We start from the raw sequence: 50,435 nt of genomic DNA on the forward strand, positions 1-50,435 counted from the left end.
ATGGCATGAAATCGCTCAACTTCGAATTACTACGTCAGGGCTGGCCTGAACTTGCTGGTCTTGGCGCGTTTGCAGAGTCGTATGCTCACGCTGACCCAGCAAGCGCACTCGTCAAGCTTCGCCTTTTCGCGGAGAACCTGACAAAGGATATCTATCGCGAGCTCCGACTGCCAAAGCCGGACCTGCCCACGTTTGTTGATCTCTTGAAGAACGACGCCTTTATCGCGATCACGCCAAAGGTTGTACTCGACAAACTTCATGCGTTGCGGATGCACGGCAATAAAGCCGCGCATGGCGAGCCCGTAAGAAGCCAACACGCGCTATGGCTGCTCAAAGAGGCACACGATCTGGCCCGCTGGATGTGTGTCAGATACGGGCAAGCGAAAGCAGACCAGCTTCCGGCCTTCCAGCAACCGGCTATTCCGGGCCAGGTAGAGGAACGGGAACGGCGACAAGTCCTCGAAAAACTCGCGGCTCAGGAAGCGCAGATGGATGCGTTGCTTTCGGAGCTCGAAGAAGAGCGCTCGAAAGCAACTGCGGCCCAGAAGGAAGCGGCTGAGCTCAAACAGCTTGCAAGCTCGGCACAGGCTGCGGCCGATGAGCTTCAGTTTAGTGAGGCGGAAACCCGGACACGGCTCATCGACAGCATGCTGGCGAGTGTCGGCTGGGATATCGCAGAGGGTGTCAAAAGCACGGCTCAGGTCGGCAAGGAAGTCGAGGTCGACGGCCAACCCACGACCACAGGCACTGGTTACGCCGACTACGTGCTTTGGGATGACAATGGGAACCCGCTTGCCGTTATCGAGGCGAAAAAGACCTCTGTCGATGCGGAACTCGGTCGTCACCAGGCGAAGCTTTATGCAGATAGCCTCCACAAGAGGTTTGGTCACCGCCCGGTCATCTTCTACACAAATGGCTTCGACATCTGGATTTGGGACGATGCCCAGGACTTCCCACCACGGAAGCTCTACGGCTTCTACTCGAAAGACAGCCTTCAGCATCTGGCCAACTATCAACGCCATCAAAAGAAGCCCCTCGACACAGTCGAGATCAGCGAACAGATCGTTGATCGCCTGTATCAGCTCGAAGCGATCAAGCGGGTTTCGGAGCGGTTCTCCCAGAAGCACCGTCGGGCACTGGTGGTGCAAGCTACGGGTACAGGCAAAACACGCGTTGCGATCGCTCTAACTGACCTTCTGATAAGGGCCGGTTGGGTCAAGCGGGTCTTGTTCCTTTGTGACAGGAAGGAACTTCGAAAGCAGGCTAAGAACGCCTTCAACGATTTCCTTTCCGAGCCCACCCGGATCATCACTTCGCGCGTCAAGACGAATGCCAATGAGCGCGTCTTCCTCGCGACCTATCCCGCGATGCAAAAGGTCTTTCAGTCGTTCGACCCCGGCTTCTTCGACCTCATCATCGCTGATGAGTCCCATCGGAGCATCTACAACGTCTACGGAGACATCTTTCACTATTTCGATTGTCATCAAGTCGGGCTGACCGCGACCCCGGTCGACTTCGTCACTCGCAACACCTTCCGTCTCTTTGGATGCGAGGGACAGCTTCCGACGTCGAATTATGATCTCGAACAGGCGGTACAGGCAGGCTACCTGACCCCCTTCGAGGTCTATGAGCACACGACCCAGTTTCTCCGCGACGGCATCACCCTCGACGGCCTTTCTCCTCAGCAGATTCAGGAACTGGAAGACCAGGGAGAGGACCCGGCACAGTATGACTTCTCTTCGGAGCAGATCGACAAGGTCATCTACAATAAGGATACAAACCGCACGATCCTGAGAAACCTTATGGAAAACGGGATCAAGGATGCAACGGGACAGATTCTCGGAAAGACCATCGTATTCGCGCGCAACCACCAACATGCGATGCTGATGCGCCAGATCTTCGACGAAATGTATCCGCAGTACGCCGGCAAATTTTGCCAGGTGATCGACAACTATGACCCCCGAGCCGAGCAACTGATCGACGACTTCAAGGGTGAAGGCACCAACAACGATCTGACCATCGCGATCTCGGTCGACATGCTCGACACCGGGATCGACATACCCGAAATCGTGAACCTTGTTTTCGCAAGGCCAGTCAAATCGCCCGTAAAGTTCTGGCAAATGATCGGCCGCGGTACGCGTCTCTGTCCAGACCTCTTCGGACCAGGCCAAAACAAGAGCGTGTTTCGCATCTTCGACCATTGGGGCAACTTTGCCCGCTTCGAGATGGGCTATCGACCCGCCGAACCCACGCAGAGCAAGCCGCTTGCCCAGCTGGTCTTCGAGGAGCGGCTGAACGTTGCCGATGTCGCCCTTCAGAAGAGCGAGATCGCGGCCTTCGACACCGCCATCGGACTTGTCGAGCAAGACATTAACGCCTTGCCGGAGGAGTCGATCGCGGTTCGAGAGAAATGGAAGGAGAAGCGCGCGCTATCACGCCCCGAGGTCTTGAAGGCATTCGCCCCGGCGACCGTCGCCAGACTACGCCAGGAAATTGCACCGCTGATGCAGTGGCGGAACATCCGTGGCTTCGGCGACGCTCTTTCGCTCGATCTTCTCATTGCTCGCATGCAGATCGCGGTGCTGCGTGGCTCAGGTGAGATTGCCGACCTGAAAATCGAGCTCCTTGACCGACTGTCATCCCTCCAGATGCACCTGAACCCGGTCCGCGAGAAGGCGGAAGTCATCAAGCGCGTGAAGTTGGATGCGTTCTGGCAGGATGTAACTGTCGCTGACCTTGAGGACGCGCGTCTCCAGCTTCGCGGGATTATGCATCACCGGGCGAAGGGTGGCTCGCAGGGCGTTCCTCCAAAAGTGGTCGATATCACCGAGGATGCCAGTCAGATGCATCTGGCACGTCGTTCTGCGACCCTGAAATCCGTCGACATGAAGGCCTATCAGCAGATCGTCGAGGCGGAGCTTAAGAAGCACTTCGAGACCAATCCAGTCTTGAAGAAGGTCCGTGCCGGTGAAGCCGTGTCCGACCGAGAAATAGACTCGCTCGTGTCGCTCATACTCACCCAGCATCCGGATGTGCGCCGAGAGCACCTTGAGGAGTTCTTTAGCGAGACCGCCGGTCCGCTATATCTCGCCATCCGCATGATCGTTGGGATGGACTCCGAGGCGGTGCGGGAAAAGTTCACAACCTTTGTCCAAAAGCATCCAAAGCTGAGCGCAAAGCAGACACGCTTTCTCGCGCTCCTGCAAAACCACATCGCGCGCTACGGCACGATTGAGGTTGAACGGCTCTATGACGACCCCTTCACCGTGGTCGATGCCGACGGACCGGACGGCGTGTTCGAGGACGAAGCCGACATTGCCGATCTCATCAACATCGTGCGCTCCTTCGGCACCGAGGTCGAAGAGCGCGAAGACGAAAACCCGAACGAGAGGAAACAATAATGATCACGGGTGATCTCAAGCGGCGCGTCGATGCGCTCTGGACTGAATTCTGGCAGGGCGGGATCACCAACCCGCTGACGGTGATCGAGCAGATCACGTTCCTGATGTACGCGCGCCTCCTCGACATCAACGAGGCGCGGGACGAGAACCGTGAAAAGCGGTCCGGCAAGCCGTTCAAGCGCCGCTTCAAGGAAGACGAGCAGCACCTGCGCTGGTCCCAGTTCCGGCACCTTGGCTCCGACCAGATGCTGCCACTCGTGCGCGACCAGGTCTTCCCGCATTTCCGCAGCACGGTCGCCAGCGGCACGGCATTCGCCGAGTTCATGAAGGACGCGCAGCTGATGATCCAGAAGCCGGGGCTTCTGGTGAAAGCGGTCAACATGATCCACGAGCTGCCACTGACCGAGGGTGACACCAAGGGCGACCTCTACGAGTACCTGCTCAGCAAGCTGACAACGGCTGGCATCAACGGCCAGTTCCGAACGCCACGCCATATCATCCGGCTGATGGTCGATCTGCTCGAGCCGAAGCCGACAGATGTTGTCGGCGACCCGTCCTGCGGCACCGGCGGCTTCCTTGTCAGCGTCATGGAATACCTGCTCGAAACCTATACCTCGCCCGAGGCGGTGATTGAGGAGACCGATCCGGATACTGGCAATGTCGAGAAGATCTATATCGGAGACAAGCTCAGCGACGAGGACCGCGCGCACATCCGCAGCAATATGTTCCATGGCTTCGACTTCGACGCGACCATGCTCCGGATCGCGGCGATGAACCTGATGCTGCACGGGGTGGATGATCCAGATATTCACTACCAGGATACGCTCAGCACCGGCTTTACGGATAAGTATCCGAGCCAGGCGACCGAGGGTTTCGACGTGATCCTTGCAAATCCCCCCTTTAAGGGCAGCCTCGATTTCGAGGACGTGCATTCGGGGCTGCTGCGCCAGGTCAAGACGAAGAAGACCGAGTTGCTCTTTCTCGCGCTGATCCTACGCATGCTGAACACCGGCGGCCGTTCGGCGACCATCGTGCCCGATGGCGTGCTGTTTGGCTCCTCCGGCGCGCACCGTCAGCTGCGTCAGCTCTTGGTCGACAACAACCAGCTGGAAGCCGTGATTTCGCTGCCCAGCGGTGTGTTCAAGCCCTACGCAGGTGTCTCCACAGGAATCCTAGTGTTCCGCAAAGGCGGGCGGACAGATGATGTTTTCTTCTATGATGTTCAAGCCGATGGATTTTCTTTGGACGACAAGCGAGATCAAATCGACGACGACGATCTGCCTGGCTGCTTAGACGCCTGGAAGAAGCGCGATCCAAAGGAGGACACGGATCGGACGCAAAAGGCGTTCTTTGTTCCAGCCGAAGAAATTCGCCAGTCGAACTATGACCTTTCACTGAGCAAGTACAAAGAACAGCTTTACAAAGAAGAAACCTACGATCTGCCTTCGGAAATCCTGACACGGATGAAGGGCCTCAACGAAGAGATAGCCGCTGATCTCCAAGAGCTCGAAGGAATGCTAGGATGAACGTCGGCACCGTTTCACTTGGAGCTGTTGCCGATGTCTCGGCTGGACAACCAGCGCCTAAAGCCCATGAGTTTGCAGATGAGGGTCATCCGTTCATTCGAGCGGGAAGCCTCGAACGGTTGTTGAACGGCGGATCCGAGGACAGCCTAGAAAAAATTTCCGAATCTACGGCGTTACGAAAGCGGCTCAAACTGTATCCTGAGAATACTGTACTGTTCGCCAAAAGCGGCATGTCAGCGAAATTGGGCCGCGTCTATCGGTTGAAGGGTCCCGCCTATGTCGTCAGCCACTTGGCTGCGGTAAAGCCAACTGGACGCTATGACCCACACTATTTGACGTACTGGCTTCGAGCCAACCCGCCGTCTCGGCTAATCAAGGACGATGCGTATCCTTCAATCCGAACCTCCGAGATAGCTGAGATTGAAGTGCCTGCGCTAGAAGTGAACGAGCAGCACCGGATCGCGGCGATCCTCGACAAGGCCGAGGCCATCCGCCTCAAACACGAGCGGGCCCTCGACTTGGCTGATGCGTTTCTGAAGTCTGTGTTTCTGGAAATGTTTGGGTATCCGCTGCGCCCCAAAGATGGCCTTGAGGTCAGCAACATAGGGGCAGAGTGCAACCTCTACGCAGGTAACAGCCTCCCCAAGGGAGAAGAGTTCAGAGGACAGGAAGGGGGAATTATTCTTACCAAAGTTTCGGATATGAATTCTCCGGAGAATACAACGGAAATCAAATCCGCAAGGCTGTGGGCTGAGGATGACGGTAAAATTCGGCAGTCGATAATCGCTCCCTCTGGCACGATCGTGTTTCCTAAAAGAGGGGGCGCGATTTCAACCAACAAGAAACGAGTTTTGGCTCGCAAGGCAGTTCTTGATCCAAACCTAATGGGTGTTTTTCCAAAACCTACTTCGAGGGTTTCCTCGGAGTATCTTCGCGCTTGGTTCGGCTTTATCGATTTGGTGACTATTTCAAGCGGCAGCGCAGTGCCTCAGTTGAACAAAAAAGACCTTGCTCCACTGCCAATTGCGGTTCCGTCAAACGACGCCATGTCAATGTACTCGGAAGTCTCAAAAAAGAACTCTACGCTTCGTCTTCGGTTAGGCGCGGCTCTTGAGGAAGCAGACATCGCATTTCATGCACTTTCGCAGAGCGCTTTTCGGGGCGAGCTTTGAGGTAACGACATGCGTTTGACCCGGATGGAAATCGAGAACTTCAAGGGCATTGGTACGCTCCAAAGTATTGACCTGAAGCCGATCACGCTGCTCTTCGGCCCGAACAGCGCGGGCAAGAGCACGATCCTGCAGGCGCTGCACTACCTGCGCGAGGTAATCGAGCGCAACAACCCAGACCCGGACCAGACGATCGCCGGGGGTCTGACCGATCTTGGCGGCTTCGCCAACCTCGTCCATGCGCATGAGACCGGTCGGTCCATCCACATCAAGGTTCAACTCGATATCGGGGACGATCAGGGCAGCGATCGCCTGCCGCTCAATTCCGGCGGCAACCTGCAAGACCCGCAGTTCACAAGCCTGCCGGTGCAATACATCGCCGGTGAGAACACCGAGCTGAAAACCTACGCCGTCGTGCAGGAGGTGGGTATTGGCGTCGAGGTGGCCTGGAGCGACCTGATCCAAGGCCCTTATGTCGCCAAGCTGACGGTCGACCTGAATGGTGACGAATTTGCCGCGCTGCGCTCCCCCCCACAGGAGGGCCAAGCCGAGCTGATCGATATCAACTGGCAGCACCCGATGCTGGAAAAGCTTGTCGATCCGGACGACGAACCGGAAGACTGGGATGAGGGTTTGCCGACGGCTCTCGGATATGATCCAGAGGCCGAAAAGGGCGACCCCTTCAAGTCACCACTCGGTAACGAGCTCTATGAACTTTCCCGCCAGATCGTGGCGGATGCACAAGTCAACGACCGCGTGCGGTTTCGGGTAAAGGTCGATACCGAATTCGGAGCCTTGCCCGAACTGGATCGTCCGCTTGGACTCGATCTGGTTGAACTCGACAAGAACCTGATCCGGATGCGCTATGCGCGCGGCGCCTCCGTTCCACGGCTGTCGGACAGCGACGAACTACGCGCCGCCGACGAATTGGACCTGGAGACGTATCGCCGTGCCGGGTTGAGCGCGCTTCTGGACGAGATGGTTCTCGGCCCGGTCCGGATTCTGCGCGACTACCTCAAGTCGCTGACCTACATCGGGCCACTCCGCGACATCCCCAGCCGTGGCTACCGTCCACGCCTTTCGCCTGACGAGTCCCGTTGGGCGCAGGGCCTTGCTGCCTGGGACGTCCTTCACAACCAGACCACGGAGCACCTGCTTGAAAGCGTGAATGACTGGCTCTCATCCGATCTGAAACTGCGGACCGGCTACCAGCTGCAGCAGACCGTCTTCAAGCAAGTCCCCAATACCAGCCGGTTCCACCAGCTGTTCCAGCGCGGCATCGATGAAGACGACCTGGGTGATCTGCAGGAGCTTTACGCATCATTGAAAACGGTGAAGGAGTTCAGGCTGCTCGATCTGAACAAGGGCGTTTTAGTTGCGCCCAGCGACGTCGGTGTAGGCATTTCTCAGATGGTGCCTGTGGTTGTCGCCTGCCTGATGAATCCTGACGGCCTCATCGCCATAGAGCAGCCCGAGCTTCATATTCACCCGGCCATCCAGGTCGGACTTGGAGATCTTTTCATCGAAGCGACACATGGACCACAGCCGGCTGTTGGACCCGAGCGCAGCCTTCTGGTTGAAACGCATAGCGAACACATCATGCTTCGTTTGCTGCGTCGCGTGAGGGAGCAGACAGAGAACGAACTTCCGCCAGGAGTTGTCGGCCTGACCGCCGACGATTTGTCCGTCGTCTATGTGGAGAACTCTGCTGAGGGGGTCCGTTTCCGGCCACTCCGCGTAAGCCCAGATGGCGATTTCGTAGACCGATGGCCCCACGGATTCTTCGCGGAACGGGCCGAGGAACTGTTCTGATGCTGTCGGAATACGCAGTAGAGCCTGCAGCGATCGGGACAGATTGGAACACATTTCGATATCTGATCGAAAAATTCGGGGCCGACAAAGGCAGGCTGATATCCCGATTTCCCAACAAATGGGAAAAGAAGGTCATTCAAGCGGCGAAGGACGCTGGTCTCTCAGAAGTGAAATTGGCTAGCGTTGTCGAGCGTTTGCATGGTGCGAAGCACAAAGTGGTGGGCTTCAACCGAACCTATGATCACGAGACGAGTTGGGTTGATAACGCTATCCGCGAGCATGGACATAGACCATTTCGCGCAATCGTCTGCGGCGAGGGAGCCGTGACCTGCGCAGAAGCACTCGCGCCTGATGATTGTTTTGACGAGAACGCGTTCTTCAACGCACCGATCAGCCGTGACGTAGCGAGGACCTCGGATGATATCGCCGATGCCCTATTGCTGATCGCGCTGGTGGCTGGCGAAATTGACATCGTCGACCCCTATTTTGATCTGCGTCCAGCGAGAGGTAACTATACTGGTCCATTGACATCATTGCTTGGCAAGCTCGCTGCTGCGACGCCGACACCGAAAGTGATTAAGGTACACTTCCGGTCACACGACTCTCGTCCTCCGCCGAATATTCTCGCGCAACATGCTCCTGCTCTTACCAATGGGATTTTGCCGCAAGGATATTCTCTGGAACTCTATGAGTGGACAGAGGTGCCAGGAGGAGAGGACCTTCACGATCGCTTCTTCCTAACTGATGTCGGTGGTCTGATGGTCGGTGCGGGTCTTGCCGCTGCGGGGCCGGGCGAGACTGCTACGTTTACACTTTTGGATAATTCTCATGCGCAGCAACTTCGGAGCCGGTTTTCTTCAAATTCAACGGTTTACACCCGTGTTGGGTCTGCGGTTCGGGTTGATGCCAACGGTAACGTCGAGCTCTTCTGACCCGGGAGCCCGAGCGGCATTGTAAACACAGGACAGGCGTTCGATTTCGGTCCCTTTTGGGAAAACGCCACCAACGTCGAAGTGCTCAGCCGCACTTTGGAAAACCGCATTGAGATCAGACACTTACACCCTGAACACCAAACAGGCGCAGTCATGAGGTTCAGAGAATACCGGCCCGAGAGAACGCTTCCGGGCCGCCTGGCACTGGGGCCAGTGCTCAGCCCCTCCCGCATAACCCTCGAATACAACGAGAAAATCCGGCCGCAGCCGGATCAGGAGAACGCTTTCGCGAGGGCAAGTGGCGGAGACGATGGGATTCGAACCCACGAGACCCTTCCGGGCCTACTCCCTTAGCAGGGGAGCGCCTTCGACCACTCGGCCACGTCTCCGCCGACCCGTTTACAGAGGCCGGGCGCCAGGGACAAGCCCACAATCTCCGTTTTTGCGGGATTTCCTTGCCCTGCCCCACGACCGGTCCCGCGGCGCGGACCGGTCATCTGTTCGGTCGCGCGGAAGGGGGCTGCGCCACCCACTGTCTGATCAGGTGTTGAACAGGAAATGCATCACGTCGCCGTCGCTGACGACGTAGGATTTGCCCTCGGCCCGCATCTTGCCGGCCTCCTTGGCGCCCTGCTCGCCGCCATGGGCGATGAAATCATCATAGGCGATGGTCTCGGCCCGGATGAAGCCCTTTTCGAAATCGCCGTGGATCACCCCGGCGGCCTGCGGCGCGGTGGTGCCTGCCTTGATGGTCCAGGCGCGCGCCTCCTTGGGACCGACGGTGAAATAGGTCTCCAGGTGCAGCAATTCGTAGCCGGCGCGGATCAGCCGGTCGAGCCCGGCCTCCTCCAGCCCCATCTCCTCGAGGAACATCTGCGCCTCTTCCGGGTCGAGTTGGCTGATCTCCTCTTCGATGCGGGCGCTGATGACCACATGCGCGTTGCCCTCGGCGGCGGCCATCTTCGCCACGGCCTCGGAATGGGCGTTGCCGGTTGCCGCCTCGGCTTCCGAGACGTTGCAGACGTAAAGCACCGGCTTGGTGCTGAGCAGTTGCAACATGGTCCAGGCCTTGGCGTCCTCCGCATCGACCTCGACCACGCGGGCGGGTTTGCCCTCTTCGATCGCGGCCTGGGCAGCGGCCAGCAGGCGGTCCTGCTGCTGCGCCTCCTTGTCATTGCCCTTGAGCTTGCGCACCAGGTTGGCGCGGCGCTTCTCGATGCTTTCCAGATCCGCCAGCATCAGCTCGGTCTCGATGGTCTCGGCATCCGCCACCGGATCGACGCGCCCCTCCACATGGGTCACGTCGCCATCCTCGAAACAGCGCAGCACATGGGCGATGGCATCGACCTCGCGGATATTGGCCAGGAACTGGTTGCCCAGCCCCTCGCCCTTGGAGGCGCCCTTCACCAGCCCGGCGATATCGACGAAGGTCATCCGGGTCGGGATGATCTGCTTGCTACCTGCCGCCGCCGCCAGCTTGTCAAGCCGCGCGTCGGGCACCGCGACCTCGCCCACGTTGGGCTCGATCGTGCAGAACGGGAAATTCGCCGCCTGCGCCGCGGCGGTCCTGGTCAGCGCGTTGAACAGCGTGGACTTGCCCACATTGGGCAGCCCAACGATCCCCATCTTGAAGCCCATCTCGGCCCTCCGCATCATCGGTTTCGGCGCCTTCTATGCGCATGGGGCGCCCGCTGCAACGGGCCATGTCACCACACCGCACGCCTTTGGCATTGATTTCCCCCGGCGTATTCGCCAAACCGTGCCGGAACACAGACGGGGGGCCGTTCATGACACGCATCGACGCCAAATTCGCCGCGCTGAAGGCGCAGGGCAAAAAGGCCTTCGTCGCCTATGTCATGGCGGGCGATCCGGATTACGCCAGCTCGCTGGAACTGGTAAAGGGGTTTCCCGGCGCCGGGGTCGATATCATCGAACTGGGCCTGCCCTTTACCGATCCGATGGCCGACGGGCCGACCATCCAGGCCGCTGGCCAGCGGGCTCTGGGGGCTGGAATGACCCTGCAAAGGACCCTCGACCTGGCCACAGAATTCCGCAAGACCGACGACACCACCCCGATTGTTCTGATGGGATACTACAATCCGATCTACAATCGCGGCGTCGAGACCTTCCTGACCGATGCCAAGGCGGCCGGCATCGACGGGCTGATCATCGTCGATCTGCCCCCCGAGGAGGACGAGGAACTGTGCCTCCCGGCGCAGAAGGCCGGGCTGAACTTCATCCGCCTCGCCACCCCCACCACCGATGACAAGCGCCTGCCAAAGGTGCTGACCAACACCTCCGGCTTCGTCTATTACGTCTCGATCACCGGCATCACCGGCTCGGCCGAGGCCGAGACGACCGATGTCGCCCCCGAGGTGGCGCGGATCAAGGCCAGGACCGACCTGCCGGTGATCGTCGGCTTCGGCATCAACACGCCGGAGAAATCGCAGGCCATCGCCGGCGTCGCCGACGGCGCGGTGGTCGGCTCGGCCATCGTCAGCCAGATCGCCGCGGGCAAGCCGGTCGCCGAGGTGCTGGATTTCGTCAAGTCGCTGGCCGACGGGGCGCACCGCGCCTGACATTTCCCTTGATCGGGTCCCGGCCCTTGCTATCCTTCACTCGCTCAAGTCGGCAGGCAGTGAGCGGAATCGGTGTGTGCCATGCTTTTCTTTTCGCCAGGAGAGGAACCGATATGGCCGAGAGCATTCCCCAGACCCCGCGCCGCCGCCGTGGCCGCAACAACCCGCCGGTCAGCCGCGCCACGGCCGATGCCTTTTCGCTTGATCATGTGATCGGCCCGCGGGCCGGGTTCGGCTTTCTCGACAGCGACCGGATGGAGTTTCTCAAGGCCCGCGCCCTGACCCTGCTGGAAGACTATGGCGTGATGATCGTGCATCCCGCCGCGAAATCCGCCCTGATCGCCGCCGGCGCGCGCGAGGGGGCCGAGGCCGGGCGGCTGCGCCTGCCCCGCACGCTGGTGGAGGAGGCGCTGGCCGCCACGCCCAAGACCGTGCGCCTTGCCGGCAAGACCCGCGCCCGCGACATCGAGTTGCCCCGCGCCGACCGGGGCTTCGTCCTGCGCACCGGCACCGGCGGGCATGGCTATGTCGACCCGCGCGATGCCAGCTATCGCAACATGGACCTGAGGGCGGTGGGCGAGATTGCTGCCGTCGCCGACAGTCTCGATCAGGTCGGCTTCATCGCCCATCCCTTCGTCCACGGCGTGCCGGAGGTGACGGCAGATATCCATTCCTATGCACGCATCACCGCGCACACCGGGAAACATGTCTGGATGCAGCCCTATCAGAAGGAGAACATCGACTATCTGCTGAGGATCGCCGCCATTGCCGCCGGCGGCGAGGATGAATTGCGCGCCAATCCTTCGACCAGCACCATCACATGCTCCTTCTCGCCGCTCGAGTTCAAATACATGGATACCGAGGTGATCCTGCAATGCGGCCGCTATGGCGTGCCGGTGCATGCCTGTTCGCTGCCCTCCGCCGGGGGCACCGCGCCGCTCTCGGTGGCCGGGCTGGCGCTGATGGCGGTGGCCGAAATTGTCGGCATGGTAACGATGGCGCATGTGCTCTCACCCGGTCTGCCGGTGATTGCCACACCGCTGATGTTCGCGCTCGACATGCGCACCGGCAGCGCGCTGCAATCCAGCGTCGAGGCGATGCAGGCCGCGAGCCTCTCGATCCAGATCGTCAAGCATGGCTTCGGGCTGTTGTCCCACACCTATGGCGCCGGCTCCGACACGCCCGACGCCGACCATCAGTCGATGGCCGAACGCGCGCTGCTGATGCAGACCGTGGCGCTGAGCGGCGCCGATATCCTTGGCGGGGTCGGTCAGTTGGAATGCGCCACCGTGTTCAGCCCGGTGCAGGCGGTGCTCGACAACGAGGTCGGCGCGATGCTGCGCCGTTTCCTCCGGGTGCCCGATATCAACGAGGAGGCGCTCAACTGGGACGAAATGCGCCAGATCCGCGTGGGCGGCCATTTCCTCGACAGCGACCATACTGTGACCGGCTGCCGCGACCAGTTTACCCCACGGGTGTTTCAGCGGGTCGGCCGCGACGATTACGAGGCTTCGGGCCGCCGCACCGCCTTTGATGAGGCCCGCGACCGGGCGCTCGCCGCGATTGCCGCCGCGCCGGAACAGGGGGTACTCAGCGAAGACCAGAACCGCGAGATCGCCGCGCTGGCCGCTGCCGCGGACGAACACATCGTCGAGGTCTATCGCGGCAAGGTCGAGACGATCTGAGCCCGGCGCGGCGCCGCTACCCGCGTGTCTTCAGTATGTGGATGCCGGTATACTCGGCAACCCTCTCGCCGTGCTGGTTGTAGACCTCGTTGCGCACGGTGATCCGCCCCCGGTCGGGCCGCGAGGCCGAGGGGTGGCTCTCGATCACCTCGGCGCGCACCTTCAGGCCGTCGCCCGGGCGCACCGGTTTCAGCCAGCGGATGCTCTCCATCCCCGGCGACCCCATCGAGGCCTCGGCCCAGAGCCCGCTGTCGTACCACAGGCGAAAGGCGACGGTCAGCGTATGCCAGCCGCTGGCGATGATGCCGCCATAGATCGTGTTCCTGGCCGCCGCCTCGTCCACATGAAAGGGTTGCGGATCCCAGTCACGGGCGAACAGCATGATCTCCTCCAGCGGCATCGGGCGCGCCCCGGTCTCATGAACAAAACCGACCGGGAAGTCTTCGAAATACATCGCCATGGGTTATTCGCTCCTGTTTTCGGCTTTCTTCATAGCCACCAAACGCAGCGGCGAAAACCACCTCTCCCGGCGTGGCAACCGCGCCTCATTCAGCAATTGCGACATTGTGCATCGCTCCGCAGATTGGTAACCCGGATCGACAGGTGAGTTTGTCGAAGGGGACACGCGCGATGCCAGTGATCACCAATATCGAAGACCTCAAGCGCATCTACGAACGCCGCGTTCCGCGCATGTTCTACGACTACGCCGAGAGCGGCAGCTGGACCGAGCAGACCTTTCGGGAAAACAGCAGCGACTTCGACCTGATCCGCCTGCGCCAGCGCGTCGCCGTCGACATGTCGGGCCGCTCCACCGCAAGCCAGATGATCGGTCAGGACGTGACGATGCCGGTCGCGCTCGCCCCCGTCGGGCTGACCGGCATGCAGCACGCCGACGGCGAGATGAAGGCGGCCAAGGCGGCGCATGACTTTGGCGTGCCCTTCACCCTCTCGACGATGTCGATCAACTCGATCGAGGACGTCGCCGAATACACCGGGCAGCCGTTCTGGTTCCAGCTCTACACGATGAAGGACGAGGATTACATCCGCCGCCTGATCCAGCGCGCCAAGGATGCCAGGTGCTCGGCGCTGGTGATCACGCTCGACCTGCAGATCCTCGGCCAGCGCCACAAGGACCTGAAAAACGGCCTATCCGCCCCGCCAAAGCTGACGCCGAAGACCATCGCCAACCTCGCCACCAAGTGGCGCTGGGGGATCGGAATGCTGGGCGCCAAGCGGCGCGAGTTCGGCAACATCGTCGGCCATGTGCACGGCATCTCCGACGCCTCCAGCCTGGGCGCCTGGACCGCCGAGCAATTCGACCCGACGCTCGACTGGGGCAAGATCGGCAAGCTGATGGAGCAATGGGGCGGTAAGGTGATCCTCAAGGGCATCCTCGACGCCGAAGACGCCAGGATGGCCGCCAAGCTGGGGGCCGATGCGATCGTGGTGTCGAACCACGGCGGTCGGCAGCTGGACGGCGCGCTGAGTTCCATTCGCGTGCTGCCCGAGATCCTCGACGCGGTCGGCGGCGACACCGAGGTCTTTCTCGACAGCGGCATCCGCTCGGGCCAGGACGTGTTGAAGGCGCTGGCGCTGGGGGCCAAGGGCACCATGATCGGCCGCGCCTTCGTCTACGGGCTGGGGGCAATGGGCCAGGCGGGCGTGACCACCGCGCTCGAAGTGATCCGGAAGGAACTGGACACAACCATGGCGCTCTGCGGTGAACGCAAGGTCACCGATCTGGGCCGGCACAACCTGTTGGTGCCGGAGGATTTCGGCGGGCGCTGGCAGGGCTGACCCCTTGCAGGTCTTCTCCGAACAGTCGCTGGCCTTCCTGGCGGTGCCCAAGACGGGCACCACCGCGCTGGAACTGGCGCTGCGCCCCTACGCCGACATCGCCTTTTCCAAGCAGCGCAAGCACATCACGGCGCAGCGGTTCCACAACCAGATCGCGCCGTTTCTGAAATCGGCCTTCGGCCTGACCCTTGAACGGATGGCGGTGATCCGCGACCCGGAGGACCAGATCCGAAGCTGGTACAAGTACCGCACCCGCACCCGTCTGGAGGACCGCGAGGCGGCGACCGACACGATGAGCTTCAACGATTTCGTCCGCGATGTGATCCGCGACGATCCCCCGGCCCACGCGCGGGTCGGCAGCCAGTTCCGGTTCCTGACCTCGGCGCGCCGCGCCGTGCTGGTGCACCACCTCTTCGCCTATGAGGATCAGCCGCTCCTGCTGCGCTTTCTCGAGGACCGGTTCGGTGAACCGGTGGAACCGGGGCGCAAGAACGTCTCGCCCCCGGTCGAGGCGCCGCTCGACCCCGATTTGCGGGCCAGGCTGCGGACCGCGCGGGCGGCCGAGTTCGCGCTCTACGACCGGGTCGCGGACGCCGGCGGGCATCTGCGGACAAGCATCGGATAACCGCCGCCCCGACGGGCCGAAAGGGCGAAAAACCCTCTTTCCATCGCGGGTCATCTCGTCTATACGCGCGTCTTCACGCGGGGCTACAGCCTTGGAGGAGCCCCGCCCTTATATTGGAGACATAACATGGCTGGTGAGATTCCTGATCTCGAAGCCCAGGAACGGACGGGGACAGGCAAGGGCGCCGCTCGTCAGGCGCGCCGCGCCGGCATGGTTCCGGGCATTGTTTTTGGTGGCGACAACGACCCGCTGCCGATCCAGATCCCGTTCAACGCGCTGCTGAAGAAACTGAAGGCAGGCCGCTTCAAGTCGACCCTGTTCAACCTCAAGGTTGAAGGGCACGAGGACGTGCGCGTGATCTGCCGCGACGTGCAGCGCGACGTGGTCAAGGATCTGCCCACGCACCTGGACCTGATGCGCCTGCGCCGCACCTCGAAGATCAACCTCTTTATTCCGGTCGAGTTTCTCAACGAAGAGGACGCCCCCGGGATCAAGAAGGGCGGCGTTCTGACCGTCGTGCGCCCCGAAGTCGAACTGGTGGTGACCGCCGGCGACATTCCCGAAAAGCTGACTGTTGACCTCACCGGCCTGAACATCGGCGACACGGTGACGATCTCCGCGATCACGCTGCCGGAGGGCGCCAAGCCGACCATCGACCGCGACTTCGTGATCGCCAACCTCCAGGCCCCGTCGGGCCTGCGTTCCTCCGAGAACGAGGATGACGGCGAAGCCGAAGAGGTCGAGGTCGCCGTCGAGGAATAATCCCCCTCGCACCGCGATTGGAAACGGGGTCCTTCGGGGCCCCGTTTTCGTTTGCTGCCCCCGCCTCTCCCCGCTCTGGATTCCGCGCCGGTTTCCGGGCATGTAGGGGCCAACCGTTCACCTGCGAGGGATGCGATGCAACTCTTTGTCGGCCTTGGCAATCCGGGCGCGAAATACGCGCACAACCGGCACAACATCGGCTTCATGGCGCTGGACCGCATCGCCGCCGATCACGGCTTCGGCCCGTGGAAATCGAAATTCCAGGGCCAGATCGCCGAGGGGCGGCTTGGCGGTGACAAGGTGCTGCTGCTGAAACCGGAAACCTTCATGAATCTCTCCGGCCAGTCGGTCGGCGAGGCAATGCGGTTCTACAAGCTCGAGCCCGGCGACGTCACCGTGTTCCACGACGAGCTTGACCTCGCGCCGGGCAAGGTGCGGGTAAAACAGGGCGGCGGGCACGCCGGGCACAACGGGCTGCGCTCGATCCACGGCCACATCGGCGAGGCCTACCGCCGCGTGCGCCTCGGCATCGGCCACCCCGGCCGCAAGGAACTTGTCTCGGGCTACGTGCTGCATGATTTCGCCCGTGCCGACGACGACTGGCTCGACGATGTGCTGCGCGGGCTCTCCGATGGCGCCGATCACCTGGCCGCCGGCGATGGTGGAAAATTCCTGAACGCCGTCTCCCTGCGCACCGCGCCGCCGCGCTCCTCGACCACGCCGAAGCCAAAGCAAACCGGCGCGGCGGATGTCGAACCGGCCAAGACAACCGACGCGGACGACCGCAGCCCGATGCAAAGGCTGATGGACAGGTTCAAGTGACCCTCCGCCTGAGCGGTTTCCGCCGCGTTCCCCCTTGCCGCGCTGCCCCCGCTCGGCTCAGATAGGGCAAAGCGGGAGGGACAAGATGCGTATCTTCGGAAAATGGCTGGGCCGGGTTCTGCTCGCCCTGGTGCTGGCCGCCGTGGTGGTGGGCCTGTGGAAACGCGAAGAGATCCAGCGGCTCTGGGCGGTCAACACGCTGTTCGACGAGGGCCGGATCGTGCAGAACTTCTCGCATATGGACGCGGCCTTTCTCACCGCGCCGCTGGCGCGCGGACCCGCCGCCATCAGCCCCCTGCCCCACGGCGCATCCTACGACCTGCCCGAGGGTGCGGAAACATGGATGGACGAACGCGCGGTCACCTCGCTGCTGGTGATGCAGGACGGCGCGCTCCGCTACGAGGAGTATTTTCTCGGCACCGGACCGGACGACCTCCGGATCTCCTGGTCGGTGGCGAAAAGCTATCTCTCGGCCCTGCTCGGCGTGCTGCTGGACGAGGGGGCGATCGCCTCGATCGACGATCCGGTGACCAAATATGCCCCGCTGCTCAAGGGCACGGCCTATGACGGCGCCAGCATCCGCAACGTGCTGAACATGGCCTCGGGCGTCACCTTCGACGAGGATTACCTGGACAACAACTCCGACATCAAGCGCATGGGCCGGGTGGTGGCGCTCGGCGGCACGCTGGATGATTTCACCGCCTCTTTCACCGAGCGTTTCGCGAACCCGGGCGAGACCTGGCAATATGTCTCGATCGACACCCATGTGATCGGCATGGTGATCCGCGGCGCCACCGGGCGCAGCGTGACCGATCTGATGGCCGAAAAGATCATCGCCCCGCTGGGGCTGGAGCGGGACGGCAATTACATCACCGATGGCGCCGGGGTGGCCTTTGTCCTCGGCGGGCTCAACTTCACCACCCGCGATTTCGCCCGCTTCGGTCAGATGATCCTGCAGGACGGGGAATATGGCGGCGCCCAGGTGGTCCCGGCAGACTGGATCGCCGCCTCGACCGCCCCCAGCGCGCCGACCGCGCCGGGCAAGACGCGCTACGGCTTCTTCTGGTGGATCCCCGCCGACGCGCATGAGGGGGAATTCTTCGGGCGCGGCGTCTACGGCCAGTATATCTACATCGACCGGACTGCCGGGGTCATGATCGTGGCCACCGGAGCCGACCGGCGGTTCCGGGACGAGGGCGCGTTTGAGCAGAACCTCGAAATGTTCCGCAGAATCGCGCAAAGCCTGTAGGCTGGTTGCATGGAACCGGATGAAAGCCTCAATGTCCTTGGCGGCACCCTGACCCCCTGCTCTTTCGAGCCGCTGACCGGGTTCTTCCGCGACGGCTATTGCAACACCTGCGCGGCCGATCAGGGCAGCCATACAGTCTGCGCTGTGATGACCGCAGAATTTCTCGCCTATTCCAAATACGTCGGCAACGATCTGAGCACGCCGCGCCCGGAGTTCGGCTTTTCCGGGCTGAAACCCGGCGATGCCTGGTGTCTGTGCGCCGCGCGCTTCCTGCAGGCCCATGACGAGGGCTGCGCCCCCAGGGTGCACCTGGAGGCAACCCACGCCCGCGCTCTGGAACTGGTGCCGCTGGCGGTGCTGATGGACAATGCGGCCGACTGAGCCGGTGGTGGTCAGTCCGCGTCGCGCCCCTCGGTATCGGACATGTCAAAGCCGAGGTGCTTGGCGACGGTAAAGATGTCCTTGTCGCCGCGCCCGCACATGTTCATCACCATGATATGCTCGCGCGGCAGGTCCCCGGCGATCTTCATCACATGGGCCAGCGCGTGGCTAGGTTCCAGCGCCGGGATGATTCCCTCCAGCGCACAGGACAGCTGGAACGCCTCCAGCGCCTCGCGGTCGGTGATCGAGACATATTGCGCCCGGCCCACCTCGTGCAGCCAGGAATGCTCCGGCCCGATGCCCGGGTAATCGAGCCCGGCCGAGATCGAATACCCCTCAAGGATCTGCCCGTCGTCGTCCTGCAGCAGATAGGTGCGGTTGCCATGCAGCACGCCGGGCCGCCCGCCGGTCAGGCTGGCGCAATGCTGCATCTTCTCGTCCACGCCCTTGCCGCCGGCCTCGACGCCGATGATGTTCACCGACTTGTCGTCGAGGAACGGATAGAACAACCCCATCGCGTTCGACCCGCCGCCGATCGCCGCGATCACCGTATCGGGCAGGCGGCCTTCGCCCTCCTGCTCGGCCAGTTGCCAGCGCACCTCCTTGCCGATGATCGACTGGAAATCGCGCACCATCGCCGGATAGGGGTGCGGGCCCGCGACCGTGCCGATGCAATAGAAGGTGTCGCGCACATTGGTCACCCAGTCGCGCAACGCATCGTTCATCGCGTCCTTGAGGGTGCCGCGGCCAGAGGTCACCGGGATCACCTCGGCCCCCAGCAGGCGCATGCGGAACACGTTCGGCGCCTGCCGCTCGACATCGTGCTTGCCCATGTAGACCACGCATTTCAGCCCGAACTTGGCGCAGACCGTTGCTGTTGCAACCCCATGCTGCCCGGCGCCGGTCTCGGCGATGATCCGGGTCTTGCCCATCCGGCGCGCCAGCAGGATCTGACCCAGCACGTTGTTGATCTTGTGCGCGCCGGTGTGGTTCAGCTCGTCGCGCTTGAGATAGATCTTGGCGCCGCCCAGATGGTCGGTCAGCCGTTCGGCGAAATAGAGCGGGCTGGGCCGGCCGACATAGTTCTTCCACAGGTCATCCATCTCGGCCCAGAAGGCCGTATCGGTCTTGGCCCGTTCGTATTCTTCCTCAAGGCTCAGGATCAGCGGCATCAGCGTTTCGCTCACGAACCGTCCGCCGAAGATGCCAAAGCGGCCTTTTTCATCCGGCCCGGACATGAAGCTGTTGAATAGATCGTTGGCCATTGTGCGCCCCCCGCTTGCTCTGCGCCGTGCATAAAAGGGGCGCGGGGCAAATTCCAGCGGATTCGGGGCCAGCCCCCGCCCTGCCCGGATTCGCTCAGGCCTGCGCGCTGCGGATGAAGGCCTCGATCAACCCGGCATCCTTGACCCCCGGCGCACGCTCCACGCCAGACGAGACATCGACCTGCCGCGCGCCGGTCAGGCGGATCGCCTCGCCCACGTTCTGCGGCGTCAGCCCGCCCGCCAGCATCCAGGGCCGCTGCCAGTACTTGCGCCCCGCCAGCAGCCGCCAGTCAAAGGCCAGCCCGTTGCCGCCCGGCAAGTCCGCCCCCCGGGGCGGCTTGGCGTCGATCAACAGCTGATCGGCCACCTGGGCGTAAAGGTCGATCTGCGCCAGATCCTCTTCACCCGCCACGCCCACCGCCTTCATCACCGGCAGGCCGTATCGGGCGCGGATCTCGTCCACCCGCTCGGGGCTTTCGCGCCCGTGCAACTGCAGCATGTCCAGCGGCACGGTCTCGATCAGCTGATCCAGCGCGGCCTCGTCGGCATCGACCGTCAGCGCCACCTTGCAGATGCCCTCGGGCACCTCCAGCGCCAGCGCGGCCGCCGCGTCCACCGCCAGGTTGCGCGGCGATTTGGCAAAGAACACGAAGCCGACATAGGCCGCCCCGGCCGCCACCGCCGCCCGCACATCGGCCGCCTCGCGCAGCCCGCAGATTTTCACCCGGATGTCAGATGTCATGCAAAGGGTTCTAGGGCGCATTCGGCCCGGTTGGAACCGGCTTTCGGATCAAATCCCGCCGCCGGTCTCAGCTCGCCTCGTCCAGCAGCGCCAGGACCTCGTCCTTGTCCTCGGATTTGGTCTGCTTCAGCCGTGTCACCTCGCGCTCCAGCTTGCGAACCTCGCGGTCCTTGCGGCCGACGTCGCGGCGATGCTTGTACTCGCGCATCCATTCCCAGAGGAACCCGATCACGAGGCCGGAGGCGATGCCGCCCAGAACCACCACGAACAGCGGCAGCGCGATGGAATAGTTCCACGCCAGCAGCGCGGCGATGTCGTCCGGCATCAGCTGCAGCGTCACCGCGCCGCGATTGGCCAGAGAGACAGAGATCAACACGATTCCCAGCGCCGCCAGGAACGCATATCGAATGTAACGCATCAGTCAGGTTTTCCGTTCAGACGATCCCGAAGAAGTTTCCCCGTCTTGAAGAAGGGAACGAACTTCTCCTCAACATGCACGGTTTCCCCGGTCCGGGGATTGCGACCGATCCGCGCGTCGCGCTTTTTCACCGAGAACGCGCCGAACCCGCGCAACTCCACCCGGTCGCCGCGCGCCATCGCCTCGGTCACCTCTTCGAATACGGTGTTCACGATGCGCTCGACGTCGCGTTGATACAGATGCGGGTTGTCGTCTGCGATCTTCTGGATCAGTTCAGACCGGATCATGGAAGGCCCTCCCGAGGCGCGGGTTGATCTTGCGGCAGGCATTCTGCGATGCATTTTGCACGACTATAAGCAGAATTTTCCATCACGGAAACGGGAAGTACAGGATTTAACACGGAAATTCGGGGGCGTATCAGGGACGACACGGGTCTCGCACCCGATTTGTGCCTTTGGCGCAGCATCCGCACGGTCGTGCGGGCCGCACATATGGCGACCCGATTCGCGGACCGGGGGCCCTAGCAAGGAAACGGGCCCTGGGCAGAACGCCCGGGGCCCGCCCCGTTTCAGTTCGGAGAAATGACCCCGATCAGTCGTTGTCACCCTTAAGCGCGGCGCCCAGTATGTCACCGAGCGAGGCACCCGAGTCAGAGCTGCCATACTGCTGCACGGCTTCCTTCTCTTCGGCGATCTCGCGCGCCTTGATCGACAGACCCAGACGGCGGGTCTTGCTGTCCACGTTGGTTACGCGCACATCGACCTTGTTGCCGACCGAGAACCGGTCAGGACGCTGCTCGCCACGGTCGCGGCTCAGGTCCGAACGGCGGATAAAGGACTTCATGCCCTCGTATTCCACCTCGATGCCGCCATCCTCGATCGCGGTCACGTTGACAGTGATGATCGAGCCACGCTTCACGCCGCCCACGGCCTCGGCGAACTTGTCGCCGCCCAGCGCCTTGATCGACAGCGAGATCCGCTCTTTCTCCACGTCCACTTCCGAGACGACGGCCTTGACGATGTCGCCCTTCTTGTAGTTCTGGATCGCGTCCTCGCCACGCTCGTCCCACGACAGATCCGACAGGTGAACCATGCCGTCGATGTCGCCGTCGAGACCGATGAACAGACCGAATTCGGTGATGTTCTTGACCTCGCCCTCGACCTCGGTGCCCTCGGGATGGGTCTCGGCAAAGACCTCCCACGGGTTGCGCATGGTCTGCTTCAGGCCCAGCGAAACGCGACGCTTGGCAGCGTCGATTTCCAGAACCATGATATCGACTTCCTGGCTGGTCGAAACGATCTTGCCGGGATGGACGTTCTTCTTGGTCCAGGACATTTCCGACACGTGGACCAGCCCCTCGACCCCCGGCTCCAGCTCCACGAAGGCGCCGTAATCGGTGATGTTGGTGACGCGGCCCTTGTGCACCGAACCCAGCGGGAACTTGGCGCCGACCAGATCCCACGGATCATCCTGCAGCTGCTTCATGCCCAGGCTGATGCGGTGGGTTTCCTTGTTGATCTTGATGACCTGAACCTTGACGGTTTCGCCGATCGACAGGATCTCGGAGGGGTGGTTCACACGACGCCAGGCCATGTCGGTGACGTGCAGCAGCCCGTCAACGCCGCCCAGGTCAACGAAGGCACCGTATTCGGTGATGTTCTTGACCACGCCGTCCACGGTCTGACCTTCGGTCAGGTTGGCGATGACCTCGGCACGCTGCTCGGCGCGGCTCTCTTCCAGGATGGCGCGGCGCGAGACAACGATGTTGCCGCGGCGGCGGTCCATTTTCAGGATCTGGAACGGCTGCTTGAGACCCATCAGCGGGCCGGCGTCGCGCACCGGGCGCACATCGACCTGAGAGCCGGGCAGGAAGGCCACGGCACCGCCGAGATCGACGGTAAAGCCGCCCTTGACCCGGCCAAAGATCGCGCCTTCGACACGCTGGTCGTCGGCATAGGCTTTTTCCAGCCGGTCCCAGGCTTCTTCGCGGCGGGCCATCTCGCGCGAGATGACGGCTTCGCCACGGGCGTTCTCGGCGGAGCGAAGATAAACCTCGACCTCGTCGCCGACGGCAATCTCGGGGGCCTCGCCGGGATTCGCGAATTCCTTCAGATCGACGCGGCCTTCCATCTTGTAGCCGACATCGATGATGGCCTGGCCCGCCTCGACGGCGATGACCTTGCCTTTGACGACAGTCCCCTCATCGGGGGTGTCCATTTCGAAGCTTTCGTTCAGGAGGGCTTCGAATTCCTCCATGGATGCGTTCTGAGCCATGTGGTCTCTGATTTCCTTTTACGTACGCTTTAACTGGCCGCGCGGTTGTCTCCGCCGGTCTTGGGATTTCGTTGGTCAGGACGATCCGCAAAACAAAGAGGGCCGGTGCATCCCGACCCTGCTCGCTCTCTTCGCTTGCGGGCATTTTCGCCCTTGTTGACCGGGGTTCTATAAGCGGTTGCGCGCCACGGCGCAAGGGGGAGTGCTTTCGCGCCACCGCACCGACGCGTCCTCCGCCGTCAGCGCGCGGCGATCCCGAAAACCGTTTGGCAACGCCCCCGCCCGGTGTAGGTTTTCCCCCGGGAGGACAACACATGACAATCATCAAGAGCCGGTTTCCCGATGTGGAGATCACCGCCCAATCCGTCACCGAACGGGTGTTCCGGGGCATTGACCCCGATCGCACCATCCTGATCGACGGCCCCTCGGGGCGCGAGATGACCGGCGCGCAGTTCATCGGCGCGGTGAAATCTCTGGCCGGCGGTCTGACCGAACGGGGGCTGGCGGGGCAGGTGCTGGCGCTGATGGCGCCGAACATCCCCGAATATTGCGTGGTGTTCCATGGCGCGGCCTGGGCGGGCGGCACCGTGACCACGATCAACCCGACCTATACCGCGCATGAGGTCAAGCACCAGCTGCTCGATTCCGATGCCCGGATCCTCGTCGTCGTAGCCCCCTTCCTCGACACCGCGCGCGAGGCGGTGCAAGGCACCAACGTGCAGGAGCTTATCGTCATCGGCGAGGCCGAGGGCGTCACGCCTCTGTCCGACCTGATGGGCCCGCCGCTGGAGGCTCAGGCATTGGTCGACACCGCCGAACATGTGGTCGCGCTGCCCTATTCCTCGGGCACCACCGGGCTGCCCAAGGGGGTGATGCTGACCCACCGCAACCTCGCCGTGAACATCGACCAGGCGTTGGTTCCCGCCGACGTGCGCGAAGGCGAATTGACGGTCGCCTTCCTGCCGTTCTTCCACATCTACGGGCTCGAGGTGCTGATGAACATCTACCTCGCCGCCGGCGGCGGGCTGGTGACCATGCCGCGTTTCGACCTCGAACAGTTCCTGACGCTCTGCGCAAAGCACCGCACGCCGCGGCTCTGGATCGTGCCGCCGGTAGCGCTGGCGCTGGCAAAGCACCCGCTGGTTGACAAGTTCGATCTGTCCTTCATCGAACAGGTCAACTCCGCCGCCGCCCCGCTGGGCGCCGACGTGGCCGAGGCGATGGGCGCGCGGCTCGGCACCAACGCCACCCAGGGCTATGGCATGACCGAGCTCAGCCCGGTCAGCCATGTCTCGCCCCAGGGCAAGGGCAAGCCCGGCGCCTCGGGTGTCGCCATCTCCAACACCGAAAGCCGCATCGTCGATCCGCAGACCGGGGCGGATCTGCCGCCGGGACAGGATGGCGAGCTCTGGGTGCGCGGTCCGCAGGTGATGAAGGGCTATCTCAACAACCCGAAGGCCACCTCAGAAACCATTACCGGCGACGGCTGGCTGCGAACCGGCGACATCGGCCATTTCGACGAGGACGGCTATCTCTACATCACCGACCGGCTCAAGGAGCTGATCAAGTACAAGGGGTTCCAGGTCGCCCCAGCCGAACTGGAGGCCGAGATCCTCACCCATCCCGAGATCGCCGACGTTGCGGTGATCGGCTTTCCCGACGACGAGGCCGGCGAGGTGCCGATGGCATTCGTGGTGCCCGTGCCGGGCAGCACCCCGACGCTGGACACCCTGCAGGGCTATCTCGACGGGCGGCTGTCGCATTACAAGCAGCTGCGCAAGATGGAGGTGGTCTCCGAGATCCCGAAATCCGCCTCGGGCAAGATCCTGCGCCGCCTGTTGCGCGATCTGGTCGGGGCGTAACCCCCCCGTTGGGCGGGCTTCAGCCCGCCGCGATGCCGCACCTAACGGCGGGCTGAAGCCCGCCCCACGGGCAGATTCTGCGGGACAAGGTCGGGGCGCATGGCCGCCAATAGGGCCGAACCGGCCCTGTCACCCCCGCGGAAACGGGGGCCACTCGCGGCCGGCACAAGGGCGATAGGATCGCCGCCTTCGCGGGGATGACAACGATGGCCCGGCCGCAAGGCCGGGTTTCGGTCAAAGGGCCGTAGGGCGGGTATTTTGCCCGCCAATGGCCGCGACACAGGCGTTTTCAGCCGGCGATATGGCCGTGGCGAGCGGGCAACACGCGATCAGCAATACCGCTCCGGCCCGACCCACTGGCCCTCGTTATAACGGTCGCCATGGGCCCAGCCCAGCGGCAGCACCTGTTCGATCCGGTCCATGTCCGCCGCCGTCAGTTCCAGATCGCAGCCCGCCACCAACTCGCGGAAATGCTCCACCGACCTTGTGCCGGGGATCGGGATCACCTGATCGCCCCGATGCAGCAGCCAGGCGATGGCCAGCGCCGCCGCCGGCACCCCCATCTCGGCGGCCAGAGCGCGAAATCCGTCGGTGATCGTCAGGTTGGCGCTCAGATTCGGCTCCATGAAACGCGGGTTGGCCTTGAGGAACCCCAACTCGGGGATCACCTCCTTCGGCAGGGGATGATCGGTCAACAAGGACCGCCCGACGGGCGAGAACGCCACCAGCGCGGTGCCCAGCTCGGCACAGGCCTGCACCAGCCCCAGCTCCGGGCTGCGGGTCGAGAGCGAATATTCCGACTGTACCGCCGCGATCGGATGCACTGCCGCCGCCCGCCGCAGGCTGCTGGGCGCGATCTCGGAAAACCCGATGGCGCGCGCCTTGCCCTTTTCGACCAGCGTGGCGAGGTTACCCGTCGCCTCCTCGACCGGCATCCCGGCATCCCGGCGATGGATGTAGAACAGATCGACGCAATCGATCCCCATCCGCGCCAGCGACTTGTCCAGCTCCGCCTCGAGATGTTCCGCCGTGTTGTCGAAATAACGGTTGCCCTCGGAGTCCCGCGCGATCCCCGCCTTGGTGGCGATGTGGAAGCGGTCCCGCGTTCCGGGCCGGGCCTTGAGAAAGCTGCCGATCGCCTCTTCCGACTTGCCCATGCCATAGACGTTGGAGGTGTCGATATGGCTCACCCCCAGCTCCAGCGCCGCCTCCAGGATGGCATGGCTGCGCGCCTCGTCGGTGGGCCCGTAGAAGTTGGAGAACGACATCGCCCCGATGCCGATGGCCGAGGTTTCCGCGCCGTTCCTGCCCATGGTCCGCTGTTTCATGATCCCTGCTCCTCAAATTGCCTTGTATCTTTCTTCCACCGCCCGCACGGCCTCGGAGACCGCCTCACCGATGCTCAGGTGCGAGGTGTCGAGGCGCTGCGCATCCCCGGCCGCGCGCAGCGGCGCTGTGGCCCGTTCGCTGTCGCGTTCGTCGCGGGCGATCACATCGGCCAGCACCTCCTTCTCGGTGGCGTCGCTGCCCTTGGCCCTCAGCTCAAGGTAACGCCGATGCGCCCGCACCTCGGCGCTGGCGGTGACGAAAAGCTTCACCTCCGCCTGTGGACAGATCACCGTGCCGATGTCGCGCCCGTCCAGCACCGCGCCCCCGGCCCGGCGGGCAAAGGCGCGCTGGAAATCCACCAACGCCGCGCGCACCGCCGGCAGAACCGCCACCTTGCTGGCCGCCTGCGCCGCCTCGGCGCCGCGCAGCCAGTCCCCGTCCTCCAGATCCGCGCGCGTGAGCGCCCGCGCCGCCGCGACCGGATCGACCCCCTCCAGCATCTTCACCCCGACCGCGCGATAGAGCAGTCCGGTATCCAGATGGGCAAAGCCGAAACGCTCGGCCACCGCCCGCGAAATCGTGCCCTTGCCCGAGGCCGCCGGCCCGTCGATGGCCACGGTAAAAGGTTCGCTCACGTCTTCCTCCATTTCTTCCATGCGGCCAGCGCCAGCCCGGCACAAACCGCCAGAATCACCACCGTGCTCAGCCCCGCCTTGACCTGCGTCGCCCGGCTGGCCGCCGTGATCATCGCGTCGGTGATGGCCCCGTCATGGCGCAGCATGGCGCCGACGCGCGCGTTTTCAAGGTAATCCGCCGCCATGCCGCCCAGCGCCATCAGCGCCAATCCCCAGCGCAGCGATACCGGGCCGATCAGTGCGCACACGGCACCGATCAGCACCACCGCAAGAAGCGCCGGATAGACCAGGTCCAGCGCATGCTGCGGCCCGAGATAAAGCGCGCGGCCCTCCGCGCCCAGCGCCGCCAGAAAGGCCCGCGCCTCGGCCACCGAATAGCCCATCGGGCGCATGTCGAACGGCACCAGCCCGCCGGCATCGCGGGAAATCGCCGGCAGGGTCCAGCCCACCATCGCGCCATAGACCGCCAGCGTGGCGGCGAAGACCACCCAATATGTGATCCGCGCCCGGCTCACGTCCGCTCGACCCTTGCCCCCAGCGCCGCCATCAGCGGCTCGAACACCGGGAACGACGTGGCGATCGGCCCGCCGTCATCCACCGAAACCGGTTCTTGTGTTGCCAGCCCCAGCACGAGGAACGACATGGCGATGCGATGGTCCAGATGGCTGGCACAGGTCGCCCCGCCCGGCACATTGCCCGCACCCAGCCCGGTGACTTCCCACCAGTCCTCGCCCTCCTCGACGCTGACGCCGCAGGCGCGCAGCCCCACCGCCATGGCGTCAATCCGGTCCGATTCCTTGACCCGCAGCTCGCGCACCCCGGTCATCAGCGTCTTGCCGCTGGCAAAGGCCGCCACCACCGAGAGCACCGGGTATTCGTCGATCATGCTCGCCGCGCGCTCAGGCGGGACATGGATGCCCGTCATCTCGGGCGAATAGCGCGCGCGCAGGTCCGCCACCGGCTCGCCGCCCTCTTCGCGCTCGTTCTCATAGGTCAGATCCGCGCCCATCTCGCGCAGGGTGGTGAACAGGCCCGCCCGCGTCGGGTTCAGCCCGATACCCGGCACCAGCACGTCCGAGCCCGGCACGATCAGCGCGGCACAGACCGGAAAGGCGGCGCTGGAGGGGTCGCGCGGCACCGCGATCACCTGCGGTTTCAACTCGGGCTGGCCGGTCAGGGTGATCACCCGGCCCTCGTCACTCTGTTCGGTCATGACCTCGGCGCCGAACCCGGCCAGCATCCGCTCGGTATGGTCGCGGGTGGCCTCCTTTTCGATCACCACCGTCTGGCCCGGCGCGTTCAGCCCGGCCAGCAGCACCGCCGATTTCACCTGCGCCGAGGGCACCGGCACGGTGTAGCGCACCGGCAGCGGGTCATAGGCGCCCTCGATCGTCATCGGCAGCCGCCCGCCCGCGCGCCCCACCGCCCGCGTTCCGAACAGCGCCAGCGGATCGGTCACCCGCGCCATCGGCCGCTTGGTCAGGCTGGCATCACCGGTAAAGGTCGCGGTGATCGGGCAGGTCGCCATCGCCCCCATGATCAGCCGCACGCCGGTGCCCGAGTTGCCGCAGTCGATCACCTGATCCGGCTCGGCAAACCCGCCGACACCGACCCCGTGCACATGCCAGGTGCCGTCGTCGTCGCGCGTCACCTCGGCGCCAAAGGCGCGCATCGCCCTGGCGGTGTCCAGAACGTCCTCGCCCTCCAGCAACCCGGTGATCCGGGTCTCGCCCACCGCCATCGCGCCCAGGATCAGCGCCCGGTGCGAGATCGACTTGTCGCCCGGCACCTCGGCCACGCCGGACAGGGGGCCGGAGGCCGCGGTCTTCATCGGGATCGGGGTGCCGTGGGCTGACATCTGCGCGGGTTCCTTGCTTGGTCTGCGGGTTGGGTAGCGCATGACGGCGCAGCCGTCCATGACGTGTTTGGCCCCGAAACCCCGTCCCGGACCACCACGCGGCCAAACCGTACATTCCGGCCCCGAAACTCCCCGATCCGCCGGGTCAGTTCCGGCGAAAGGTCAGGTAATGCGGCACCCGCCCCTCGCGCAGCGCCTTCTGCTCGTAGCGGGTCGAGATCCAGTCACCCCAGGGCGCACGCCAATCCGAAGGGCGCTCTGCCAGCCACTCGAACCCGGCGCGCGGCACCTCCTCCAGCGTCTGGCGGACGTAGTCGGGGATATCGGTCGCCACGCGAAAGATCGCGCCGGGCTTCAACACCCGCGCCAGCGGCACCAGATGCTCCTGCGTGACGAAGCGGCGGCGGTGATGCCGTGCCTTGGGCCAGGGATCGGGATAGAGCAGGAAGGCGCGCGAAATGGAGTTGTCCGGCAGCACGTCCATCAGATCGCGCGCATCACCGGGATGCACGGCGAGGTTTTCCACCCCCGCGCGCCGGATCTTGCCCAGCAACATGGCAACCCCGTTGATATAGGGTTCGGCCCCGATGATCCCCACGTCGGGGTTCAAAGCGGCCTGATGCACCATGTGCTCACCGCCGCCAAAGCCGACCTCCAGCCAGACCGGACGGCCGCCGAACAAACCTTCGAGGTCCAGAGGGATGCGCCCGGGGTTCTCGTCCCAGCCCACCGGCCCGGGCGAGAGCCGCGCGAGATCCTCGTCCAGATAGGTCTTCTGGCTTTTCTTCAGGGTCTTGCCCTTGAGGCGGCCATAGAAATTGCGCCGGGGGCGGTCAGGGTGCTGCGTCATGGCGCGCGGTGTAGCGATTGGGCGCGCGCGGGGCAAGCGGGCGCAATCGGGCCGATCAACGGCAAGCCAGACGTCTGCCCTCCAAGGCACCGCAAAGGGAAGGTTCCGCTGGTTCAAACGCCTGTCTGCTCGCAAAACATTCGAATCCCTGCCCCAATTTGTTCTGGCTCAAGGACCGTGCCAACATTTTCGTTTATCCTTTTCTCAAGAGCGCAAATCATCGAGGATTCTGCATGAAGGACTATTTTTATACCGTCGAGATCACCGCCAATGATTTCCATGGTATTCGTCAGCTTGGTTGGAACGGGGAGAGCGTAACACTCACTATCCGAGATGATGACGGCAACGGCATCGGTAGTGTGGACAGCGAGACGTGCGGCCTTCCGGTAATCCATTCCGTGAATGGCAGAACGGATCACTGGTGGGTCGATAACCCCGTTGCGTTTACGAGAACCTACGACCTCCTCGATGCGGATGCGGATTGGTGGGAATTCTATGATGGTGTGGCCGATTACTACGGGCTGGCGATCTGGTCGTCCGACTATACCAGCGCTGTAACCTACGAGTTTCCGGTGCTGAGCGACCGCCCCGAGGATTATACCTATACCATCCAACGGGACCAACAAAGCACATACAAGGGCGTCGAGTGGATCTCCGTTGAGATGCTTTCGCCGGATTACGCCCTGCCCCGACCGGGAACCAAGCTCAAGGCCTTTGACAAGATATTCGCAAAACAGGGCAAGACCGATTTCATGGCGACCCTCGCTCTTGCGGCTTACAGTCTGGAGACTGAAGTAGAGGGGAGCGGGATCAATGATTTCAGCGCAGCAGGCCGAAAAGCCTATGACAGCATTGGCGCACAGATCCGGCTTCTGAATGGCGAGGATCTGTGCATGGATGCCGGAACTTTCGGAGGCGCCACGCCGCCCACGGGTCCCGACTATCCTTTTGATCGCAATGGCCTGAAGGACGGTATCTTCACCAGTGGCAACGCCGCCGCTTTGGTCGGCCGCTCCAAGGATGCTCTGTTCCTGGCGTTTCGCGGAACCAACGATGCGAGTGACGTCGACGCGGAGTGGTGGGAGGTCCTGTCAGGTGCGACCCCGGATATCGCCGACTGGGACAACAAGAGCGACCACTATGACCAGTACGAACACCTGCTGGAAAGGCTGATCGCCTACACGAAAAATTCGGAGAATGGCATCAAGAAGGTCTTTGTCACCGGTCACAGTCTGGGTGCGGCGATGGCCGAGAAACTCACAGATGCCTGGGGGAGCAAGAAGGTGGAAACGATGACCTTCGCCAGCCCCGGCTACGGGATCGACATTGACGGCGACGAGGATCGGCAAAGCAACATCTGGATTGATGGCGACCCGATCCTTGCCGCCACGTTCCTGGCCGACAACGAAGGGGACGAAAACATCATTTACCACAACATGTCGGAGGCGAGCGGGCTTTCGGACGCGGCCAACCTGCATTCCATGACGCTCTATCTGGAGATTATACGTTTCTTCGAGAACGAAGGCTGGGCGGACGATGTCTTCACCGGAAAGGTGCACGGGATCGACTATGACTCGTTCTTTGTGCACGCAAACTTGCCGGTGACCCATGATCATTCTGATTACTGGACCATCGGGACGGCAGCAGACACAATCGTTGGCTCGGCAGACAATGATTTCATTCTTGGCGGTGACGGCAACGACATCATCGCCGGCCAGAAGGGCAAAGACCATGTCGAAGGCGGGCGCGGTGACGACACTCTCGCCGGCCAGAAGGGCAAAGACATGTTGCTGGGCGAGGCCGGCGATGATCGTCTGATCGGCCATCGTGGCGATGACACGCTTTCGGGAGGAAGAGGCAAGGACAAGCTCTTTGGCGGATCGGGGCAGGACACTCTCTCTGGCGGTGTGAAGGGTGACCTTTTCATTTTCCGGGCCACGTCAGACAGCCCCAGCTATGGCAAGGCCGATACGATCACCGACTTCGCGGCCTCCCAGGGCGACAAGATCGACCTGAGTTCGATTGACGCGAACATCGGCAAGCGCGGCATCAATACCTTCGAGTTCATTGGTCGCGATGGCTATTCCGATACCCCTGGAGAACTACGTTATGTCAAACGGCGGGACGACAAGAAAACGGTCATCCTTGGCGATACCGATGGCGATGGCCGATCAGACCTGGTCATCACACTGGACGGGGTGCAGACGCTCCACGCATCGGATTTCATTCTCTAGGCCAGAGGGCAGACCGCAGGTCATGATGCGAAAAGGGGCGCCCGAAAGGACGCCCCTGGCATGTTGTCCGCCTGGGCAAGCGATGCCCGCAATTTCGTCGCTCAGACCGCCTTTTTCAGCGCCTCGGCCAGATCGGTCTTTTCCCAGCTGAAGCCGCCGTCGGCGTCCGGCTCGCGGCCGAAATGGCCATAGGCCGCGGTGCGCTGGTAGATCGGCTTGTTCAGCTGCAGATGCTGGCGGATGCCGCGCGGGGTCAGGTCCATCGCCTGGCCGACCGCCTTCTCGATCACCTCGTCGGGCAGTTCACCGGTGCCGTGGGTGTCGATGTAGATCGACAGCGGCTTGCTGACCCCGATGGCGTAGGAGAGTTGCAGCGTGCATTTCTTCGCGAGCCCCGCCGCCACCACGTTCTTGGCCAGGTAGCGCGCGGCATAGGCCGCCGAACGGTCGACCTTGGTCGGGTCCTTGCCGGAAAATGCGCCGCCGCCATGCGGGGCCGCGCCGCCGTAGGTGTCGACGATGATCTTGCGCCCGGTCAGCCCGGCGTCGCCATCGGGCCCGCCGATCACGAAGGTGCCGGTCGGGTTGACCCACCATTCGGTTTCCGGCGTGATCCAGCCCTCGGGCAGCACCTCGCGGATATAAGGCTCGACAATGGCGCGGATGTCGTCGCTGGTCTGATCCTCGCTCGCGTGCTGGGTGGAGAGCACGATCGAGCTGATGCCGACCGGCTTGCCATCCTCGTAGACCACCGAGAGCTGGCTCTTGGCATCGGGGCGCAGGCTGGGTTCTGCACCGGATTTGCGCACCTCGGCCAGGCGGCGCAGGATGGCGTGGGAATACTGGATCGGCGCCGGCATCAGCGCCTCGGTCTCGTCGGTGGCATAGCCGAACATGATGCCCTGGTCGCCGGCGCCCTCGTCCTTGTTGTCGGCGGCGTTGACGCCCTGGGCGATATGGGCCGACTGCTCGTGCAGGAAGTTCAGCACGTGGCAGGTGTTCCAGTGGAAATGTTCCTGCTCGTAGCCGATGTCCTTGATGCAATCGCGGGCGATCTGGCCGATCCGGCCCATGTAGTTCTTGAGCTGCTCCTGGTCGGACAGGCCGACCTCGCCGCCGATGACAACCATGCCCGTCGTCGCGAAGGTCTCGCAGGCGACGCGCGCCTCGGGCTCCTCGGCGAGGAAGGCATCGAGAACGGCGTCGGAAATCCGGTCGCAGACCTTGTCGGGGTGGCCCTCCGAGACGGACTCGGAGGTAAACGTGTAGTTCTTGCGGGACATGAAAGTGCTCCATTGGTTTTTTGCCTGTCACGCCAGGAAGCCGTTGTGACAGCGGTCAAACCCGGGTCCGCGCGAGCCGCGGGCCGGTCAATCGCTATGTAGGCGATCTGCGGGGGCTTTGCATCAGCATAATCGCCAAGGCGGCACAAAGTAGCACCAGGAACACAGGTCCGTCCCCCATTCGCGCGTAAAACGTGGGCGGCAGCGGCGCCGGCAGCACCGCATCGACAAAGCCCGCCTGCCCCAACGGGAGCGAGCGGATCACCTCCCCGCGCGGGCCGATCATCGCCGAGATGCCGGTATTGGCCGCGCGCGCCAGCGGCAGCCCCTGCTCGATCGCGCGCATCCGCGCCTGCGCGAGGTGCTGATAGGGGCCGGAATGGGTGCCGAACCAGGCGTCGTTGGTCACCTGCAGCAACAGGTTTGGGCGCGCGGGTGCCGCGTTCACGTCCTGCGGGAACACCGCCTCGTAACAGATCAGCGGCAGCGCCGCGCCCAATGCGCCCAGATCCAGCAGGCGCGGGCCCGGCCCGGCGCTATAGCCCTGCCCCTCCTGCGCGGCAAAGCCGTACACCCCGAGCCGCGCTGCCAGATCGCCCAGCGGCAGGTATTCGCCAAAGGGCACAAGGTGGTGCTTGTCGTAAAGCCCGGCGACCTCACCCGCGCCATCGAGGCGCACCAGCGAATTGTAGACCCTCCAGCCGTCGAAACGCTGGATGCCCAGAACCACCTGGGCGCCCCTTGCCGCCTGCGCGATGCGCTCCAGCGTCGCGGCGGCGTCGTTCAGCGCGACCGGCACCGCGCTTTCCGGCCAGACGATCAGGTCGGGGCGCGGGTCTGCCGCGGTAAAGTCGATCTGCCGCTTGAAGAAAACCGGGATAAAGGCCGGATCCCATTTCTGGTGCTGCGGCGCGTTGGGCTGGACCAGCCGGACAATCGCGCCGGTGCCTGCCGGTGCCTCGCGGTCCGAAGCGGCGGCGAAGGCGGCGGCGGCGAGAACTGCGGCAGGCAGGCAGGACAGCGCGAGGGCGCCCGCCCCCCGGCCCCGGGCCAGCGCCCAGCCCGGCGGTAGCGCGGCGACCAGCGTTGCCAGCCCCAGGCCCTGCGGTCCGATCCAGGCCAGAAGCAGGGCGACCGGGGTATCGACCCAGACCTGCGCCGGTGCGGCCCACGGAAACCCGGTGAGCAGGTAGGCGCGCCCGACCTCGGCCAGCGACAGGGTCACCGCCAGCGCGGCGGTGCGGCTGGCCGGACCACGGGCGAAACGGTGCGCGGCCCAGGCCGCCGCCGCCCAGAACAGCGCCAGCCCGCCGGCCATGAACACGAGGGCAAAGGGCGCCATCCAGCCATGGCGCTCGGGCTCGACGAGGAACGGCTCGATGATCCACAACAGCCCGTGGGCAAACCAGCCGGCGCCAAAGGCCCAGCCGGTGAGTGCCGCCGCACGCGGGGTGGCGCAGGCGATGAGCAGCGAGGGCAGTAGCACCAGCGCCAGCAGTGTCGCCGGCCAGGCGCCGACCGGCGCCAGCCCCATGGCACCGATCGCGCCGATCAGCGCGGCGATGGCCATGCGCCAGCGCAGCCGCCACCGCCCCACCCGCGTCATGCGGTTCCTGTCATTCGCCGGGGTCCGGGACGTGCACGCGCAGCCGCTTGATGCGGCGCGGGTCGGCGTCGATCACCTCGAACTCGGGGCCGTCGGGGTGCACCACCACCTCGCCCCGCGTCGGCACCCGCCCCGACAGCATGAAGACCAGCCCGCCGAGGGTGTCGATCTCTTCCTCGTCCACCGCATCGTGGCTGGTCAGCGAGCGACCGATCTCGGCCTCGAACTCGTCCAAGGGGGTGCGCGCCTGGGCGACGTAGCAGCCCGGCTTTTCCTTGACCCAGGGCTGGTCCTCGTCGGTGTCGTATTCGTCCTCGATCTCGCCCACCACCTGTTCGATCAGGTCCTCGATGGTCACCAGCCCGTCAACGCCGCCATATTCGTCGATCACCAGCGCCATGTGCCGCCGTTCGGTCTGCATCTTGGTCAGCAGCACGCCCAGCGGCATCGAGGGCGGCACGAAAAGCAGCGGGCGTACCATCGCGGCCAGATCGAACTCGGCCTCGTTGTTGCCGTTGAACCCGTGGGTCAGGGCTAGGTCCTTGAGGTGGACAAAACCCAGCGGCGTGTCCAGCGTCCCGTCATAGACCGGGATTCGCGTCATCCCGCTTTCGCGGAAGACGCCGACGAGCTCCTCCATCGAGATCGCGCTGGGCACCGCGACAATCTCGGCCGTGGGAATCGCCACGTCCTCGACCCGCAGCCGCCGCAGGTTGATCATGCCGCGCGGGTTCACCGCCGCGGCCGGATGGCCGTTGAGCGCCTCTGAAGGTGCGCTCTCTACCGGTGCAAGAGCCTCGAATAAGCGTCCGAGAAAACCCGTCTTTTCCCCGGTTCCCGTCTCGCTGTTCTCTGGATGCGCGCGTTGCGCCGCGTTAGAACAATCGTCTGTGTCGTCGCCCATTGATCCTGTCCGAAAAGGGCCTCATGGCCCGTGTTGTTCCCTATATGGGTCATCAAGGCCCAGTCTGCCAAGTATCTCGACCTCCAGGCCTTCCATCAAAGTGGCATCCGGGTCACGGATGTGGTCATAGCCAAGCAGATGCAACAGCCCGTGCACGATCAGATGTGTGGTGTGATCGGCCAGGGATTTGCCCTGTTCCCGGGCCTCGCGCGCGCAGGTTCCAAAGGCGATGGCGATGTCGCCCAAGGCGATTTCCCCGGTAAAATCCGGCTCGGGCAGGTCGGGACGGGCGCCCGGAATTTCGGCACCCAGATCCTCGGCCGGCCAACTCAGCACGTTGGTCGGCTGCGGTTTACCCCGGAAATCGGCGTTGAGTTCGGCGATGCGCGTATCGTCGCAGGCCAGCAGGGCAACCTCGCAGTCGTCCGGGTCAAGCCCCAGGCGCCGCAGCGTTTCCGCCACCGCCCGTTCCGCGAGCGAGGGCAGATCGACCTTACCCCAACGGGAGTCGTCGACAGAAATTTCAAACGTCATCTTCGGTTCACCCAGGCCGGACAGACGGCCCGGAGACCCGGCAGCCACAGTCAGGTTTCGGCCTCATACGCCTCGATGATGGCCGCGACAAGCGGGTGACGGACCACATCCCTGGAGGTGAAATAGTTGAAGCTGATGCCGCCGACCGTTTTCAACAGCCGCTCCGCATCCGCCAGCCCCGAGGGCATGCCGCGCGGCAGGTCGATCTGGGTGCGGTCGCCGGTGATGACCATGCGGCTGCCCTCGCCCAGGCGGGTCAGGAACATCTTCATCTGCATGGTCGTGGCGTTCTGTGCCTCGTCCAGCACGACAAAGGCATTGGCCAGCGTGCGCCCCCGCATGAAGGCCAGCGGCGCGATCTCGATGCGCTTTTCCTCAATCAGCTTGGCAAGCTGCTTGCCCGGCAGGAAATCGTTCAGCGCATCGTAGAGCGGCTGCATGTAGGGATCGACCTTTTCCTTCATGTCGCCGGGCAGATAGCCGAGCTTTTCACCGGCCTCGACCGCCGGGCGCGACAGGATGATCCGGTCGACGTGACCGCCGATGAACATCGAGACCCCGACCGCCACCGCGAGATAGGTCTTGCCGGTGCCCGCCGGGCCGATGCCACAGGCAAGCTCGTTCTCGAACAGCGACCGGACATAGGCCTTCTGCGCGTCGGTGCGCGGCTCGACCAGCTTCTTGCGGGTCTTGATCTCGACCGGGCCGCCCTTGAACATCTCGAGCTGGTCACCGGGGTCGCCACCTGCATCGGAGCCGCCCATCCGCAATTCCCGGTCGACGTCGCCGGAGTCCACCGCGCGGCCGCTTTCCAGCCGATGGTAGAGCGCATTCAGCACCTCGATCGCCTGCTTCTGCGCGGCCTCCTCGCCCATGATCGCCACCTGGTTTCCACGCCGCAGGATCTGCACCGAGAGCTTGCGCTCGATCTCGGCGAGGTTGCGGTCGTATTCGCCACACAGGTCGATCAGCAGGCGATTGTCGGGAAATTCGATCAGCACCTCTTGCGGTGCGCTTTCGGCTTGCGGTGGGGTCAGGGCGCCAATGGCCAATCCGCTCTCCTTGTCTCAAACGGTAAGACAAGCCTGCCAAGATCGGTGGCACCGCGCAAGCGGATGTGTGCGTTTTTCACGGATTTGAAACAAAAAACGGCCGCCCCGGGTGGGACGGCCGCATGGATGATCGCAGCGGGGTCAGATCGCGTCGACGACCTTGCTGCCTTTCTTGAACGGGCCGGTGGCCACGCCCGGAGGGGCGGCACCCGAGCAGACCGGCTTGCCGTGACGGTCCAGACGCTGCGACAGGTATCCCTCGACCCCGTCGTCGATGATCCAGTGATCGCAGCCGTTGGGATCGACCCAGATGCCGGCCTTGAGCTGGCTCAGGTCCTTGGTGTCGAAGATGTTCCGGTCGCGGGTTTTGTCGGTCGCTTCGCAGGCGGCGAGCGTTCCGGCGGCGGCGAGCAGCGCGATGACCTTGACGAGTTTCATTGTCTCTCTCCTCACTGCACGCAGATGATTTCGACGCGACGGTTCTGCGCCATGTTGGCCGCGCTGGTGTTGGGCACCCGTGGGGAACGCTCGCCATAGCCGCGAACATCGACCACGTTGGCCCCAATGCTGCGGGCAACACGGGCCACCGAATTGGCGCGGTTGCGCGACAGCGTCATGTTGTAGGCGTCCGAGGCCCGGCTGTCGGTATGGCCGGTGATGATGTAGCCGCGCGCGCCCGCACTGGAGAAGAATTCACGCAGGCGCTGCTGCCCGGCGGCGTTGATATAGTATTTGTCGGTGGCAAAGAACTGATCCGCCGGCATCGTGCCGCACAGGTTGCCCCGGCGGCAGACCGGGGTTCCGTCGCGGCGCACATGCGGCGTCATGTAGCCCTCGGCTCCGTCATCCATGACCCAGTGCTCGCAGCCGTCCGGGTCGACCCAGATGGTCGGCACATAGCGCTCCCCGATCACCGTTTTCGTCCCTGCCTGCGCGATGGTCCCGAACGCGAAGGCCAGCACAATCGCCGCGACCAGCGCGGCCAGGGCACGCTGGGCCCTTAAATCAATCACCTTTGATGCAGTCACCTTTGATCCCCCGAAAATGACGCCGCCCCCCGATATCCGGAGCCGACTTCGCCTTTATTGTGCTAAGGTTATGAAACTAAGCGATACATGTGAAGCGAAAACCTCGATATGTTGAGGTATCGGCCAGAACACCCCCCACAATCCTGCACCATATGGTTGCAAAGAGGTCCGGCGCGTTTTCGCCAATGCGAAACCGAAACCTTTCTCCGTCCGCGACCGGCGGCGGCGCGCCCCTTCGGCGCCGGGCGCGATCTGCGTCCACGGGGATCAGCGAAGGGTACGGGTCTTGCCGCGGATTTCCGGCGATTCGTAATAGATCCGGATCATCTCGGCCTTCATCGCGGGCTTGTTGCCCACCAGATGGTCGTCGCGGCAAATGCGCTCGGCAATCGCGTGGGCGTTGGGATAATCGTAGCCGAAATCGATCAGGCTATCGATGAAATTGGAGTTTGGACGATCCCAGATCACGTCCTTCCAGGGGCCGCGAAAGCAGCTCACGATCAGCGTGTTTCCGTCCGCGACAAGCTTGTATCCTTCTGCGGAAACTTGGCACGCCGTCCCGATCAACAGGGCCGCGGCGAGGATCACACGTTTCATCGGAGCACTCCAAAACCAAAAAATCTGTCGCGCTGATGCGACGCCGGTTTCCGACCAACAGCAAGTCATGATCTTTCGAAAGCCTGCTGCCATCATACACCGCCGGAAAACACGGGCAAATTTTTCTCCACGGTTAGATGGAAATGTGAAACAATTCCGTCCTATCGGGGAGATATTTTCCGCCCTGGCATCAATCGGACCTTGGTCCGGGGGGCGCCTATAGGCACCGAATCGTCTCTGCGCGGATGCCGGTGGCGGATCAGCGCAGCATCTCTCCGGCCAGCGAGTTCGGCCCCGAGGATACGATTCTGACCCGGGCAAGGTCGCCGGGCGCCACCGCATCCGTCTTGACGTGCACAGCGTGCAGGTGGTCGGACTTGCCCACCATCTGCCCCGGCATGCGGCCGGTCTTCTCGAACAGGACACCGACGTCCCGGCCGACCATGGCATCCTGCAGCGCCCGCTGCTGGCGGGTCAGCAGGGCCTGCAGGCGCTGCAGGCGGTCGTCCTTCTCGGCCTCGCCGACCTGCGCGCGTTCCGCCGCAGGGGTGCCCGGGCGGGTGGAATACTTGAACGAAAAGGCCGAGCCGTACTGCACCGCCTCGACAAGATCGAGCGTGGCCTGGAAATCCGCCTCGGTCTCCTCCGGGAAACCGACGATGAAATCGCCTGACATGTGCAGATCGGGCCGCGCGGCGCGCAGTCGTTCGATCAGCCGCAGATATTGCTCGGCGGTATGGCTGCGGTTCATCCGCTTGAGAATCCGGTCACTGCCCGACTGAACCGGCAGGTGCAGATAGGGCATCAGCTTGGGACAACTCGAATGGGCCTCGATCAGGTCATCGCCCATGTCGTTGGGATGCGAGGTGGTGAAGCGGATGCGCTCCAGCCCATCGACATCGTTCAGCGCCCAGATCAGCCGCGCCAGCGACCAGTCGGCGCCGTCGGGGCCCGCCCCGTGATAGGCGTTGACGTTCTGACCCAAGAGCGTGATCTCACGCACGCCGCGCTCGACCAGGTCGCGCGCCTCGGTCAGCAGGCGGTCCACCGGACGTGAGACCTCGGCGCCACGGGTATAGGGCACCACGCAGAAGGCACAGAACTTGTCGCAGCCTTCCTGAACGGTCAGGAACGCGGTCGGCCCGCGTTTCGCCTTGGGCCGCGCAATCAGCTTGTCGAACTTGTCCTCTTCGGGGAAATCGGTGTCGAGCGCCTTTTCGCCCGCGCGCGCCCTCGCCTCCAGCTCGGGCAGGCGATGATAGCTTTGCGGCCCGACCACCAGATCGACCAGCGGCTGGCGGCGCATGATCTCTTCGCCTTCGGCCTGGGCGACGCAACCGGCCACGCCGATTTTCAGATCGGGCCGCTCGGCCTTAAGCCCCTTGAAGCGGCCAAGCTCGGAGTAAACCTTTTCGGCCGCCTTTTCCCGGATATGGCAGGTGTTCAGCAGAATCATGTCGGCATCGTCGGGCGTCTTTGTCTCGACATAGCCCTGTCCGCCCAGCGCCTCGGCCATACGCTCGCTGTCGTAGACGTTCATCTGGCAGCCATAGGTCTTGATGAAGAGTTTCTTTGGCGCTGTCATCGGGTCTGCTTTCGCGGCTACGGAGTGAAACGCCGCACATAGGGTTTTGCCCGGCGGCTTGCAATGACGGCCCGAATACCCGACTCTGCGAAAAAACGCCAGCAAGGTCGCGGGCAGGGCACGGCATGCACCACACATCTCTGAATGACTTTCTGAAGCACGGCGCAGCGGCCCTGGCCAAGGGGCCGGTTGCCTTGATCTTTGTCGAGGACACGGTCGAACTGGGCAGCACCCTGCGCCATCATCTGGACTGCGGATTTCGCGCGGTGGTCGCCCTGATGCCGCGCGCGTTCGACATGCCGGAGGATCTGGACGAACGGGTTCACCGGGTGGATTTCGATTGCAACCCTCCGCAAAGGGTCTTCGATGCGGTCAACCGGGTGATCGAGGCGGCGCCGGGCCTCTGGCTGTTTTACTGCTACAATGCCGAGTACCTGTTCTTTCCATTTTGCGAGACGCGCAGCATCGGCGAAATGCTGACCTTTCACACCGAGGAACGGCGCGATGCCATGCTCACCTATGTCATCGATCTTTACGCCGACGATCTCGAAACCTGCCCGGACGCGGTGTCGCTGGAGCGCGCGCATCTGGACCGCGCGGGGTATTACGCTCTGGCCCGCCCGGACCCTGACAACCACAACCACCCGAAAGAACGGCAACTCGATTTCTTCGGCGGGCTGCGCTGGCGCCAAGAGGAGCACATCCCCACCCCCAGCCGCAGGATCGACCGGATTGCGCTGTTCCGCGCCAAGCCCGGGCTGCGGTTGCTGCCGGACCACACCTTCAATGATCAGGAGTACAACACCTATGCCTGCCCCTGGCACCACAACCTGACGGCGGCGATCTGTTCGTTTCGCACAGCCAAGGCGCTGAAGGCGAACCCGGGCTCTGCCTTCGACATCACGACATTCCACTGGCGCAAGTCGACCCCGTTCGAATGGCATTCCCGCCAGTTGCTCGACCTCGGACTGATGGAGCCGGGGCAATGGTTTTGAGGGCGGGCGGCGCTATGACCGGTCGAGCAGGATGGGGAACCAATCCTCCCGCAGCCTTTGCCCCGGGGTCATGTCATGCCCGGGGAACGGCGGCGAGGTGGGGCCGGGACGTTCGACGTAACGCGCATCGTCGCCGACCAGCCGGATCGAGAACGCCCGGCGGCGGGCCTGGCTGGTATTGCCCCGGGCCCCGTGCAGGGTGCGGAAGTTGAACGCCACCGCGTCGCCCGGCTCCATCTCGTACTCGACGATGCGCATCCCCTCGGCCTCCGGATCGGGCACCGGCATGTACCGGCTTTCGTCGGGGAAAAATCCCTCTTCGCTGACCCAGCGTGTCGGCAGAACCTCTTTCTCCCAGCGGTGCGATCCGGCGACACAGCGCAGCGTCGCCTCGCGCACCGGGTCGAGCGGCGACCAGAAGCTGACGGTCTGTTCGCCCTCGACGAAGTAATACGGCCCGTCCTGGTGCCAGGGGGTGGCCATCGAGGTGCCGGGCTCCTTGACCAGAACGTGATCGTGGAACATCTGGACCGTGCGGGATCGCATCAGATCTGCCGCCACCTCGGCCACGGGTGACGTCTGGACCACCTCGACGAACTCCGGGATCCGCGTCCAGTTGCAGTAGTCGTCGAAAAACCGCCCTGTCTCGCCCGCCTTGTTGTTGTTCGAGGCCGAGGGACCGGGCGCCGCCATGTTCGCCGCCACCCCACGACGCAACCCGTCCACGTGATCGGCGAAGAGACCCTTGACCAGCACAACGCCATCGCGCTGGTAGGTTTCGATATCGGCCTGGGACAAAAGCGGGTGAGTCATGATCTGCGCCTCATTTTCGGGCAGAATGATGCCGACGCGCCGCTCGGTTCAACCGAAAATCGCGACCGCGGCAAACAAGGATCAGGATTTGCGGCGCAGGCGGATCACTACATCCACCGACGCAATCTCGGCCCCTTCGGGCGCATCCGGCAGCCGGGCGATCTGCAATTGCTCGGCGGGCGCATCCGACAGGCGACCGTCATCCTCCCAGAAGAAATGCGGGTGATCGTGGGTGTTGGTGTCGAAATAGCTTTTCGATCCGTCCACCGTGATCTCGTTCAGCACCCCGGCCTCGCAAAAGGCGCGCAGGGTGTTGTAGACCGTGGCGAGAGACACCGTCGCCCCGGTCTGCCGCGCCGCCTCGAACAGGCTTTCGGCGGTGACATGCCTGTGCTGCCCGTCACCGACCAGCAGTTCGGCCAGCGCAAGACGCTGCCGCGTCGGGCGCAACCCTGCCCGGCCCAGCCACAGGGTGGCGTATGTCGCTCTTTCCGGTTTCACTTTCCGGCCTCACCCGTCATGTTGGCCGTATATATAGGGCGCAAGGACGCTAAAATACAAATGATTTTCATTCGCACCGACGCGACCCCGGCCTGCGCCGAATGCGCCCACGGCACGCGGCGCCCTTGCAGGACCCTCCGACGCGATGCTAGAGGATCGCAGATGCATCGAAGCGGCAAACAGGAGACGCGGCAGCATGTCCCAATACCCGAGCAGTTTTGACAAAGACGATTTGCTGAAATGCGCGCGGGGTGAACTCTTCGGGCCGGGCAATGCGCAACTGCCGGAACCGCCGATGCTGATGATGGACCGCATCACCGAAATCAGCGCCGACGGCGGCAGCAACGGCAAGGGCCATGTCGTCGCCGAGTTCGATATCGTACCGGATCTTTGGTTCTTCAAATGCCATTTTCCCGGCAATCCGATCATGCCCGGCTGCCTCGGCCTTGACGGTCTTTGGCAGCTGACCGGGTTCAACCTGGGCTGGCGCGGCATGCAGGGGCTGGGCATGGCGCTGGGCGTGGGCGAGGTCAAGCTGACCGGGATGGTCACGCCGGCGCGCAAGATGCTGACATACTACGTGGATTTCACCCGCGTCATCGACCGCAAGCTGAAACTGGGGGTCGCCGACGGCCGGGTTGAGGCCGACGGCGAAGAGATTTATTCCGTCAAGGGCATGAAGGTCGGCCTGTCCGCCACAGGGGCCTGAGCGCGCCCGCGCAGAGTTACGAGGAGAGCATCGATGCGTCGCGTCGTCGTCACAGGGTTGGGGATCGTTTCGTCCATCGGCAACAATGCCGGTGAGGTTCTGGAGGCGCTGAAGACCGGTCGATCCGGCATCGTCGCCAGTCCGGAAATGGCCGAACACGGGTTCCGCAGCCAGATCGCAGGCACCATCGACATCGATGTTGCCGAGCATGTCGACAAGCGCGCCCTGCGCTTCATGGGTCCAGGGGCCGCCTATGCCCATATCGCGATGCAGGAGGCAATCGCCGATGCCGGTCTGGAAGAGGCCGACATCGTCAACCCGCGCACCGGGCTTGTCGCCGGGTCGGGCGGGCCGTCGACAAGCGCCTTGCTGACCGCGCATCAGACTGTCCTGAAGACCGGAGCGACCAAGCGGATCGGCCCCTTCGCGGTGCCCAAGTGCATGTCGTCCACGATCTCGGCCAACCTGTCGACCGCCTTCAAGATCAAGGGCATCAACTATTCCATCACCTCGGCCTGCTCGACCTCGCTGCACTGCATCGGCAACGCGGCGGAACAGATCATGATGGGCAAGCAGGACGTGATGTTCGCCGGCGGCGCCGAGGAGTTGGACTGGACCCTGTCCTGCCTGTTCGACGCCATGGGCGCGATGTCGTCCAAGTACAACGACACCCCCGATAGGGCGAGCCGCGCCTTTGACGCCGATCGCGACGGCTTCGTGATCTCGGGCGGCGGCGGCATCCTCGTGCTGGAGGAACTGGATCACGCATTGGCACGCGGCGCCAGGATCTACGCCGAGGTCACCGGCTTTGCCGCCACCTCGGACGGGCATGACATGGTCGCCCCGTCGGGCGAGGGCGGCGAACGCGCCATGCAGCTCGCGCTGGCCACCGTGCCGCAGGATCGCAAGGTCAGCTATATCAACGCACACGGCACCTCGACCCCGGTCGGCGACGTCGGCGAGGTCAAGGCGGTGCGCCGCGTCTTCGGCCCGATGAACCAGTACGGCGGGCGGACCCCGCCGATCAGTTCGACCAAGTCCATGACCGGGCATGCCCAGGGTGCCGCAGGCGCGCTGGAGGCCGTATTCTGCCTGCTGATGCTGGAAAACGATTTCATCGCCCGGTCGATCAACGTCGAAACGCTTGACCCGGCACTGGAGCCGGCGGAAATCGCGCTCGAGACCGTGTCCGGAGTGGGCCTGGACAGCATCATGACCAACAGTTTTGGCTTTGGCGGCACCAACGGATCCATGATCCTGTCGAAATATTACGGGTAAATCATAACATGTCGAATGCAATGCAAGGCAAACGCGGGCTGATCATGGGTGTCGCCAATGATCGCTCCATCGCGTGGGGTATCGCCAGGGCGATGCACGGGGCCGGGGCCGAGCTTGCCTTTACCTACCAGGGCGATGCCTTCGGCAAACGGCTGGAACCGCTGGCAGCCTCGGTCGGCTCGGACTTCATGGTCGATGTGGACGTGACCGACGATGCGAGCCTGGATACCGGTTTCGCCGCGCTGGCCGCGCGTTGGCCGACCATCGATTTCGTGGTGCATGCGATCGCCTATTCCGACAAATCCGAATTGACCGGCCGTTTCCTCAACACCAGCCGGGCGAACTTCAAGAACTCGATGGACATCAGCGCCTATTCCTTCATCGAGGTCGCCCGCCGGGCGCACCCTCTGATGAAAGAGAACGGCGGCACGCTGCTGACGCTGACCTATCAGGGTTCGACCCGTGTTGTACCCAACTACAACGTCATGGGCGTGGCCAAGGCGGCGCTGGAATCTGTCACCCGTTACCTGGCCAACGATCTCGGCCCCGAGGGCATCCGCGTCAACGCGATCTCGCCCGGCCCGATGAAGACGCTGGCCGGTGCCGCCATCGGCGGGGCACGCAAGACCTACAAGTTCACCGACCAGAACGCGCCGCTCGGCTCCAATGCCACGCTTGAGGCGGTCGGCGGCACCGCCGTTTACCTCGCCTCCGACGCGGGGTCCTGCACCACCGGCGAGATCATCCGCGTCGATGGCGGTTTCCACGTGCTGGGCATGCCGCAGCCGGAATTCCTGTAGGCTGCAATCACCCCGCTCCGTGGTCTTTCTGGCCACGCCGAAGCCGCGATACCGTATCGCCGAACGCCTGCCCGTCGCCGAACTCGGCGAAACCGCCGTATTGCCCATGCGGCGCCTCGATCCGGCGGGCGTGTTTGATCGGGCACCAATGGGCCTCGGTCCGGGCCGCGACCTCACGCACATAGGCGATCAACCCGTTGGCATAGCCGCAATAGACGCAATTCAGCTTTTGCAGCCCGTTCAGATAGGCAAGATGATGGCGGTCGATCGCGATGAAGTCGGCGCGCCGCACCTTCTCGATCCGGTAGACCGGAAAGCACACCGCCTGGTAGAAGCTGACGAATAGGTCCAGAAGAACCAGCGGAACGATCAGCGCATAGATCGCCGGCGCGGTCAGCACCACCAGCGGACGGGTCCGCGACAGGAAGCTGATCCAGCCCTCCCGCAACTCCCGATGCCGCCGCCGCATGTCCGCGTCGAAGACCACCCGCCCCCTCTCGACCCGATAGCGAAAGGCGGAGCGGCGCTCTTCAATCTCGTCCTGAACCGCGTCCTGAATTTCGCGGAGACGGTTCAGCAACTCGTCTAGCCTGCTTGGCATGGCATATGCCCTCCTTGCGCCCGGGTGCAGTGGAGCACGGGACGCGGAAAAGAGCCATAGAAGTTGCCTGCAGTATCAGACGATCTCGACCAGCGCGATGGCAAAGGTGAGGTCCTGGCCGGCCAGCGGATGGTTGGCGTCCAGCGTCACTGTCGCGTCATCGGCGGCGACCACCGTCACCGGCACGGCCTGTCCGTCCGGTGCCTGCATCTGCAGGCGCGAACCGATCTCGAGCGGGATGTCGTCGGGGATCCCTTCGCGCGGGATGGCCTGGCGCGCCTCCGGGTTGACCGGGCCATAGGCCTCGTCGCAAGGCACCTCGACGGTTTTTTCCTCGCCCACTTCCATGCCCGGAATCGCGCCGTCCAGACCGGGAATGATCTGCCCGGCGCCAACGGTGAATTCCAGCGGATCGCGCCCCTCGGAACTGTCGAACCGGCTGCCGTCCGTCAAGGTTCCGGTATAGTGGATGCGGACCGTGTCTCCGGTTTTTACTGTCGTCATGAATGCTCCGGTGTTTTGCGTGGATTGAACGGCCCAGCCTAAAGGCTCAAAACCGGATGTAAACCCGAGGGCCCGAAACCCGGCGGTAACGCATTTGCGTACAGAACGGCCGCAAACCTCCCCTTTTCGCCCCCGTCCGCCTGTGCAACTGTGCCCCGGCACGGAGGACCACCATGACCATAACCACAGCCGTTTTCGATGCCTATGGCACCTTGTTCGATGTCGCCGCCGCCGCCCGGCAGGCCGCGGCGGAGCCGGCCTTTCCGGCGCTGGCCGACCGTTGGGCGGACCTGGCCGCGCATTGGCGGCTGAAACAGTTGCAATACAGCTGGCTGCGCGCCGTCACCGGGGCCCATACCGATTTCTGGGCGGTCACCCAGGACGGGCTCGACTGGGCGCTGGAGGCGACCGGGCTCGATGGAGACGCCGCGTTGCGCGAACGCCTGCTCGCGCTCTACTGGGAGCTTGGCGCCTACCCCGAGGTTCCGGCGATGCTTGCGGCACTGAAACGGAACGGGTTGAACACCGCGATCCTGTCCAACGGCTCGCCCGACATGCTGGACGGCGCGGTGCAATCGGCGGGCGTGGCCGGGGTGCTCGACGCGGTGCTCTCGGTGGAAAGCGTGGGTGTGTTCAAACCCGATTCGCGGGTCTACGACCTGGTCGGCCAGCACTTCGGCTGCGCCAGGCACGAGGTATTGTTCGTGTCGTCGAACGGCTGGGACGCCGCCGCAGCGGCCGGCTACGGGTTCACGACCGCCTGGGTCAACCGCGCCGGCGAACCGGTGGACAGGCTGCCCTGGCGCCCCGACACCATCCTTTCGGACCTGACGACAATCCCCGACCTGGCAGCCAAGGCATGAGCACGTTCACGACCTCCGACGGAAAACGGCTCCATTACACCGACACCGGAAAAGGCCAGCCGCTGCTGTGTCTGGCCGGGTTGACGCGCAACGGGTTGGATTTCTCCTTTCTGGCACCGCATTTGACCGACCTTCGGCTGATCACGCTGGACAGCCGCGGGCGCGGCGCCTCCGACTACGACGCCGATTTCATGAATTACAATGTCCTGCGCGAAGGGCATGACGTGATCGAGCTGCTGGACCACCTTGGTCTGGACAAGGTCACTGTCCTCGGCACGTCGCGCGGCGGGCTGCTGGCGATGGCACTGGCGGCCAGCGTTCCCGGGCGGCTGTCGGGCGTGATCCTGAACGACATCGGCCCGGTTGTTGGCGCCCGGGGCATCGCGCGGATCATGGATTACGTCGGCAAGAAGCCCCGGGCAAAAACGCTGGACGCCGCCGCTGCCGATCTGAAGGTGGCGATGGAAGCCGAGTTTCCCGGCGTGCCGCTGTCGGTCTGGCGGCAGCAGGCCGAATACCAGTACCTGCAAACCGAGGCGGGGCTCGAACTGCGCTATGACCCGGCCCTGCACAAGGCGCTTTTGGAGCAGGCGGCCACCGGCGCGACACCGGACATGTGGATGTTCTTCAAAGCCCTGCGCGCGCTGCCGCTGGGGGTGCTGCGCGGCGCCAACTCCGACATCCTCGACCACGAGACGCTTGAGGAGATGCACCGCCGCCACCCCGGCATGATCTCGGACGAGGTGCCGGATCGAGGCCACGTGCCCTTTCTCGACGAACCGGAATCGCTGGCGCTGATCCGGCAAATCCTGGAGCAGGCCGCATGACCGACATTGCGATGATCGAGGCCGCGGCGGAGCGGCTGCGAGGCCACGCGCGGCGCACGCCGCTTTTGTCCTCGCCCTTTCTCGACGAGATTGCCGGGCGCCGGGTGCTGGTCAAACCGGAATGCCTGCAGCACACCGGCAGCTTCAAGTTCCGCGGTGCCTGGTCGGCGGTCTCCGCCCTCGCCCCCGAGGTCCGGGCGCGCGGCGTCATCGCCTTTTCCAGCGGCAACCACGCCCAGGGCGTCGCCTATGCCGCGAAACTGCATGGGGTCTCGGCGGTGATCATCATGCCCTCGGACGCGCCGAAGATGAAAATCGACAACACCCGCGCGCTCGGCGCCGAGGTGGTGCTCTATGACCGCGAGCGCGAGGATCGCGATGCCATCGGCGCGACCCTGGCGCAGGAGCGTGGGCTGACCCTGATCAAGCCGTTCGACGAACCGCAGGTGATCGCCGGCCAGGGCACCACCGGGCTGGAGATCGCCGAACAGGCCGCCGAGGTTGGTGTCACCCGGGCCGATGTGCTGGTCTGCTGCGGCGGCGGCGGGCTGACCTCGGGCATCGCGCTGGCGCTGGAGGCCCGCGCGCCGGGGCTGCGCGCCCGCCCGGTCGAACCGGAAGGGTTCGACGACGTGACCCGCTCGCTCGCCTCTGGGCGGATCGAGCGCAACGCGACGCAATCGGGCTCGCTCTGCGATGCGATCGTCACGCCGCAACCGGGGCAGATCACCTTTCCGATCATGCACCGGCTCTGCGGGCCGGGGCTGAGCGTGACCGACGACGAGGCGCTGCGCGCCATGGCGCTGGCCTTTGCCCGTCTCAAGATCGTGCTCGAACCCGGCGGCGCGGTGGCGCTGGCCGCCGCCCTGTTCCGCCCCGACCGGATCGCAGGCGATGCGGTGATTGCCGTCGCCTCGGGCGGAAATGTCGATGCAGGCCTGTTCCGTCAGGCACTGGAAATTCACTCGGCATGAACCTTACGCAACGGAAACCGGTTTGTCGCGAAACCGGGCACGGTCGTTTGATTTGCCTCAAGTCTTGATAGATCACAAAAGCACAATATGTGACGGGTAATCGAGACCGATTGTTTCCTGGAGGACATAAATTGACCGATTTTACAGTTAAAGGCCCGATTGAAGAAACCGTTGTGGGAACCGATGGCGAAGATCGCCTGACCTACAAGAGCATGTCGGGGACAGGCGGTGTAACCTTCGATCCTCTCACCCCGAGCGCGGTCAGCGGGTATGACGGGGCCTTTCGTCCCGGTGACGACCCCGAGGACGAGTATGTCACCAGTTTTACCGGGATCGAGCACTTCACCTTCATCGACAACACCGGCGGCGACGACATCATCACCACCGGCGACGGGGCGGATACGCTGGTTGGCCGGGGCGGACGCGATATCCTGACCGGCGGCGCGGGCAGCGACATCCTTGACGGCGGCAACAAGGCCGACAAGCTCTTTGGCGGCCTTGAGGGCGACACGCTGCAGGGCGGCAACGGCAACGACAAGCTGTTTGGCGAGGACGGGCACGATTCGCTGTTTGGTGAAGACGGCAATGACCGGATCTTCGGTGCCGCCGACAACGATTTCATCGAAGGGGGCGCCGGTGACGATCTGATCTACGGCGGCTCCGGCGACGATTTCATTGTGGGAGACGCCGGCGACGACCGGTTGTTCGGCGGCAAGGGCGCCGACTTCATCATCGCCAGCCAGGGGGCCGATGTGGTGGATGCCGGCAATGGAA

Annotated in this window: 49 protein-coding genes, 1 tRNA gene and 1 riboswitch (1 of these 51 running past the window's edge); of the genes, 24 read left to right on the top strand and 26 right to left on the bottom strand. The window is 63.7% G+C overall.

All coding sequences use genetic code 11. The annotated features are described in order from the left end of the window. The 6 genes in view from P1U75_RS09735 to P1U75_RS09760 are tightly spaced (at most 9 nt apart) and all read left to right on the top strand, a layout consistent with a single transcriptional unit that may run on beyond the window. Nucleotides 1–9: the 3' portion of a WYL domain-containing protein gene (locus P1U75_RS09735; RefSeq protein ID WP_299627616.1), read on the top strand. It extends 849 nt beyond the left edge of the window; 9 of the gene's 858 nt are visible here — the last part of the coding sequence; its start codon lies beyond the left edge, outside the window; its stop codon occupies nucleotides 7–9. Further along, on the top strand, nucleotides 6–3,401 hold the full coding sequence (locus tag P1U75_RS09740; RefSeq protein WP_300242590.1) for a DEAD/DEAH box helicase family protein: 3,396 nt from the start codon (nucleotides 6–8) through the stop codon (nucleotides 3,399–3,401). The genes P1U75_RS09735 and P1U75_RS09740 overlap by 4 nt, the downstream gene beginning before the upstream one ends. Then, a complete protein-coding gene (locus tag P1U75_RS09745) occupies nucleotides 3,401–4,927 on the top strand; it encodes a class I SAM-dependent DNA methyltransferase (RefSeq protein WP_300242592.1) in 1,527 nt (508 codons plus the stop codon). The genes P1U75_RS09740 and P1U75_RS09745 overlap by 1 nt, the downstream gene beginning before the upstream one ends. Then, on the top strand, nucleotides 4,924–6,099 hold the full coding sequence (locus tag P1U75_RS09750; RefSeq protein WP_300242594.1) for a restriction endonuclease subunit S: 1,176 nt from the start codon (nucleotides 4,924–4,926) through the stop codon (nucleotides 6,097–6,099). Before P1U75_RS09745 ends, P1U75_RS09750 begins: the two co-directional genes overlap by 4 nt. A 9-nt stretch (nucleotides 6,100–6,108) precedes the next feature. Further along, the gene (locus P1U75_RS09755; RefSeq protein ID WP_300242596.1) at nucleotides 6,109–7,908 is read left to right on the top strand and encodes an AAA family ATPase; all 1,800 of its coding nucleotides are present in this window, start codon (nucleotides 6,109–6,111) and stop codon (nucleotides 7,906–7,908) included. After that, a complete protein-coding gene (locus tag P1U75_RS09760; RefSeq protein ID WP_300242598.1) occupies nucleotides 7,908–8,840 on the top strand; it encodes a hypothetical protein in 933 nt (310 codons plus the stop codon). Before P1U75_RS09755 ends, P1U75_RS09760 begins: the two co-directional genes overlap by 1 nt. Nucleotides 8,841–9,139: 299 nt before the next feature. Here P1U75_RS09760 and P1U75_RS09765 read toward each other — a convergent pair. After that, nucleotides 9,140–9,229 (bottom strand) — tRNA-Ser (locus P1U75_RS09765). A gap of 151 nt (nucleotides 9,230–9,380) precedes the next feature. Then, on the bottom strand, nucleotides 9,381–10,478 hold the full coding sequence (gene ychF / locus P1U75_RS09770) for a redox-regulated ATPase YchF (RefSeq protein ID WP_300242690.1): 1,098 nt from the start codon (nucleotides 10,476–10,478) through the stop codon (nucleotides 9,381–9,383). A gap of 149 nt (nucleotides 10,479–10,627) precedes the next feature. Between ychF and trpA the strand changes: the two genes are divergently transcribed. Together trpA and P1U75_RS09780 are read left to right on the top strand one after the other, a co-directional pair. Beyond that, complete coding sequence (gene trpA / locus P1U75_RS09775) at nucleotides 10,628–11,419, top strand: tryptophan synthase subunit alpha (protein ID WP_300242600.1); 792 nt, start codon at nucleotides 10,628–10,630, stop codon at nucleotides 11,417–11,419. A gap of 113 nt (nucleotides 11,420–11,532) precedes the next feature. Next, nucleotides 11,533–13,104 carry a trimethylamine methyltransferase family protein gene (locus P1U75_RS09780; protein ID WP_300242602.1) on the top strand — a complete coding sequence of 524 codons (1,572 nt, stop codon included), beginning with the start codon at nucleotides 11,533–11,535 and terminating at the stop codon, nucleotides 13,102–13,104. Nucleotides 13,105–13,120: 16 nt separating this feature from the next. On the opposite strand, the gene P1U75_RS09785 is transcribed toward P1U75_RS09780, so the two are convergent. Continuing rightward, the gene (locus P1U75_RS09785; RefSeq protein ID WP_300242604.1) at nucleotides 13,121–13,564 is read right to left on the bottom strand and encodes a MaoC family dehydratase; all 444 of its coding nucleotides are present in this window, start codon (nucleotides 13,562–13,564) and stop codon (nucleotides 13,121–13,123) included. Between the two features lie 170 nt (nucleotides 13,565–13,734). Here P1U75_RS09785 and P1U75_RS09790 point away from each other — a divergent pair, with 170 nt between their 5' ends. From P1U75_RS09790 to P1U75_RS09815, 6 genes are all read left to right on the top strand, one after another. Next, a complete protein-coding gene (locus P1U75_RS09790) occupies nucleotides 13,735–14,901 on the top strand; it encodes an alpha-hydroxy acid oxidase (protein ID WP_300242606.1) in 1,167 nt (388 codons plus the stop codon). Nucleotides 14,902–14,905: 4 nt separating this feature from the next. Continuing rightward, complete coding sequence (locus P1U75_RS09795; RefSeq protein WP_300242608.1) at nucleotides 14,906–15,526, top strand: sulfotransferase family 2 domain-containing protein; 621 nt, start codon at nucleotides 14,906–14,908, stop codon at nucleotides 15,524–15,526. A gap of 126 nt (nucleotides 15,527–15,652) precedes the next feature. Beyond that, nucleotides 15,653–16,288: a 50S ribosomal protein L25/general stress protein Ctc gene (locus tag P1U75_RS09800; protein WP_300242610.1), complete on the top strand. Its 636-nt coding sequence runs from the start codon at nucleotides 15,653–15,655 to the stop codon at nucleotides 16,286–16,288. A 135-nt stretch (nucleotides 16,289–16,423) separates the two neighbouring features. After that, the gene (pth, locus tag P1U75_RS09805; protein ID WP_300242612.1) at nucleotides 16,424–17,110 is read left to right on the top strand and encodes an aminoacyl-tRNA hydrolase; all 687 of its coding nucleotides are present in this window, start codon (nucleotides 16,424–16,426) and stop codon (nucleotides 17,108–17,110) included. Between the two features lie 85 nt (nucleotides 17,111–17,195). Continuing rightward, a complete protein-coding gene (locus P1U75_RS09810; RefSeq protein WP_300242614.1) occupies nucleotides 17,196–18,359 on the top strand; it encodes a serine hydrolase in 1,164 nt (387 codons plus the stop codon). 9 nt (nucleotides 18,360–18,368) lie between these two features. After that, complete coding sequence (locus P1U75_RS09815; protein ID WP_300242616.1) at nucleotides 18,369–18,740, top strand: DUF2237 domain-containing protein; 372 nt, start codon at nucleotides 18,369–18,371, stop codon at nucleotides 18,738–18,740. Between the two features lie 11 nt (nucleotides 18,741–18,751). On the opposite strand, the gene trpB is transcribed toward P1U75_RS09815, so the two are convergent. The 5 genes from trpB to rpsA all read right to left on the bottom strand — a co-directional run bounded on the left by trpB (nucleotide 18,752) and on the right by rpsA (nucleotide 23,439). Beyond that, nucleotides 18,752–20,005, bottom strand: a complete 1,254-nt coding sequence (trpB, locus tag P1U75_RS09820) for a tryptophan synthase subunit beta (RefSeq protein ID WP_300242618.1) — start codon at nucleotides 20,003–20,005, stop codon at nucleotides 18,752–18,754. A 94-nt stretch (nucleotides 20,006–20,099) separates the two neighbouring features. After that, nucleotides 20,100–20,747: a phosphoribosylanthranilate isomerase gene (locus tag P1U75_RS09825; RefSeq protein ID WP_300242620.1), complete on the bottom strand. Its 648-nt coding sequence runs from the start codon at nucleotides 20,745–20,747 to the stop codon at nucleotides 20,100–20,102. Nucleotides 20,748–20,814: 67 nt separating this feature from the next. Then, a complete protein-coding gene (locus P1U75_RS09830) occupies nucleotides 20,815–21,165 on the bottom strand; it encodes a LapA family protein (RefSeq protein WP_300242622.1) in 351 nt (116 codons plus the stop codon). Continuing rightward, nucleotides 21,165–21,452 carry an integration host factor subunit beta gene (gene ihfB / locus P1U75_RS09835; protein ID WP_300242624.1) on the bottom strand — a complete coding sequence of 96 codons (288 nt, stop codon included), beginning with the start codon at nucleotides 21,450–21,452 and terminating at the stop codon, nucleotides 21,165–21,167. The genes P1U75_RS09830 and ihfB overlap by 1 nt, the downstream gene beginning before the upstream one ends. Before the next feature lie 304 nt (nucleotides 21,453–21,756). Further along, nucleotides 21,757–23,439 (bottom strand): 30S ribosomal protein S1, encoded by a 1,683-nt coding sequence (gene rpsA, locus P1U75_RS09840; RefSeq protein ID WP_300242626.1) that lies wholly within the window; start codon nucleotides 23,437–23,439, stop codon nucleotides 21,757–21,759. 314 nt (nucleotides 23,440–23,753) lie between these two features. Here rpsA and P1U75_RS09845 point away from each other — a divergent pair, with 314 nt between their 5' ends. Then, nucleotides 23,754–25,301, top strand: coding sequence for an AMP-binding protein (locus tag P1U75_RS09845; RefSeq protein WP_300242628.1), 1,548 nt, complete (start codon nucleotides 23,754–23,756; stop codon nucleotides 25,299–25,301). A gap of 329 nt (nucleotides 25,302–25,630) precedes the next feature. Here P1U75_RS09845 and P1U75_RS09850 read toward each other — a convergent pair whose 3' ends face one another. The 5 genes from P1U75_RS09850 to P1U75_RS09870 form a co-directional block, all read right to left on the bottom strand. Continuing rightward, nucleotides 25,631–26,629, bottom strand: a complete 999-nt coding sequence (locus P1U75_RS09850) for an aldo/keto reductase (protein ID WP_300242629.1) — start codon at nucleotides 26,627–26,629, stop codon at nucleotides 25,631–25,633. 12 nt (nucleotides 26,630–26,641) lie between these two features. Continuing rightward, nucleotides 26,642–27,265 (bottom strand): d(CMP) kinase, encoded by a 624-nt coding sequence (locus tag P1U75_RS09855; protein ID WP_300242631.1) that lies wholly within the window; start codon nucleotides 27,263–27,265, stop codon nucleotides 26,642–26,644. Further along, a complete protein-coding gene (locus P1U75_RS09860; protein WP_300242633.1) occupies nucleotides 27,262–27,780 on the bottom strand; it encodes a hypothetical protein in 519 nt (172 codons plus the stop codon). The genes P1U75_RS09855 and P1U75_RS09860 overlap by 4 nt, the downstream gene beginning before the upstream one ends. Further along, the gene (aroA, locus tag P1U75_RS09865) at nucleotides 27,777–29,123 is read right to left on the bottom strand and encodes a 3-phosphoshikimate 1-carboxyvinyltransferase (RefSeq protein ID WP_300242635.1); all 1,347 of its coding nucleotides are present in this window, start codon (nucleotides 29,121–29,123) and stop codon (nucleotides 27,777–27,779) included. Before aroA ends, P1U75_RS09860 begins: the two co-directional genes overlap by 4 nt. A 145-nt stretch (nucleotides 29,124–29,268) precedes the next feature. Next, nucleotides 29,269–29,973: a tRNA (guanine(46)-N(7))-methyltransferase TrmB gene (locus P1U75_RS09870; protein WP_300242637.1), complete on the bottom strand. Its 705-nt coding sequence runs from the start codon at nucleotides 29,971–29,973 to the stop codon at nucleotides 29,269–29,271. 233 nt (nucleotides 29,974–30,206) lie between these two features. On the opposite strand from P1U75_RS09870, the gene P1U75_RS09875 reads away from it, so the two are divergent. After that, complete coding sequence (locus P1U75_RS09875; protein ID WP_300242639.1) at nucleotides 30,207–32,207, top strand: type I secretion C-terminal target domain-containing protein; 2,001 nt, start codon at nucleotides 30,207–30,209, stop codon at nucleotides 32,205–32,207. Between the two features lie 101 nt (nucleotides 32,208–32,308). Here the strand turns inward: P1U75_RS09875 and metK are convergent, their stop codons facing one another. The 9 genes from metK to miaB form a co-directional block, all read right to left on the bottom strand. Next, nucleotides 32,309–33,490, bottom strand: a complete 1,182-nt coding sequence (gene metK / locus P1U75_RS09880; protein ID WP_300242641.1) for a methionine adenosyltransferase — start codon at nucleotides 33,488–33,490, stop codon at nucleotides 32,309–32,311. A gap of 5 nt (nucleotides 33,491–33,495) precedes the next feature. Then, nucleotides 33,496–33,545: riboswitch (SAM-SAH riboswitch) on the bottom strand. Nucleotides 33,546–33,584: 39 nt separating this feature from the next. Continuing rightward, nucleotides 33,585–35,096 (bottom strand): apolipoprotein N-acyltransferase, encoded by a 1,512-nt coding sequence (gene lnt, locus P1U75_RS09885; protein ID WP_300242643.1) that lies wholly within the window; start codon nucleotides 35,094–35,096, stop codon nucleotides 33,585–33,587. A gap of 10 nt (nucleotides 35,097–35,106) precedes the next feature. Beyond that, nucleotides 35,107–36,000, bottom strand: a complete 894-nt coding sequence (locus P1U75_RS09890) for a hemolysin family protein (RefSeq protein WP_300242645.1) — start codon at nucleotides 35,998–36,000, stop codon at nucleotides 35,107–35,109. A 21-nt stretch (nucleotides 36,001–36,021) separates the two neighbouring features. Continuing rightward, complete coding sequence (ybeY, locus tag P1U75_RS09895) at nucleotides 36,022–36,534, bottom strand: rRNA maturation RNase YbeY (protein ID WP_300242693.1); 513 nt, start codon at nucleotides 36,532–36,534, stop codon at nucleotides 36,022–36,024. Nucleotides 36,535–36,584: 50 nt separating this feature from the next. Next, nucleotides 36,585–37,586, bottom strand: coding sequence for a PhoH family protein (locus P1U75_RS09900; protein WP_300242647.1), 1,002 nt, complete (start codon nucleotides 37,584–37,586; stop codon nucleotides 36,585–36,587). 141 nt (nucleotides 37,587–37,727) lie between these two features. Continuing rightward, complete coding sequence (locus tag P1U75_RS09905) at nucleotides 37,728–38,024, bottom strand: hypothetical protein (RefSeq protein WP_300242649.1); 297 nt, start codon at nucleotides 38,022–38,024, stop codon at nucleotides 37,728–37,730. An 11-nt stretch (nucleotides 38,025–38,035) separates the two neighbouring features. Then, nucleotides 38,036–38,545: an OmpA family protein gene (locus tag P1U75_RS09910; protein WP_300242695.1), complete on the bottom strand. Its 510-nt coding sequence runs from the start codon at nucleotides 38,543–38,545 to the stop codon at nucleotides 38,036–38,038. Nucleotides 38,546–38,881: 336 nt separating this feature from the next. Beyond that, nucleotides 38,882–39,211, bottom strand: coding sequence for a hypothetical protein (locus tag P1U75_RS09915; RefSeq protein WP_300242651.1), 330 nt, complete (start codon nucleotides 39,209–39,211; stop codon nucleotides 38,882–38,884). 259 nt (nucleotides 39,212–39,470) lie between these two features. After that, nucleotides 39,471–40,796, bottom strand: coding sequence for a tRNA (N6-isopentenyl adenosine(37)-C2)-methylthiotransferase MiaB (miaB, locus tag P1U75_RS09920; RefSeq protein ID WP_300242653.1), 1,326 nt, complete (start codon nucleotides 40,794–40,796; stop codon nucleotides 39,471–39,473). A 125-nt stretch (nucleotides 40,797–40,921) separates the two neighbouring features. Between miaB and P1U75_RS09925 the strand changes: the two genes are divergently transcribed. Then, complete coding sequence (locus P1U75_RS09925) at nucleotides 40,922–41,791, top strand: hypothetical protein (protein ID WP_300242655.1); 870 nt, start codon at nucleotides 40,922–40,924, stop codon at nucleotides 41,789–41,791. Between the two features lie 12 nt (nucleotides 41,792–41,803). Here P1U75_RS09925 and P1U75_RS09930 read toward each other — a convergent pair whose 3' ends face one another. Both P1U75_RS09930 and irrA read right to left on the bottom strand, forming a co-directional pair. After that, the gene (locus P1U75_RS09930; RefSeq protein WP_300242657.1) at nucleotides 41,804–42,604 is read right to left on the bottom strand and encodes a phytanoyl-CoA dioxygenase family protein; all 801 of its coding nucleotides are present in this window, start codon (nucleotides 42,602–42,604) and stop codon (nucleotides 41,804–41,806) included. A gap of 81 nt (nucleotides 42,605–42,685) precedes the next feature. After that, nucleotides 42,686–43,105: an iron response transcriptional regulator IrrA gene (gene irrA, locus P1U75_RS09935; RefSeq protein ID WP_300242659.1), complete on the bottom strand. Its 420-nt coding sequence runs from the start codon at nucleotides 43,103–43,105 to the stop codon at nucleotides 42,686–42,688. 196 nt (nucleotides 43,106–43,301) lie between these two features. On the opposite strand from irrA, the gene fabA reads away from it, so the two are divergent. The 3 genes from fabA to P1U75_RS09950 are packed head-to-tail and all read left to right on the top strand — an operon-like array spanning nucleotide 43,302 to nucleotide 45,892. After that, complete coding sequence (fabA, locus tag P1U75_RS09940) at nucleotides 43,302–43,814, top strand: bifunctional 3-hydroxydecanoyl-ACP dehydratase/trans-2-decenoyl-ACP isomerase (RefSeq protein WP_300242661.1); 513 nt, start codon at nucleotides 43,302–43,304, stop codon at nucleotides 43,812–43,814. Between the two features lie 33 nt (nucleotides 43,815–43,847). Beyond that, the gene (gene fabB, locus P1U75_RS09945; protein ID WP_300242663.1) at nucleotides 43,848–45,092 is read left to right on the top strand and encodes a beta-ketoacyl-ACP synthase I; all 1,245 of its coding nucleotides are present in this window, start codon (nucleotides 43,848–43,850) and stop codon (nucleotides 45,090–45,092) included. An 8-nt stretch (nucleotides 45,093–45,100) separates the two neighbouring features. Continuing rightward, the gene (locus tag P1U75_RS09950; RefSeq protein WP_300242665.1) at nucleotides 45,101–45,892 is read left to right on the top strand and encodes an enoyl-ACP reductase; all 792 of its coding nucleotides are present in this window, start codon (nucleotides 45,101–45,103) and stop codon (nucleotides 45,890–45,892) included. A 7-nt stretch (nucleotides 45,893–45,899) separates the two neighbouring features. On the opposite strand, the gene P1U75_RS09955 is transcribed toward P1U75_RS09950, so the two are convergent. Then, entirely contained in the window at nucleotides 45,900–46,493 is a 594-nt protein-coding gene (locus P1U75_RS09955) for a hypothetical protein (RefSeq protein WP_300242667.1), read from the bottom strand. Between the two features lie 75 nt (nucleotides 46,494–46,568). Beyond that, entirely contained in the window at nucleotides 46,569–46,997 is a 429-nt protein-coding gene (locus tag P1U75_RS09960) for a peptidylprolyl isomerase (protein WP_300242669.1), read from the bottom strand. A 173-nt stretch (nucleotides 46,998–47,170) separates the two neighbouring features. On the opposite strand from P1U75_RS09960, the gene P1U75_RS09965 reads away from it, so the two are divergent. From P1U75_RS09965 to P1U75_RS09980, 4 genes are all read left to right on the top strand, one after another. Continuing rightward, nucleotides 47,171–47,860: a haloacid dehalogenase type II gene (locus tag P1U75_RS09965; RefSeq protein ID WP_300242671.1), complete on the top strand. Its 690-nt coding sequence runs from the start codon at nucleotides 47,171–47,173 to the stop codon at nucleotides 47,858–47,860. Next, nucleotides 47,857–48,687 (top strand): alpha/beta hydrolase, encoded by an 831-nt coding sequence (locus tag P1U75_RS09970; protein WP_300242673.1) that lies wholly within the window; start codon nucleotides 47,857–47,859, stop codon nucleotides 48,685–48,687. The genes P1U75_RS09965 and P1U75_RS09970 overlap by 4 nt, the downstream gene beginning before the upstream one ends. Continuing rightward, on the top strand, nucleotides 48,684–49,661 hold the full coding sequence (locus tag P1U75_RS09975) for a threonine/serine dehydratase (RefSeq protein WP_300242675.1): 978 nt from the start codon (nucleotides 48,684–48,686) through the stop codon (nucleotides 49,659–49,661). The genes P1U75_RS09970 and P1U75_RS09975 overlap by 4 nt, the downstream gene beginning before the upstream one ends. Before the next feature lie 173 nt (nucleotides 49,662–49,834). Further along, nucleotides 49,835–50,435, top strand: a 601-nt coding sequence (locus P1U75_RS09980) for a calcium-binding protein (protein WP_300242678.1), incomplete at its 3' end; no start/stop codon positions are given.

Source organism: Antarcticimicrobium sp., from assembly GCF_029212575.1.
In the GTDB taxonomy this organism is placed as follows: Bacteria; Pseudomonadota; Alphaproteobacteria; order Rhodobacterales; family Rhodobacteraceae; genus Antarcticimicrobium.

Excerpts from the sequence above, each read along its gene's own strand:
- P1U75_RS09740 (WP_300242590.1), top strand. The coding sequence starts at position 6 with ATGAAATCGCTCAACTTCGAATTACTACGTCAGGGCTGGCCTGAACTT.
- P1U75_RS09745 (WP_300242592.1), top strand. The coding sequence starts at position 3,401 with ATGATCACGGGTGATCTCAAGCGGCGCGTCGATGCGCTCTGGACTGAA.
- P1U75_RS09750 (WP_300242594.1), top strand. The coding sequence starts at position 4,924 with ATGAACGTCGGCACCGTTTCACTTGGAGCTGTTGCCGATGTCTCGGCT.
- P1U75_RS09755 (WP_300242596.1), top strand. The coding sequence starts at position 6,109 with ATGCGTTTGACCCGGATGGAAATCGAGAACTTCAAGGGCATTGGTACG.
- P1U75_RS09760 (WP_300242598.1), top strand. The coding sequence starts at position 7,908 with ATGCTGTCGGAATACGCAGTAGAGCCTGCAGCGATCGGGACAGATTGG.
- ychF (WP_300242690.1), bottom strand. The coding sequence starts at position 10,478 with ATGGGCTTCAAGATGGGGATCGTTGGGCTGCCCAATGTGGGCAAGTCC.
- trpA (WP_300242600.1), top strand. The coding sequence starts at position 10,628 with ATGACACGCATCGACGCCAAATTCGCCGCGCTGAAGGCGCAGGGCAAA.
- P1U75_RS09780 (WP_300242602.1), top strand. The coding sequence starts at position 11,533 with ATGGCCGAGAGCATTCCCCAGACCCCGCGCCGCCGCCGTGGCCGCAAC.
- P1U75_RS09785 (WP_300242604.1), bottom strand. The coding sequence starts at position 13,564 with ATGGCGATGTATTTCGAAGACTTCCCGGTCGGTTTTGTTCATGAGACC.
- P1U75_RS09790 (WP_300242606.1), top strand. The coding sequence starts at position 13,735 with ATGCCAGTGATCACCAATATCGAAGACCTCAAGCGCATCTACGAACGC.
- P1U75_RS09800 (WP_300242610.1), top strand. The coding sequence starts at position 15,653 with ATGGCTGGTGAGATTCCTGATCTCGAAGCCCAGGAACGGACGGGGACA.
- pth (WP_300242612.1), top strand. The coding sequence starts at position 16,424 with ATGCAACTCTTTGTCGGCCTTGGCAATCCGGGCGCGAAATACGCGCAC.
- P1U75_RS09810 (WP_300242614.1), top strand. The coding sequence starts at position 17,196 with ATGCGTATCTTCGGAAAATGGCTGGGCCGGGTTCTGCTCGCCCTGGTG.
- P1U75_RS09815 (WP_300242616.1), top strand. The coding sequence starts at position 18,369 with ATGGAACCGGATGAAAGCCTCAATGTCCTTGGCGGCACCCTGACCCCC.
- trpB (WP_300242618.1), bottom strand. The coding sequence starts at position 20,005 with ATGGCCAACGATCTATTCAACAGCTTCATGTCCGGGCCGGATGAAAAA.
- P1U75_RS09825 (WP_300242620.1), bottom strand. The coding sequence starts at position 20,747 with ATGACATCTGACATCCGGGTGAAAATCTGCGGGCTGCGCGAGGCGGCC.
- P1U75_RS09830 (WP_300242622.1), bottom strand. The coding sequence starts at position 21,165 with ATGCGTTACATTCGATATGCGTTCCTGGCGGCGCTGGGAATCGTGTTG.
- ihfB (WP_300242624.1), bottom strand. The coding sequence starts at position 21,452 with ATGATCCGGTCTGAACTGATCCAGAAGATCGCAGACGACAACCCGCAT.
- rpsA (WP_300242626.1), bottom strand. The coding sequence starts at position 23,439 with ATGGCTCAGAACGCATCCATGGAGGAATTCGAAGCCCTCCTGAACGAA.
- P1U75_RS09845 (WP_300242628.1), top strand. The coding sequence starts at position 23,754 with ATGACAATCATCAAGAGCCGGTTTCCCGATGTGGAGATCACCGCCCAA.
- P1U75_RS09850 (WP_300242629.1), bottom strand. The coding sequence starts at position 26,629 with ATGAAACAGCGGACCATGGGCAGGAACGGCGCGGAAACCTCGGCCATC.
- aroA (WP_300242635.1), bottom strand. The coding sequence starts at position 29,123 with ATGTCAGCCCACGGCACCCCGATCCCGATGAAGACCGCGGCCTCCGGC.
- P1U75_RS09870 (WP_300242637.1), bottom strand. The coding sequence starts at position 29,973 with ATGACGCAGCACCCTGACCGCCCCCGGCGCAATTTCTATGGCCGCCTC.
- P1U75_RS09875 (WP_300242639.1), top strand. The coding sequence starts at position 30,207 with ATGAAGGACTATTTTTATACCGTCGAGATCACCGCCAATGATTTCCAT.
- metK (WP_300242641.1), bottom strand. The coding sequence starts at position 33,490 with ATGTCCCGCAAGAACTACACGTTTACCTCCGAGTCCGTCTCGGAGGGC.
- lnt (WP_300242643.1), bottom strand. The coding sequence starts at position 35,096 with ATGACGCGGGTGGGGCGGTGGCGGCTGCGCTGGCGCATGGCCATCGCC.
- P1U75_RS09890 (WP_300242645.1), bottom strand. The coding sequence starts at position 36,000 with ATGGGCGACGACACAGACGATTGTTCTAACGCGGCGCAACGCGCGCAT.
- ybeY (WP_300242693.1), bottom strand. The coding sequence starts at position 36,534 with ATGACGTTTGAAATTTCTGTCGACGACTCCCGTTGGGGTAAGGTCGAT.
- P1U75_RS09905 (WP_300242649.1), bottom strand. The coding sequence starts at position 38,024 with ATGAAACTCGTCAAGGTCATCGCGCTGCTCGCCGCCGCCGGAACGCTC.
- P1U75_RS09915 (WP_300242651.1), bottom strand. The coding sequence starts at position 39,211 with ATGAAACGTGTGATCCTCGCCGCGGCCCTGTTGATCGGGACGGCGTGC.
- miaB (WP_300242653.1), bottom strand. The coding sequence starts at position 40,796 with ATGACAGCGCCAAAGAAACTCTTCATCAAGACCTATGGCTGCCAGATG.
- P1U75_RS09925 (WP_300242655.1), top strand. The coding sequence starts at position 40,922 with ATGCACCACACATCTCTGAATGACTTTCTGAAGCACGGCGCAGCGGCC.
- P1U75_RS09930 (WP_300242657.1), bottom strand. The coding sequence starts at position 42,604 with ATGACTCACCCGCTTTTGTCCCAGGCCGATATCGAAACCTACCAGCGC.
- fabA (WP_300242661.1), top strand. The coding sequence starts at position 43,302 with ATGTCCCAATACCCGAGCAGTTTTGACAAAGACGATTTGCTGAAATGC.
- fabB (WP_300242663.1), top strand. The coding sequence starts at position 43,848 with ATGCGTCGCGTCGTCGTCACAGGGTTGGGGATCGTTTCGTCCATCGGC.
- P1U75_RS09950 (WP_300242665.1), top strand. The coding sequence starts at position 45,101 with ATGTCGAATGCAATGCAAGGCAAACGCGGGCTGATCATGGGTGTCGCC.
- P1U75_RS09955 (WP_300242667.1), bottom strand. The coding sequence starts at position 46,493 with ATGCCAAGCAGGCTAGACGAGTTGCTGAACCGTCTCCGCGAAATTCAG.
- P1U75_RS09960 (WP_300242669.1), bottom strand. The coding sequence starts at position 46,997 with ATGACGACAGTAAAAACCGGAGACACGGTCCGCATCCACTATACCGGA.
- P1U75_RS09965 (WP_300242671.1), top strand. The coding sequence starts at position 47,171 with ATGACCATAACCACAGCCGTTTTCGATGCCTATGGCACCTTGTTCGAT.
- P1U75_RS09970 (WP_300242673.1), top strand. The coding sequence starts at position 47,857 with ATGAGCACGTTCACGACCTCCGACGGAAAACGGCTCCATTACACCGAC.
- P1U75_RS09975 (WP_300242675.1), top strand. The coding sequence starts at position 48,684 with ATGACCGACATTGCGATGATCGAGGCCGCGGCGGAGCGGCTGCGAGGC.